General features: G+C 69.1%; 54 protein-coding genes (2 of these 54 running past the window's edge). 25 read left to right on the forward strand and 29 right to left on the reverse strand.

Annotation, left to right across the window (positions count from 1 at the left end; translation table 11 throughout):
* The 3 genes in view from ACWF82_RS13070 to ACWF82_RS13080 are tightly spaced (at most 5 nt apart) and all read left to right on the forward strand, a layout consistent with a single transcriptional unit that may run on beyond the window.
* Nucleotides 1-255 carry the 3' portion of a FecCD family ABC transporter permease gene (locus ACWF82_RS13070; protein ID WP_452500852.1) on the forward strand. 774 nt of this gene lie to the left of the window's left edge, so 255 of the gene's 1,029 nt are visible here — the last part of the coding sequence; its start codon lies off the left edge, out of view; its stop codon occupies nt 253-255.
* 5 nt (nt 256-260) lie between these two features.
* Nucleotides 261-1,334, forward strand: a complete 1,074-nt coding sequence (locus ACWF82_RS13075; RefSeq protein ID WP_452501135.1) for a FecCD family ABC transporter permease — start codon at nt 261-263, stop codon at nt 1,332-1,334.
* A complete protein-coding gene (locus ACWF82_RS13080) occupies nt 1,334-2,119 on the forward strand; it encodes an ABC transporter ATP-binding protein (protein WP_452500854.1) in 786 nt (261 codons plus the stop codon). Before ACWF82_RS13075 ends, ACWF82_RS13080 begins: the two co-directional genes overlap by 1 nt.
* A gap of 7 nt (nt 2,120-2,126) precedes the next feature.
* Here ACWF82_RS13080 and ACWF82_RS13085 read toward each other — a convergent pair whose 3' ends face one another.
* Nucleotides 2,127-2,618, reverse strand: coding sequence for a pyridoxamine 5'-phosphate oxidase family protein (locus ACWF82_RS13085; protein ID WP_452500856.1), 492 nt, complete (start codon nt 2,616-2,618; stop codon nt 2,127-2,129).
* A 63-nt stretch (nt 2,619-2,681) separates the two neighbouring features.
* On the opposite strand from ACWF82_RS13085, the gene ACWF82_RS13090 reads away from it, so the two are divergent.
* A complete protein-coding gene (locus ACWF82_RS13090; RefSeq protein WP_452500858.1) occupies nt 2,682-3,656 on the forward strand; it encodes a helix-turn-helix transcriptional regulator in 975 nt (324 codons plus the stop codon).
* 60 nt (nt 3,657-3,716) lie between these two features.
* Here the strand turns inward: ACWF82_RS13090 and ACWF82_RS13095 are convergent, their stop codons facing one another.
* Nucleotides 3,717-4,814 carry an FAD-dependent oxidoreductase gene (locus ACWF82_RS13095; protein ID WP_452500860.1) on the reverse strand — a complete coding sequence of 366 codons (1,098 nt, stop codon included), beginning with the start codon at nt 4,812-4,814 and terminating at the stop codon, nt 3,717-3,719.
* A 101-nt stretch (nt 4,815-4,915) separates the two neighbouring features.
* Here ACWF82_RS13095 and ACWF82_RS13100 point away from each other — a divergent pair, with 101 nt between their 5' ends.
* A complete protein-coding gene (locus ACWF82_RS13100) occupies nt 4,916-5,473 on the forward strand; it encodes a TetR/AcrR family transcriptional regulator (protein WP_452500862.1) in 558 nt (185 codons plus the stop codon).
* Here the strand turns inward: ACWF82_RS13100 and ACWF82_RS13105 are convergent.
* The 4 genes from ACWF82_RS13105 to ACWF82_RS13120 are packed head-to-tail and all read right to left on the reverse strand — an operon-like array spanning nt 5,466 to nt 10,475.
* A complete protein-coding gene (locus ACWF82_RS13105; RefSeq protein ID WP_452500863.1) occupies nt 5,466-6,923 on the reverse strand; it encodes a GntP family permease in 1,458 nt (485 codons plus the stop codon). The genes ACWF82_RS13100 and ACWF82_RS13105 overlap by 8 nt on opposite strands.
* 10 nt (nt 6,924-6,933) lie before the next feature.
* Nucleotides 6,934-7,575, reverse strand: a complete 642-nt coding sequence (locus ACWF82_RS13110; RefSeq protein WP_452500865.1) for a bifunctional 4-hydroxy-2-oxoglutarate aldolase/2-dehydro-3-deoxy-phosphogluconate aldolase — start codon at nt 7,573-7,575, stop codon at nt 6,934-6,936.
* On the reverse strand, nt 7,572-9,185 hold the full coding sequence (locus ACWF82_RS13115) for an N-acyl-D-amino-acid deacylase family protein (RefSeq protein ID WP_452500867.1): 1,614 nt from the start codon (nt 9,183-9,185) through the stop codon (nt 7,572-7,574). Before ACWF82_RS13115 ends, ACWF82_RS13110 begins: the two co-directional genes overlap by 4 nt.
* Before the next feature lie 9 nt (nt 9,186-9,194).
* Nucleotides 9,195-10,475 (reverse strand): amino acid deaminase, encoded by a 1,281-nt coding sequence (locus ACWF82_RS13120; protein WP_452500869.1) that lies wholly within the window; start codon nt 10,473-10,475, stop codon nt 9,195-9,197.
* Nucleotides 10,476-10,631: 156 nt separating this feature from the next.
* Between ACWF82_RS13120 and ACWF82_RS13125 the strand changes: the two genes are divergently transcribed.
* The 4 genes from ACWF82_RS13125 (at nt 10,632) to ACWF82_RS13140 (ending at nt 13,125) form a co-directional block, all read left to right on the forward strand.
* A complete protein-coding gene (locus ACWF82_RS13125) occupies nt 10,632-11,675 on the forward strand; it encodes a sugar kinase (RefSeq protein ID WP_452500871.1) in 1,044 nt (347 codons plus the stop codon).
* On the forward strand, nt 11,672-12,442 hold the full coding sequence (locus ACWF82_RS13130) for an IclR family transcriptional regulator (RefSeq protein WP_452500873.1): 771 nt from the start codon (nt 11,672-11,674) through the stop codon (nt 12,440-12,442). The genes ACWF82_RS13125 and ACWF82_RS13130 overlap by 4 nt, the downstream gene beginning before the upstream one ends.
* Before the next feature lie 5 nt (nt 12,443-12,447).
* Nucleotides 12,448-12,855 carry a RidA family protein gene (locus ACWF82_RS13135; RefSeq protein WP_452500875.1) on the forward strand — a complete coding sequence of 136 codons (408 nt, stop codon included), beginning with the start codon at nt 12,448-12,450 and terminating at the stop codon, nt 12,853-12,855.
* A 102-nt stretch (nt 12,856-12,957) separates the two neighbouring features.
* Nucleotides 12,958-13,125, forward strand: coding sequence for a hypothetical protein (locus tag ACWF82_RS13140; protein WP_452500877.1), 168 nt, complete (start codon nt 12,958-12,960; stop codon nt 13,123-13,125).
* 3 nt (nt 13,126-13,128) lie between these two features.
* Here ACWF82_RS13140 and ppc read toward each other — a convergent pair whose 3' ends face one another.
* Together ppc and ACWF82_RS13150 are read right to left on the reverse strand one after the other, a co-directional pair.
* A complete protein-coding gene (gene ppc, locus ACWF82_RS13145; protein WP_452500879.1) occupies nt 13,129-15,900 on the reverse strand; it encodes a phosphoenolpyruvate carboxylase in 2,772 nt (923 codons plus the stop codon).
* Between the two features lie 67 nt (nt 15,901-15,967).
* The gene (locus tag ACWF82_RS13150; RefSeq protein WP_452500881.1) at nt 15,968-16,525 is read right to left on the reverse strand and encodes a sugar O-acetyltransferase; all 558 of its coding nucleotides are present in this window, start codon (nt 16,523-16,525) and stop codon (nt 15,968-15,970) included.
* A 79-nt stretch (nt 16,526-16,604) separates the two neighbouring features.
* Between ACWF82_RS13150 and ACWF82_RS13155 the strand changes: the two genes are divergently transcribed.
* The 5 genes from ACWF82_RS13155 (at nt 16,605) to ACWF82_RS13175 (ending at nt 21,713) form a co-directional block, all read left to right on the forward strand.
* Nucleotides 16,605-17,249, forward strand: coding sequence for a LysE family translocator (locus ACWF82_RS13155; protein WP_452500883.1), 645 nt, complete (start codon nt 16,605-16,607; stop codon nt 17,247-17,249).
* Between the two features lie 45 nt (nt 17,250-17,294).
* A complete protein-coding gene (locus ACWF82_RS13160) occupies nt 17,295-17,936 on the forward strand; it encodes a TetR/AcrR family transcriptional regulator (RefSeq protein ID WP_452500885.1) in 642 nt (213 codons plus the stop codon).
* A gap of 79 nt (nt 17,937-18,015) precedes the next feature.
* A complete protein-coding gene (locus ACWF82_RS13165) occupies nt 18,016-19,401 on the forward strand; it encodes a lipase family protein (protein ID WP_452500886.1) in 1,386 nt (461 codons plus the stop codon).
* A 156-nt stretch (nt 19,402-19,557) separates the two neighbouring features.
* A complete protein-coding gene (locus ACWF82_RS13170) occupies nt 19,558-20,184 on the forward strand; it encodes a hypothetical protein (protein ID WP_452500888.1) in 627 nt (208 codons plus the stop codon).
* Between the two features lie 128 nt (nt 20,185-20,312).
* Complete coding sequence (locus ACWF82_RS13175; protein ID WP_452500890.1) at nt 20,313-21,713, forward strand: hypothetical protein; 1,401 nt, start codon at nt 20,313-20,315, stop codon at nt 21,711-21,713.
* 37 nt (nt 21,714-21,750) lie between these two features.
* Here ACWF82_RS13175 and ACWF82_RS13180 read toward each other — a convergent pair whose 3' ends face one another.
* The 8 genes from ACWF82_RS13180 to ACWF82_RS13215 form a co-directional block, all read right to left on the reverse strand.
* The gene (locus ACWF82_RS13180; protein WP_452501137.1) at nt 21,751-22,317 is read right to left on the reverse strand and encodes a GTP-binding protein; all 567 of its coding nucleotides are present in this window, start codon (nt 22,315-22,317) and stop codon (nt 21,751-21,753) included.
* Nucleotides 22,318-22,336: 19 nt separating this feature from the next.
* Complete coding sequence (locus ACWF82_RS13185) at nt 22,337-22,777, reverse strand: DUF742 domain-containing protein (RefSeq protein ID WP_452500892.1); 441 nt, start codon at nt 22,775-22,777, stop codon at nt 22,337-22,339.
* Nucleotides 22,774-23,202, reverse strand: coding sequence for a roadblock/LC7 domain-containing protein (locus ACWF82_RS13190; RefSeq protein WP_452500894.1), 429 nt, complete (start codon nt 23,200-23,202; stop codon nt 22,774-22,776). The genes ACWF82_RS13185 and ACWF82_RS13190 overlap by 4 nt, the downstream gene beginning before the upstream one ends.
* A 28-nt stretch (nt 23,203-23,230) precedes the next feature.
* Nucleotides 23,231-26,053, reverse strand: coding sequence for a nitrate- and nitrite sensing domain-containing protein (locus ACWF82_RS13195; protein ID WP_452500895.1), 2,823 nt, complete (start codon nt 26,051-26,053; stop codon nt 23,231-23,233).
* A gap of 199 nt (nt 26,054-26,252) precedes the next feature.
* Nucleotides 26,253-27,275, reverse strand: coding sequence for a hypothetical protein (locus ACWF82_RS13200; RefSeq protein ID WP_452500897.1), 1,023 nt, complete (start codon nt 27,273-27,275; stop codon nt 26,253-26,255).
* A gap of 45 nt (nt 27,276-27,320) precedes the next feature.
* The gene (locus ACWF82_RS13205; protein WP_452500899.1) at nt 27,321-27,827 is read right to left on the reverse strand and encodes a PspA/IM30 family protein; all 507 of its coding nucleotides are present in this window, start codon (nt 27,825-27,827) and stop codon (nt 27,321-27,323) included.
* Between the two features lie 9 nt (nt 27,828-27,836).
* On the reverse strand, nt 27,837-28,604 hold the full coding sequence (locus tag ACWF82_RS13210; protein WP_452501139.1) for an alpha/beta hydrolase: 768 nt from the start codon (nt 28,602-28,604) through the stop codon (nt 27,837-27,839).
* The gene (locus ACWF82_RS13215) at nt 28,604-29,932 is read right to left on the reverse strand and encodes a TerD family protein (protein WP_452501141.1); all 1,329 of its coding nucleotides are present in this window, start codon (nt 29,930-29,932) and stop codon (nt 28,604-28,606) included. Before ACWF82_RS13215 ends, ACWF82_RS13210 begins: the two co-directional genes overlap by 1 nt.
* A 147-nt stretch (nt 29,933-30,079) precedes the next feature.
* On the opposite strand from ACWF82_RS13215, the gene ACWF82_RS13220 reads away from it, so the two are divergent.
* Together ACWF82_RS13220 and ACWF82_RS13225 are read left to right on the forward strand one after the other, a co-directional pair.
* Nucleotides 30,080-30,970: a ribonuclease Z gene (locus ACWF82_RS13220; RefSeq protein ID WP_452500901.1), complete on the forward strand. Its 891-nt coding sequence runs from the start codon at nt 30,080-30,082 to the stop codon at nt 30,968-30,970.
* Nucleotides 30,971-31,106: 136 nt separating this feature from the next.
* Nucleotides 31,107-31,976: a tyrosine-protein phosphatase gene (locus ACWF82_RS13225; protein WP_452500903.1), complete on the forward strand. Its 870-nt coding sequence runs from the start codon at nt 31,107-31,109 to the stop codon at nt 31,974-31,976.
* Between the two features lie 59 nt (nt 31,977-32,035).
* Here ACWF82_RS13225 and pheT read toward each other — a convergent pair whose 3' ends face one another.
* Nucleotides 32,036-34,537 carry a phenylalanine--tRNA ligase subunit beta gene (gene pheT, locus ACWF82_RS13230; protein ID WP_452500905.1) on the reverse strand — a complete coding sequence of 834 codons (2,502 nt, stop codon included), beginning with the start codon at nt 34,535-34,537 and terminating at the stop codon, nt 32,036-32,038.
* An 18-nt stretch (nt 34,538-34,555) separates the two neighbouring features.
* The gene (gene pheS / locus ACWF82_RS13235; protein WP_452500907.1) at nt 34,556-35,617 is read right to left on the reverse strand and encodes a phenylalanine--tRNA ligase subunit alpha; all 1,062 of its coding nucleotides are present in this window, start codon (nt 35,615-35,617) and stop codon (nt 34,556-34,558) included.
* Between the two features lie 1,243 nt (nt 35,618-36,860).
* On the opposite strand from pheS, the gene ACWF82_RS13240 reads away from it, so the two are divergent.
* Complete coding sequence (locus ACWF82_RS13240; protein WP_452500909.1) at nt 36,861-37,298, forward strand: hypothetical protein; 438 nt, start codon at nt 36,861-36,863, stop codon at nt 37,296-37,298.
* 46 nt (nt 37,299-37,344) lie between these two features.
* Here ACWF82_RS13240 and ACWF82_RS13245 read toward each other — a convergent pair whose 3' ends face one another.
* Nucleotides 37,345-38,778 (reverse strand): MFS transporter, encoded by a 1,434-nt coding sequence (locus ACWF82_RS13245; protein ID WP_452500911.1) that lies wholly within the window; start codon nt 38,776-38,778, stop codon nt 37,345-37,347.
* Nucleotides 38,779-38,902: 124 nt separating this feature from the next.
* Between ACWF82_RS13245 and ACWF82_RS13250 the strand changes: the two genes are divergently transcribed.
* A complete protein-coding gene (locus ACWF82_RS13250) occupies nt 38,903-39,460 on the forward strand; it encodes a TetR/AcrR family transcriptional regulator (RefSeq protein WP_452500913.1) in 558 nt (185 codons plus the stop codon).
* 5 nt (nt 39,461-39,465) lie between these two features.
* Here ACWF82_RS13250 and ACWF82_RS13255 read toward each other — a convergent pair whose 3' ends face one another.
* The 4 genes from ACWF82_RS13255 to infC form a co-directional block, all read right to left on the reverse strand.
* Nucleotides 39,466-40,263 carry a TrmH family RNA methyltransferase gene (locus ACWF82_RS13255; RefSeq protein WP_452500915.1) on the reverse strand — a complete coding sequence of 266 codons (798 nt, stop codon included), beginning with the start codon at nt 40,261-40,263 and terminating at the stop codon, nt 39,466-39,468.
* A 35-nt stretch (nt 40,264-40,298) separates the two neighbouring features.
* Complete coding sequence (rplT, locus tag ACWF82_RS13260; protein WP_019046423.1) at nt 40,299-40,685, reverse strand: 50S ribosomal protein L20; 387 nt, start codon at nt 40,683-40,685, stop codon at nt 40,299-40,301.
* A gap of 99 nt (nt 40,686-40,784) precedes the next feature.
* Nucleotides 40,785-40,982, reverse strand: a complete 198-nt coding sequence (rpmI, locus tag ACWF82_RS13265) for a 50S ribosomal protein L35 (RefSeq protein WP_218716546.1) — start codon at nt 40,980-40,982, stop codon at nt 40,785-40,787.
* Between the two features lie 32 nt (nt 40,983-41,014).
* A complete protein-coding gene (gene infC, locus ACWF82_RS13270) occupies nt 41,015-41,695 on the reverse strand; it encodes a translation initiation factor IF-3 (RefSeq protein ID WP_189034132.1) in 681 nt (226 codons plus the stop codon).
* A gap of 357 nt (nt 41,696-42,052) precedes the next feature.
* On the opposite strand from infC, the gene ACWF82_RS13275 reads away from it, so the two are divergent.
* The gene (locus tag ACWF82_RS13275; RefSeq protein WP_452500918.1) at nt 42,053-42,394 is read left to right on the forward strand and encodes a DUF1844 domain-containing protein; all 342 of its coding nucleotides are present in this window, start codon (nt 42,053-42,055) and stop codon (nt 42,392-42,394) included.
* Between the two features lie 506 nt (nt 42,395-42,900).
* On the opposite strand, the gene uvrA is transcribed toward ACWF82_RS13275, so the two are convergent.
* The gene (gene uvrA / locus ACWF82_RS13280; protein ID WP_452500920.1) at nt 42,901-45,876 is read right to left on the reverse strand and encodes an excinuclease ABC subunit UvrA; all 2,976 of its coding nucleotides are present in this window, start codon (nt 45,874-45,876) and stop codon (nt 42,901-42,903) included.
* Between the two features lie 331 nt (nt 45,877-46,207).
* Between uvrA and ACWF82_RS13285 the strand changes: the two genes are divergently transcribed.
* Nucleotides 46,208-46,840 (forward strand): response regulator transcription factor, encoded by a 633-nt coding sequence (locus tag ACWF82_RS13285; RefSeq protein WP_189034038.1) that lies wholly within the window; start codon nt 46,208-46,210, stop codon nt 46,838-46,840.
* 3 nt (nt 46,841-46,843) lie between these two features.
* Here ACWF82_RS13285 and ACWF82_RS13290 read toward each other — a convergent pair whose 3' ends face one another.
* Nucleotides 46,844-47,623: a sigma 54 modulation/S30EA ribosomal C-terminal domain-containing protein gene (locus ACWF82_RS13290; protein ID WP_452500922.1), complete on the reverse strand. Its 780-nt coding sequence runs from the start codon at nt 47,621-47,623 to the stop codon at nt 46,844-46,846.
* A 141-nt stretch (nt 47,624-47,764) separates the two neighbouring features.
* Between ACWF82_RS13290 and ACWF82_RS13295 the strand changes: the two genes are divergently transcribed.
* Nucleotides 47,765-49,591 (forward strand): GAF domain-containing protein, encoded by a 1,827-nt coding sequence (locus ACWF82_RS13295; RefSeq protein WP_452500924.1) that lies wholly within the window; start codon nt 47,765-47,767, stop codon nt 49,589-49,591.
* Between the two features lie 10 nt (nt 49,592-49,601).
* Here ACWF82_RS13295 and ACWF82_RS13300 read toward each other — a convergent pair whose 3' ends face one another.
* Entirely contained in the window at nt 49,602-50,747 is a 1,146-nt protein-coding gene (locus ACWF82_RS13300; RefSeq protein ID WP_452500926.1) for a beta-ketoacyl synthase N-terminal-like domain-containing protein, read from the reverse strand.
* 132 nt (nt 50,748-50,879) lie between these two features.
* Here ACWF82_RS13300 and ACWF82_RS13305 point away from each other — a divergent pair, with 132 nt between their 5' ends.
* From ACWF82_RS13305 to ACWF82_RS13315, 3 genes are read left to right on the forward strand one after another with little or no spacing between them, the layout of a single operon-like run.
* Nucleotides 50,880-52,217, forward strand: coding sequence for a diguanylate cyclase domain-containing protein (locus ACWF82_RS13305; RefSeq protein ID WP_452500928.1), 1,338 nt, complete (start codon nt 50,880-50,882; stop codon nt 52,215-52,217).
* 13 nt (nt 52,218-52,230) lie between these two features.
* Nucleotides 52,231-52,542 (forward strand): antibiotic biosynthesis monooxygenase family protein, encoded by a 312-nt coding sequence (locus ACWF82_RS13310; protein WP_452500929.1) that lies wholly within the window; start codon nt 52,231-52,233, stop codon nt 52,540-52,542.
* A 42-nt stretch (nt 52,543-52,584) separates the two neighbouring features.
* A complete protein-coding gene (locus tag ACWF82_RS13315; RefSeq protein WP_452500931.1) occupies nt 52,585-54,846 on the forward strand; it encodes a HelD family protein in 2,262 nt (753 codons plus the stop codon).
* A 61-nt stretch (nt 54,847-54,907) separates the two neighbouring features.
* Here ACWF82_RS13315 and ACWF82_RS13320 read toward each other — a convergent pair whose 3' ends face one another.
* From ACWF82_RS13320 to ACWF82_RS13330, 3 genes are all read right to left on the reverse strand, one after another.
* Nucleotides 54,908-55,360, reverse strand: a complete 453-nt coding sequence (locus tag ACWF82_RS13320; RefSeq protein ID WP_379038837.1) for a universal stress protein — start codon at nt 55,358-55,360, stop codon at nt 54,908-54,910.
* 269 nt (nt 55,361-55,629) lie between these two features.
* Complete coding sequence (locus ACWF82_RS13325) at nt 55,630-55,848, reverse strand: hypothetical protein (RefSeq protein WP_452500933.1); 219 nt, start codon at nt 55,846-55,848, stop codon at nt 55,630-55,632.
* Nucleotides 55,845-56,651 carry a DUF6597 domain-containing transcriptional factor gene (locus ACWF82_RS13330; protein ID WP_452500935.1) on the reverse strand — a complete coding sequence of 269 codons (807 nt, stop codon included), beginning with the start codon at nt 56,649-56,651 and terminating at the stop codon, nt 55,845-55,847. Before ACWF82_RS13330 ends, ACWF82_RS13325 begins: the two co-directional genes overlap by 4 nt.
* 92 nt (nt 56,652-56,743) lie before the next feature.
* Between ACWF82_RS13330 and ACWF82_RS13335 the strand changes: the two genes are divergently transcribed.
* A protein-coding gene (locus ACWF82_RS13335; protein WP_452500937.1) for a VOC family protein crosses the window boundary here: on the forward strand, nt 56,744-56,868 show its 5' portion. 343 nt of this gene lie beyond the right edge of the window; the window shows 125 of its 468 coding nt (coding positions 1-125); it begins with the start codon at nt 56,744-56,746; its stop codon lies off the right edge, out of view.

Here is a 56,868-nt window from a genome sequence, read left to right on the forward strand (position 1 = left end):
GTCGTGGCGATCGCCGGGCCGCTCGGCTTCGTCGGGCTCGTCGTCCCGCACCTCGCGCGTGGCATCACCGGACCCGACTACCGCTGGCTCGTCCCCGTGGCCGGACTGCTCGGCGTGGTGATGGTGCTGGTCGCCGACACCGCGGGGCGGCTGATCCTGGACAAGGGCGAACTACCCGCGGGCATCATGCTCGCCTTCGTCGGCGCCCCGTTCTTCATCGTGCTGGTCCGCCGCCGCAGGCTGGTGAGCATTTGAGTACCGTGCCCGCGGTCCGGCTGGGACCGGTGTCATGGCAGCTGCGGCTACGGACGATCACCGTGCTGCTGGTCGGTCTGGGAGTGCTTGGCGCGACGAGTTGCGTCGCGCTGGCGCTGGGCACCTACACGATGCCCGGCGGCGGTCCGGTCACCCCGTGGGATGTGCTCGCGGTGCTGACCGGTGGTGGCGACGACGGCCTCGCGTACGTGGTGTGGGACCTGCGCCTGCCCAGGATCCTGACCGGTGCGCTGGTCGGCGCGGCGCTGGCGTTGTCGGGTGCGATCACGCAGGGCATCGCCCGGAATCCGTTGTCCAGTCCCGACATTCTCGGCGTCACCGCCGGGGCGAACGTGGCCGCGGTCGCGGTGATCGCCCTGTCGGGCAGCAAGGGCCAGATCAGCGGCGCCGCCGCCGAGATCGGGGTGCCCGCCGCCGCCATGATCGGCGGATTGATCGCCGCGCTGGCCGTTTTCATGTTGGCGTGGCGGCGCGGCATCGAAGGATACCGGCTCGTCCTCGTCGGCCTCGGCGCCGGTTCGGTGTTGTCCAGCGTCACCTTCTGGATGCTCAGCGTCGGCGAAGTCGACGTCGCGGCGCGGGCGGTGACCTGGCTGACCGGCAGCCTCAACGGCAGTGGCTGGATCCAGGTGACACCGGTGGCGCTCGCCCTGGCGATCCTGGTGCCGGTGGTACTGGCGGGCACCCACCTGCTCGGCGCACTGCATTTCGGTGACGACACCGCCCGCTCGCTCGGCGTGCGGCTCAACGCCGCCCGCCTGACGCTGCTGGTCCTCGCCGTGCTGCTGGCCGGGGTCGCCACCGCGTCCGCGGGCGCGATCATCTTCGTCGCCCTCGCCGTGCCCCAGGTGGCGCTGCGACTGACCGGCTCCGCACAACCACCCCTGCTGACCTCGGCCGTGCTCGGCGCTGCCTTCACCGTCGCCGCCGATCTCGTCGCCCGCACCCTGTTGCCCGCCGGGGAACTCCCCGTCGGTGTGATCACCGCCGTGCTCGGCGCGCCCTATCTGATCTATCTGTTGATGCGGCGCAATCGTGCCGGGAAAGTGGGCGCGTGATGACCGTGCGGCTGCAGGCCAGCGACCTGACCCTCGGCTACGGACCGCTGACCGTCGTCGACGGACTGAGCCTGGACATCGTCAGCGGCACCGTCACCGCGGTGATCGGGCCCAACGGTTGCGGCAAATCCACTCTCCTGCGCGCGATGGCCCGGCTGCTGCGCCCCAGCGGAGGTTCGGTACACCTGGACGGCCACCGCATCGACCGCATGTCGACCAGGGAAGTGGCCCGCGTCCTCGGCATCCTGCCCCAATCACCGCAGGCCCCCGAAGGACTCACCGTCGCCGACCTGGTCGCCCGCGGTCGGCACCCGCACCAGCGCTGGTATCGCCAGTGGTCCGCCGACGACGAATCCGCCATCGCCGAGGCCCTGTCCTGGACCGACATGGCCGAGTTCGCCGATCGCCCGCTCGACGAGCTGTCCGGTGGGCAACGCCAGCGCGCCTGGATCTCGATGGCGCTGGCCCAGAACACCGACCTGCTCCTGCTCGACGAACCGACCACCTTCCTCGACCTCGCCCACCAGATCGAGGTTCTCGACCTGGTCCGCCGCCTGCACCTGGAAGCGGGCCGGACCGTGGTGATGGTGCTGCACGACCTGAATCTCGCCGCGCGATACGCGGATCGGCTGGTCGCGATGCGGGCAGGCCGCGTGGTCGCGGCGGGAGCGCCCGCCGAGGTCCTCACCGAAGAACTGGTGGCGGAGGTGTTCGGTCTGCGGTCGAAGGTGATCGAGGACCCGGTCACCGGAACGCCGCTGGTGGTCCCGGTCGGACCAGTCTGACCCGTGCTCAGTCCTTGCGGACGACCCGTTCGCCCGCGCCCGGCTTCCACACGGTGATGTTGAGGTGGTCGTCCTCGACTTCGACCGTCGACGCGCCGGTGAGATCGGCAACGTAGAAGTGATCGAACTTCATGCCGCGGATATCGAAACCGTTGTCGTCGAACAGTTTCTGCGCGAAGCGGGCGTGGACGGCTTCGTCCGGGAGGTCGGTGACGGTGCCGAACAGTTTGGCGTCGCCGTCGGAGACGTTCGTGTCGACGGTGGCGGTGTGCAGGCAGAAGCGGGGGTCGCGGGCGAGGTCGTCGAATTTGCGGGTGTTCGGCATGCCTGCCAGGACGAGCATGTCCTCGAAGACGGCCGGCTCGATCGGGCTGATCCGCGGCGATCCGTCGGCCCGGAGGGTGCCGAGCATGCACAGATTGCCGGTCGCCTGGTGCCTGCGCAGGAACAGGGCGGAGATACTCGGCGCTTCCTCGGTGAACTGGCTCCACGTGGTCATAGTTCGAACGGTACGACCAAACGTTGACATCCTGTGTCATGTTCTGCGGCTAGTCTCGGGAACATGCGAGCGAGCAGGCTGGTGCAGCTACTGCTCCTGTTGCAGGCCAACGGCGGGGCGACCGCGACCGAGCTGGCACGGGAGCTGGAGGTGTCGGTGCGCACGGTGTACCGCGACGTCGAGGCGCTGTCGTCGGCGGGCGTTCCGGTGTACAGCGAGCCGGGGCGCGGTGGTGGTGTCCGGCTGATCGACGGCTACCGGACCCGGCTGACCGGCCTCACCTCCGACGAAGCCGACGCCGTCCTGCTGGCCGGGCTGCCCGGCGCCGCCGCCGACCTCGGACTCGGCACCGTGCTCGCCACCGCCCAGCTCAAGATGCTCGCCGCACTGCCACCCGAGTTGCGCGGGCGAGCGACACGCATCGCCGACCGCGTCCACATCGACATGCCGGGCTGGTTCCACCGCCCGGACGAAACGCCGACGCTGGCCACGGTCGCCGATGCGCTCTGGCACGACCGGCGTCTGGCCGTCAGCTATCGCCGTCAAGACAAGACCGTCGAGCGCACCCTCGACCCGCTCGGCCTGGTCATGAAGGCGGGCACCTGGTACCTGATCGCGCGCGACCGACCCGATATCCGTTCCTACCGGGTGAGCCGGATCGCGACCGCCGTGCCGACCGGCGAATCCTTCACCCGCCCTGCCGATTTCGAACTCGCCGCGCACTGGCAGGAGTCGGCCGACGAGTTCGCCCGGTCCATCCTGCGGGTGAGTGCGCGGTGCCGGATCTCGGCTGATCACCTGACCCTGCTCCGGCTGATGAACGATCCGGCCGCGGTGCGCCAGGCGCTCACGTCCCTCGGCACGCCCGACGCCGACGGTTGGGTGGATATCACCATCCCCGGCGAGTCCTACGAGATCCTCGCGCACGCGTTGCTGCCCCTCGGCGAACACGTCGAAGTCCTGGATCCACCCGAACTGCGCACCGCGATGGCAAGTACGGCGGCCGCGATGTACGCGCGCTACCAGCCGTCGGCCTGACCGGTAGGGGTCGCGCGATCACTCCTGGCCCGAGTCCGCAACCACACGCGGCCCGGACTGTCAGCACGTCCAGTCGAGAATCTCACCCATCGCGCGGAGGGAAACGGACATCGGCGTGATCCGTAATGCCGTGTCGCGCAAGGCAACCAGCGGTACTGCGGAGAGCTGGCCGATCGTGCCGATGCGCGCGGACCGCGCGACGATCATCTGCGTCCGCGGACGACGTTCCCGGTCATACCGCACCATCCCGTCGGACTCCCCCGCCAGCCGGGCCAGCACCACGGCGTCCTCGAGCGCCTGGCACCCACCCTGCCCGAGATTCGGTGTCATCGCGTGGGCAGCGTCGCCGACCAGGGCGATGCGGCCGGCCGTGTAAGTGGACAGCGCAGGCAGCTCGTAGATGTCGTTGTGCAGCACCGTGTTCTCGTCCGCGGCGGCCAGCAGGGCGGGGATCGGGTGATGCCAGCCGGCGAAGCGGGCACGGACCTCGGCGAACGAGCCCGGAGCGTTCTCGGGTGCGTTGTAGACGGCGAAACAATAGACACGCCCGTCGGCGAGCGGTGCCATCCCGAAACGTGCTCCACGACCCCACGTCTCACCGAACTCGGTCAACGGTTCGTCGATATCGACCACCGCACGCCACGCGGTGTAGCCGGCGTAGCGGGCGGGCACATCGCCGCAGACCGCGCGGCGGACGACACTGCGGATCCCGTCCGCGCCGACGACCAGATCCGCGGTCGACACACCGCCGGAATGGACCACCGAACCGTCGGTTCCCGCTTCCGACACCGAAATACCGGTTCGCACAACATCATCGGGAATCGCACCGCGCAGGATGTCGAGCAAGGCCGCACGGTGGATCACCACGGGAGCACCGAATCGCGCCCGCATCGTCGCCACATCGGTGCGCGAGAGCCACCAGCCCCGCGCGGTCCTGATACCGGCCGAGACGTCCTCGATCGCCTGCTCGCGCACGGCGGCGCCGACACCGAGCGCATCGAGCGCCCGCAACGCGTTGGACCACAACGAGATTCCCGACCTGACCTCGGCGACCTCGGGTGCGCGCTCGAGCACCTGGACCGACCAGCCCCGGCGGGTCAGGGCCAGCGCGGTGGCCAGTCCCCCGATTCCGCCACCGACGACGATTGCCGTGGACATCGCGCCCTCCCTTCGTTGCGGGTACCGGCTCACCGTACTACTGATGTAGTGAATTCTACTACTGATGTAGTGCAGCTCACTACATCAGTAGTATGATCTGCGTGGCCACCAGACGTGAACAGATCCTCGATGCCGCGATCGACCTGCTGGGCACCCGCGGGCCGCGCGCGCTGACCCACCGCGCGGTGGACGAGGCCGCCGCCGTCCCCACCGGGTCGACCTCGAACTACTTCCGCACGCGCGAGGCCTTGCTGATCGGCATCACCGAACGGCTCGAGGCACGTGACCTCGCCGACTTGGAGACACTGAACCGGACCCTCGGCCCAGCCACCGTCGAGCACCTCGTCGAGGGCCTCGCCCGGTTCGTCCTGCACGCCACCGGCCCCGATCGTGCGCGAACCCTGGCACGATTCGCGCTGTTCAGCGAGGCGCAGACAATGCCGGCGCTGCACGAATCGCTGCAACGCGGGCATCATCGGCTGCGGGACTGGGCGATCGAGATGGCGGCCCGGGTCGGCATCGCCGCCGGAGACACGACGATCCTGGTCGACTATCTCGACGGCGTCGTCGCCCACCGGCTCGGCGGCGCGGGGACCGGCACCGATCCGCGCGCCGCACTCGAACGGCTGGTCGCCGCGCTGACCGCCGACCTCAGCTGACGACGGCGAACAACACCGCCGCCACCGCGAAACTCACCACCGACAAGATGGTTTCGAGGACCGTCCACGTCTGCAGTGTCTGCTTCACCGTCATGTTGAAATACTTCGCGATGATCCAGAAACCACCGTCGTTGACGTGGCTGGCGATGATCGACCCCGCCGCGATCGCCATGGCGATGAGCGCGATCGACATCTGCGAGTAGCCCTGATCGGCCACCAGCGGCGCGACGATGCCGCCGGTGGTGACGATCGCGACGGTCGCCGAGCCCTGCGCGACCCGCAGACCACAGCTGATCAGGTAGGACAGCACGATCACCGGCAGACCGGCCGCGGACATGGTGTCGGCCAGCGCCGTGCCGATACCGGTGGCGGAGATGACCTTGCCGAAGAAGGCGCCCGCACCGACCACCAGCAGCACCATGCCGACCGGCTTGAGCGATTCGGCGGTGATGGTGCTCAGTTCCTGCACCGTCGAGCCGCGCCGGATGCCGAGCAGGTAGAACGCCACCAGCACCGTGATGAGCAGCGCGACGGCGGGCGTGCCGAAGAAGGTGAGCACCTGCAGCAGAGCCGAATCCTTGTCCAGCAGTTGGTAACCGAAGGTCGCGCCGAGGATCAGCACCAGCGGAATCGCGATGATCGCCCCGATCAGCGCCACCGACGGCGGCGATTTCGTCACCACGGCGGTACCGCCGGTTCCCTCGGTCGCACCGTTGCCGCCGGTCTTGTCCGCGCCGTTGCCGGTGGGCTCGAGCGGCACGAACTCGGCGGGCACCTCGACCTGCACGCGCTTGCCGATCCAGGTGCCCCAGGCGATGCCCGCGGCGAGGAAACCCGGGATACCGCAGACGAATCCCATCAGGATCAGCCAGCCGAGGCTCACCCCGAGCAGACCGCCGAGCGCGACGGGACCGGGGTGCGGCGGCAGGAACGCGTGCGTCATCGACAGACCGGCCAGCATCGGCATGGCGTAGAGCACCAGCGAGCGCCCGCCGCGCTTGGCCGCGACATACACCAGCGGCGCGAGCACGAAGATGCCGATGTCGAAGAAGACGGGGATACCGAAGATGAGGCCGAGCAGGCCCATCGCGACGGGAGCGCCCTTCTCGCCGAACACCTTCAGGAGTTTGTCGGTGAGAACGTCGGCGCCGCCGGATCGTTCGAGGATCGCGCCGAGCACGGTGCCGAGACCGATGATCACCGCGATGTGCCCGAGGATGCCGCCGAAGCCTGTTTCCAGCAGTGACTCACCGGCTTTCAGCGGTGTGCCGACGATCTCGGCGACCGGTAGCCCCGCGGCGAGTGCCAGCAGCAGACCGGTCAGCAGCAGCGCGACGAACGGCTCCAGTTTGACCTTGATGATAGCGATGAGTAGCACGGCGATCGCGAGACCGCACAGGACCAGCAACCCGGGGGTGGTGGTGCGCAACCAGTCGACAGTGGCGCCCATGGGATACCTCTCAATCAAGCGAATGGACGAAGCGTGCGGCTTTGGCGCCGATGTGGGACCAGCGCGAACTCGCGACGTCCAGTGGGGCGACAACCTCGGTCCCCGCGGTGACGGCGATGGCCCCCGCCCGCAGGAATTCGCGGGCGTTGTGGGCGTTGACGCCGCCGGAGGGGATGAGGAAAACGTGCGGGAACGGACCGAGCAGATCCTTCAGATAGGCCGGGCCGAGCGCGCGGGCCGGGAAGATCTTCACCGCCGCCGCGCCCATCTCGACCGCGGCCAGCACCTCCGAGGGGGTGAACGCGCCCATGACGACCGGGATCTGGTTGGCGACAGCCACTTCGGCGACCTCGGGACGCAGCGCGGGCGTCACCAGGAACTTGGCGCCCACCTCGATCGCCGCTTCGGCCTGGTCGCGGGTGGTCACGGTGCCGACGCCGATGACGGCGGCGCTCACCGCCGAGGCCTTGCCGATCGCGTCGAGCACGCCGAGGGTGGTGAAAGTGAGCTCGACGGCGCGAATGCCGGACCCGGCCAGGGCTTCGGCGAGCGCGACCGGGTCGGGGATGGCGGGCGCGCGGACCACGGTGAGCGCACGGTCGGCGCGGATCACCTCCATGGCCTCGGATGACGAGCTGAGCAGCGGGTTCATCGGGTCTCCTCTCGCGTGGCGTCCATGCGCAGGGCGCGCCCGGCGCGCACACCGGTCGCGGTGCCGTTCTCCACCGCGAATTCGCCGTTGACCAGCACGTGCTGGATGCCACGCGCCTGTTGTTGTGGATGCTCGAAGGTTGCCGTGTCGTGGATCGTCGCCGGATCGAACACGACGAGGTCGGCGGCGTAGCCGGTGCGGACTAGCCCGCGCCGGGCCAACCGCAGCCGGGCCGCCGGGCGTCCGGTGAGGTGGTGCACGCACTCCTCCAGCCCGAGGACGCCGAGTTCGCGGACGTAGCGCGACAGGTAGCGGGGAAAGGTGCCCCAGGCGCGCGGATGCGGTCGCGCGCCGACGAGCAGGCCGTCGCTGCCGCCCATGTGGCCGGGGTCGACCATGATCGCGCGCACGTTCTCCTCGTGGCCGACGTGCTGGAGGATGGTGGTCGCCAGCTGGTCGCGGCGCAGCAGGTCGAAGAACACCTCGACCGGCGCCCTGCCCTCGCCGGCCGCGATCTCGGCGACGGTCCGTCCGACGTAGGCGGACAGCGCCTCGTCGCCGACGCCGCTGATCTGGATGGTCTCCCACTCGACGGTGACGCCGTGGCAGCCGTCGGACCCGTTGACGTTCACATCCGCGGTGATCCACGCGCGCTCGGCGGGATCGTCGAGCCGGGCCAGCGCGGCGTCGGGTCCACCCGACATCGCCCAGCTGGGCAGCAGCGCCGACAGCGTGGTCGCGCCGGGCAGATACGGGTAGGTGTCGAGGGTGATGTCGCAGCCGTCGGCGCGGGCCAGCGCGAGCATCGCCAGGAATTCCGGTGCGCGGCCACGGTTCACGCCGAAGTTCATGGTGGCGTGGGTGAGGTGCAGCGCGCAGCCGGTCGCCTTGGCCAGGCCCATCATCTCCGCGTAGGCCTCGAGCGCGCCCGCGCCGTAGGAGCGGGTGTGTGGCGCGTAGAAGCCGCCGGAGGAGGCGACGACCGAGCACAGGGCGGCGAGTTCGCCGGTGTCGGCGTACATTCCGGGCGTGTAGGTGAGCCCGCTCGACATGCCGACCGCGCCCTCGTCGAGACCCTGGGCCAGCAGCGCGCACATCCGGTCGATCTCGGCGGTGGTGGCCGGTCGCTGTTCGGTACCGACGACGAGCAATCGCAGGGTGCCCTGCGGGACCAGGTAGGCGGCGTTGGGCGTGATGCCCTCGTCGAGCCGCTCCAGATATTGCGCGACCGTGCGCCAGGAGAAGTCGAAATCGGCGGGGTTACCGTTCCAGCCCGCGATCTGCTTGCGCACCACCGCGAGTGCGGCGTCGTCGATCGGCGCGTAGGACAGGCCGTCCTGGCCGATCACCTCGGTGGTCACGCCCTGGGTGATCTTCGGGAAGTGCCCGGGGCAGGTGAGCAGGGACAGGTCCGAATGCGCGTGCATGTCGATGAACCCGGGTGCGAGCACCGAACCCGGCTGTGCCGGCACCACTCTCGCGTCGGCGGTGATCGATCCCGCCGGACCCGCCTCGGCGATGCGCCCGGCGCGGATCAGTACGTCGCCGCGACGGCGTGGGGCGCCGGTGCCGTCGACGATATCGATGTCACGAAACAGCAAGTCCGTCATGGTCATCCGTCAGAAGTAGGTGCGGATCAGGTCGACCACGCGCGGCCGGTCCGCCGCGGCGCTGTCGATCACCGGAATGCGCCGCCACTTGTCGAATGCCGTGCACGGATGCGACAACCCGAGCCGCACGATGCTGCCGACCGGGAGATCGGTGGCAGCGGCGCCGGGCAAGCGCAGGAAGGTGTGCTGATCGTTGAGCGCGGTCACCCGCGCGCCTGCGGGCAGCGCACCGCCGCCGACCACCAGCTGCGGCACCGGCAGGCCCTCGTCGAAGGGGAAGTCGCGCTTGCCGCCGTCGAGCAGCGCCAGTTCCGGCTCGGGCCGGGAGACCACCCTGGCCCAGCCGTGCATCGCGGCGCGCAGCCCGGGCTCGACGGCGGGCGCGGCCAGCGGGGAGATGCCGGCGTAGAAGCCGTCGTCGTGGACGAGGTAGGCGCCGCTGCGCAGCACGACCGTGGTGGTGTCGTCGGCCAGGCACGCCAGCTCGTCGACGACGAGTTCGGGGTAGGCGCTGCCGCCCGCGGTGACGATCGCCCGGCCCGGGTAGGCGCCGGACGCGGCGAGATCGGTGTGCAGGGCGGCGAGTTCGCCGAGGTAGCCGCGCACGGCCGCGAGACCCGCGGTGCCGCGATCGTGGGCCAGCGCGCCTTCGTAGCCTGCGACACCGGCCAGGTCCAGCCGTTCACTGTCCCGGATGGCCGCCGCGACCGCCCTGGCTTCGGTGCGGGTGCGCGCCCCGGTACGACCGTGCGGGCCACCCAGCTCGACCAGCAGCCGCACCGGCGGCGCAGCCGGGGTGTCGCGCAGGATCTTGTCCATCAGTTGGACGGTGGCGACGCTGTCGGCCCAGCAGTAGAACCCGAAGGCGGCATCGCGCGCCGATTCCGCTGCGACCCAGGCCAATCCGGCCGGATCGACGAGCGCGTTGGCGAGCATGATCCGGCCGAGGCCGAACGACCGGGCGATCTGGGCCTGCCAGCCGGTGGCCAGCGTGATCGCCCACGAGCCCGCCGCGAGCTGTTCGCGCCACAGTTGCGGAGCCATCGTGGTCTTGCCGTGCGGAGCCAGCGCGACACCCGCCGCGGCGGTCCACCCCGCCATCAGCGCGAGATTGGCATCGAGCAGGCCGCGATCGAGGGTGAGCAGCGGCGTCTGCCACGCGGCGAGTTCCGGCGCGGTCGCGAGGTAGTCGCGCACGGTGTGCCCCCACGCCGCGGGCGGCGCGCTCTTGTCCTGTGGCCCGAGCACCTCGTCGGCGAGCGCGTCCACGACGGCGTTGTCGATCGTCACAGCTTCCCTTTCCGTCGATCACCGGGCAGGTCACCCCGTCCGGTCGGCGATATCGGACTTGCATTGCATAATGTGCAACGATGGTTGCACTGAGTGTTTCTGCTCGTTATTGTGCATCTCGACGACAGTGACCGCAAGCACGAAAGGGCGAAAAGGGTGACACAGGCAACAGCGGTGACGCCGAGGGCGGTCACCGTGGGCGAGGGGCTGGCCGTGCTCGTTGCCCGCCAAGGACCGCTCGAGCAGTCCGCGCGGTTCGATCGGAGCGCGGGCGGGGCCGAGGCGAACGTGGCCATGGTGCTGACCCAGCTCGGCGTCTCGGCCGCCTGGCTCTCCCGGGTGGGCGACGACGGGTTCGGGCGCTACCTGGTGACCCAGCTGGCCGCCCAGGGCGTCGATGTCGACGCGGTCGCCGTCGATCCCGTGCGCCCGACCGGCGTCTACATCAAGGAGCGCGGCAGCGGGTCGGGCGCACCGCACGATCTGCCCGCCCATGCCAGCCGCATGCACTACTACCGCGCCGGCTCGGCGGCCAGCGCCCTGTCCCCCGCCGACCTCGCGCCGCGGGCGGCGGCCGGGTTGCTCGATCGCACCGATCTCGTGCATTTCACCGGTATCACGCCGGCGCTGTCGGAGTCGGCGAACGCACTGACCCGCACCTTGATCGCCCTGCCACGGCGCGGACGGCTGGTCAGCTTCGACCTGAATTACCGTCCGGCACTGTGGGGTTCGCGCGTGGACGAAGCCGCCGACGAGCTCGCCGCCCACGTCCGCGGTGCGGATGTGGTGCTGCTCGGCGCCGACGAAGCCGAGGAGATCTTCGGTACCGACGACCCGGCCGCCTTGCGCGCGCTGTTCCCCGAGCCCGCCCAGCTGATCGTCAAGAACGACAAGCACTCCGTGACCGGCTTCGACGGCGGCCGCTCCGTCGACGTGCCCGCGCTCGCGCTGGACATCACCGAACGCATCGGCGCCGGTGACGCTTTCGCCGGCGGCTACCTGGCCGCGCTGCTGCACGGTGCCGACCTGCGCACCCGGTTGCGCTACGGCCATCTGTGCGCGGCGGCCGCTCTCACCGCGACCGGCGATGTCGCGAAACTGCTTCCGGTGCAGGACATCCGGCGCCTGGCCGCACTGCCGGAGACCGACTGGACCGGGCTGCGCTACCCGGACTCGATGGATGGGACGATCAGCCGATGAGTCAAAGCGTGTCGCGGGCCCTGTCCATTCTCATCGCCCTCGGCGAGGATTCGCAGTCCCTCGACGAGCTGGCCGCGCGGCTCGGGGTGCACAAGTCGACGGTGCTGCGGCTGCTGCAGACCATGCAGGCCGAACGGTTCGTCGTGCGTGACAGCGCGCACCGGTATTCCCTGGGCACCCGCATGTTCGAATTGGCCAGTCGCGCACTGGAGAACCGCGACGTCCGCACCGTCGCCCGGCCGCATCTGAGCGCGCTCGGCGCCGCCACCGGCCAGACGGTGCACCTGGCCGCCTACGAATCCGGCGACGCGGTCTACATCGACAAGGTCGACGCCGAGCAGGCCGTGCGAATGTACTCGCGGATCGGCCGACCCGCCCCGCTGCACTGCACCGCCGTCGGCAAGGTACTGGTCGCGGCGCTGCCCCGCACCGAATGGCGTTCGGTCGCCGCACGATTGGACTACCACCCGTTCACCACCCGCACCCTGCGCACACCCGAGCAGTACCTCGCCGAGCTGGAACTCGTCGCGGCACAGGGCTTCGCCGAAGACCATGAGGAACACGAGAGCTTCGTCAACTGCATCGGCGTGCCCGTCCGCGACGGGATCGGCGCCGTCGTCGCCGCCGTGTCGGTCTCGGTCCCCGACGTGCTGCTCGACCACGAGCAGGTGCTGGCCCTGTTGCCGCAGGTCAGGGCGACCGCCGACGCCATCTCCACCAAACTCGGCTGGGACCCCCGCCGAGACGTCCCCGCGAGGAAAGGCTGAACCCTATGTCCGACAAGATCGCCGTGCGCACCGCCGATGCTCCCGCACCGGCGCACACCTTCTCCCAGGGCGTGCGCAAGGGACCGTTCGTCCAGGTCTCCGGGCAGGGTCCAGTCGACCCCGCGACCAATGAGTACCTGCATTCCGGCGATGTCGCCGCGCAGACCACCCGCACCCTGATGAACGTGCTGGCGATCGTCGAGGCCGCGGGCGCCACCTTCGACGACGTGGTGATGCTGCGCGTGTACCTCACTCAAAGAGACGATTTCGCGGTGATGAACGAAGCGTATGGTGAATTCGTCGTCAAGCACACAACCAACGGCGTCTTACCGTCGCGCACGACCGTTTTCACCGGCCTCCCGCGCGAGGAGATGCTGGTGGAGATCGACGCGATCGCCGTCGTCACGGACTGAACGGCGACTCCGGTGATGTCTCCGACATCGCGCACTACCCCGTGTTGAGATGGGGCAGCTCCCGCGAGGGGGCAGTTTCACCGTTCTACCGAGGAGCACCGCATGTTCGCCAAAACCGCTCGTCCGCTCGCCATCGCCGCTCTCGCCCTCTCCGTCACCGCCATCGGCGCAGGCCCCGCCTCGGCGGCCACCGCGCAGCCGGTCGTCGGTTCGGTGACGGTCTGCGTCGGCGTTCCGGTCGGGCCGCTGTTCGTCAACGTCTGCATCTAGCGGCTAACCCGAGTTGCGCAGGGCGGTGGCCAGGCCGTTCATGGTGAGCAGGATGCCCCGCTTCACGAGTTCGGAATCGTCACCGCCGCGCAATCGACGCAGCAAGTCCACCTGGAGCTGGTTGAGCGGCTCCAGGTAGGGGAACCGATTGTGGATCGACTCCGCCAGTGACGGGTTGTCGCTGAGCAACTCGTCATGGCCGGTGACCGCCACGTACATGCGGATGGTGCGGGCGTGTTCGTCGCGGATCATCCCGAAGATCTGGGCGCGCAGCGTCGCGTCCTCGACCAGGTCCGCATACCGCGCGGCGATGTCGAGATCGCTCTTGGCCATCACCTGCGCCAGGTTCGACAGCACCGTGCGGAAGAACGGCCAGCGCTGATAGAGGTCGGTGAGCCGGGCCAGGCGCTGTGGGTCCGCGCCCACCCATTCCTCGAGCGCGGTGCCGGTGCCGTACCAGCCGGGCAGCATGACGCGTGCCTGGCTCCAGGCCATGACCCAGGGAATCGCACGCAGGTCCGCCACCGAATTGGTGGGTTTGCGCGAGGCCGGACGGCTGCCGATATTGAGGTCGCCGACCTCGGCGACCGGGGTGGATTGGCGGAAGTACTCGACGAAGCCCGGGGTGTCGTGCACGAGTCGCGCGTAGGCGGCGCGGGCACGGGCGGCCAGGTCGTCGAGCAGTTCGTAGGCCGGTTCGGCGTCGTCGCCAAGGCCTTCCATATCCAGCAGGGTCGATTCGAGCGTACCCGCGATCAGTGACTCCAGATTGCGGTGGGCCGCACCCTGTTCGGAGTATTTCGCGGCGATCACCTCGCCCTGTTCGGTGAGCCGCAGCGAACCGCGCACCGCGCCTGCGGGCTGGGCCAGGATGGCGTCGTAGCTGCGGCCGCCGCCGCGACCGACGGTGCCGCCGCGACCGTGGAACAGCCGCAACCGGATTCCCGACTTCCGCGCCACCTCGACCAGATCGAGTTCCGCCCGGTACAGCGCCCAGTTGGCGGCGAGATACCCGCCGTCCTTGTTCGAATCCGAGTAACCGAGCATCACCTCCTGCCGCATGCCCGCCGCCGCGACGAGCTCGCGGTACACCGGAACCTCCAGTACCTCCGACAGCGTCGCGGCGCCCGCGCCCAGGTCCTCGATGGTCTCGAACAGCGGAACGATGCCGACGGGACTGCTCGGCGTGCCCTCGGCGGTGCCGGGATCGAGGATGCCCACCTCCTTGAGCAGCAGGGCCGCCTCGAGCATGTCGCTGACCGAGGTGCACATGCTGATGATGTAGTTCGGGATGGCGGCGGCGCCGAAGGTGTCGATCACCTCCTTGGCTGCCCGCAGCACCCCGAGTTCCTTGGAGGCGAGTTCGCTCAGCTGCGCGTGCGGGCCGAGCAGTGGCCTGCGGGTGCGCAGTTCGTTCGCGAGCAGGTCGACGCGGTCGGCTTCGGACAGGCCCGGGTAGTCGGTGTGCGCGCCCGACCAGGCCAGCAGCTCGGTGACGACCTGCTCGTGCACCTCGGAGTTCTGGCGCAGGTCCAGGCTCTGCAGGTGGAACCCGAAGGTCTCGATGGCGTGGCGCAGGGCGGCGAGGCCGTCGTCGGCCAGCAGCGCGTCACCGCTGGCGCGCATCGAGGCGTCGACGGCGTCGAGGTCGTCGAGCACCGCCTGCGGGGTGGCGTACGGCGCGGCCGTGGTGTCGAGGCCGTTCTCCGGCAGTTCGCCGAGCGCCAGTTCCGCGGTGGCGCTGAGGCGGGCCCGGATCGCGTGCAGCGCACGGCGATACGGCTCGTCGGCGAACACGGCCGCATCGGGGTAGCCCGCCTCGGCGAGCGCGGCGACCGCGGGCGTCACCGGCACCAGCCGGGCGGACTGGGACAGTGTCTTCTCCAGGTCGACCAGCGCGTCCAGATACCTGCCGAACGCGTAGGCCGACGCCTGCTCGGCCGCGGTGTGCACGACTTCCGCTGTCACATAAGGGTTTCCGTCCCGGTCGCCGCCGATCCACGAGCCGGGGCGCAGGATCGGGCGCGGCAGCAGCTCGGCATCGGGCCAGCGCGAGCGCAGCGCGGCACGCACCTGCGCGTTGATCGCCGGGATCACGTCGTAGAGGGTCAGGTCGTAGTAGCGCAGGCCGACCGAGATCTCGTCCTGAATCCGCAAGCGCGCCAACCGGATCAGCGCCGTGCGCCACAGGGTGAGGACTTCCCGGCGGATCTGGCGCTCGGAGTCGTCGAAGCCGGGATCACCCGGCTCGAGCCTGCGCCGCAGCCGCATCAGCGCGGTGATCTTGGCTTGCACGTCGAAGACCGTGCGCCTGCGGGTCTCGGTCGGATGCGCGGTGATCACCGGCGAGACGAGGGCGTCGGTGAGCAACTCGGCCACCGTCGAACCGTCGAGGGCGGCCGCGTCGAGCTTGTCGTAGGTGGCGGCCAGCGAGGAATCCTGGGGCGGCTCCCCCGCCGACACGTGGGCGGCGCGGCGGCGATCACGCTGGATGTCCTCGGCGAGATTGGCCAGCAGCACGAAGTAACTGAACGCCCGGATCAGCGGGATCGCGACCTCGGTCGGGGTGCCGTCGAGCATATCGGCCACCGCGCTGCGCTCGACCTCCTCGCGGCGCACCGCGAACGCCTCGGTGCGCACCCGCTCGATCAGGTCGAAGACCTCGGGACCCTCGTGGTCGCGGATGGTGTCGCCCAGGATGCCGCCGAGAAACCGGATGTCCTCGCGCAGCGGCCGGGTCGCTTCCTGCTCCTGCACGGTTCGCGATTCGCCCATGGAAAGACAGTATTGCCGCCGTCCCCGCCACGCGACCCGGCGACGCGCCCCGCGCGGGTGATCCGGCCTACAGGTGCCGGATCACCCGCGCCGGGTTGCCCGCGGCGAACACCCGGTCCGGCAGGTCGCGGGTGACCACACTGCCCGCCCCGACCACCACGTCGTCACCGATGGTCACCCCGGGACACACGATCACACCGCCACCGAACCACGCGTTGTTCCCGATCCGGATCGGCGCCGCGGATTCCCAGCGCTGCCTGCGCTTCTCGTGATCGTCCATCGGATGCAGCGCGGTCAGCAGCTGACAGCGCGGGCCGATCGAACAGTCGTCGCCGATGACGATCGGCGCGCAGTCGAGCAGGATCGCGTCGTAGTTGAGGAAGCTGTTGGCGCCGATCTCGATGAGATAGCCGTAGTCGCACTGGAATCGCGGCATGATCCACGAGCCCTCCCCCACCTTCCCCAGCAGCTCGCCCAGCAATTCGAACCTGCGCCCGGTCTCGTCCGGACCGGTCCGGTTGAACTCGTCGCACAACCGTTGCGCCCGTTGCCGTTCGGTCACGAGCTCCGGATCGCTGTCCTGGTACAGCTGCCCGCTCAACATCCGCTGCTTCTGTTCACCCATTGCGCCGAGTGTATGGGCGAGATGCCGGGATGTCGCTCGCCATTGCCTGGCGGTGGTCCGGTGGATAGCGTGGGTCGGCATGGTGTCGATGACGCATCTCGCGTCCTTCGCGGGACTGTCCTTCCTGCTCGTCGTGGTGCCCGGCCCGAGCGTGCTGTTCACGATCAGCCGGGCGCTCACGGTCGGCAGGCGGGCGGCGCTGCTGACGGTGGTCGGCAATTCGGTCGGGGTGTACGTGCAGGTCGTCGCGGTCGCCGTCGGGCTCGGCGCCCTCGTCGCCACCTCGGCGGCGGTGTTCACCGCGGTCAAGATGGTCGGCGCGCTCTATCTGGTCTATCTCGGTGTCCAGGCGATCAGGCACCGGGCCGACCTGGCCAGGGCACTCCAGCCCGAGCACGCCACGCCGGGTTTCTCCACCACCGCCGTACTCCGCGACGGGTTCGTCGTCGGCTTCGCCAACCCGAAGACCATCGTCTTCCTCGCGGCGCTGCTGCCGCAGTTCGTCGACCCGACCCGGGGCGCGGTCTCGCAGCAGATGCTGATCCTCGGTATCTGCATCCCCCTGTTCGGGATGGTGTTCGATTCGCTGTGGGCGCTCGCGGCGGACTCCGTGCGCGGCTGGATCGCCCGCACTCCGCGCCGCCTCGCCGCGATCGGCGGCATCAGCGGGCTGGTGATGATCGGGCTCGGCACGTCGCTGGCCTTCACCGGGCGCAAAGACTGACCACCGTGGGGGCGCCGGCGACGGCGTGAAAGTAGGGTCGGAGACGTGACGACAGCGCGAACCCGACACAACTACACCGGTACCTCGGTCGCCGAACGGCAGATCGAGCGGCGGGCGCTGTTCATCGAGGCCGGGCTGACCGTGTTCGCGGAGAAGTCGTATGCCAACAGTTCGCTGACCGATGTGTGCGCGGCGGCGGGGCTGTCGCGGCGGCAGTTCTACGAGCAGTTCGCCGGGCGCGAGGAGTTGCTCGTCGCGGTGTACGACACGGTGCAGAGCAAGGCCAGGGAGGCGGTCGTCGCGGCGCTGGCGGCGGCGGGGACCAACGACCTGCGTACCCTCATCGACGCCGCGGTGCGGGCGTACACGACCGCGATCACCGACGACATCCGGTGCGCCAAAGTCGCTTTCGTGGACATCGTCGGCGTGAGCCCGGCCATCGAGGCCCATCGCGCGCAGGTCAGGGACCAGTGGGGCGAGGTAGTGGCCGCGATCGCCGCCGGGCGCGACGGGGTGCGGACGCCACCCGGTGGCTGGCGGGTCGCGATGGCGGCATTCATCGGCGCCGTGAACGGCGCCGTACACCAGTGGAGCCTGGACGACCCGCGCCCGCCCGTCGACGAGCTGGTCGACGTGTTCTCCACCTTGCTCAACGCCCTCACCACCGCGGAACACCCCGGCCGCTGATTGCGATCCAGGCCACACCCGTGCCATAGTAACCGTCATTGAGACGAAGGCGTCTCAATTCACGTGAGGACTGTGCACGATGAGATCTCCCCTCGCTCTGCGATGGTTCGCCCTGGCGACCGGCGTGCTCGCGGCCGCAACGGTCGTGGTGGCCGGGCCGGTAGCCGCCGAGCCCGCGGCGGTGGCACCCGCGCCGGTGGTTCCACTACCGCCCGAATTGGATCCGGGCTTCTACCTGCCGCCCGCGGCCGTCGTCGCGGCCACGGCGCCGGGTGCGATCATCGCGGTCCGCCAGGTGCGGATCGCCGACTTCGGCCTGCTGCCGATCGATGTGGACGCCTGGAAGGTGTCGTATCGCTCCAACAACAGCCGCGACGAGGCGATTCCGGCGGTCGCCACCGTGATCAAGCCGCGTGGGCAGGCGCCCGAGCCGCGCAAGCTGCTGTCGGTACAGCTGGCCGAGGACTCGACCGCGGGCTATTGCGCGCCGTCCTATGCGCTGCAACATCTTTCGGTCGCGCCCCTGGCAGGTCAGATCGTCGTTCCCGCCGAGTTCCTCTTCGCGCAGGCCGCGCTGGCGCAGGGCTGGGCGGTCGTCGTTCCCGATCACCAGGGCCCGAATTCGGCCTACGCGGCGGGACCGCTGGCCGGCCGGATCACCCTCGACGGAATTCGCGCGGCGACCTCGTTCGCGCCGCTCGAGGTGGGACCGACCGCACCGGTCGGGCTCTACGGATACTCCGGCGGCTCGATCGCGACCGGGCATGCCGCGGAACTGAAGGCCTCCTACGCACCCGAACTGAACATCGTCGGCGCGGCGGAGGGTGGCGTCGGCGCCGATCTCGGTGCGGCGCTGAGCATGGCGAACAACCAGGCGACCTCGGGTCTCGTCTTCGCGGCCGTCCTCGGGCTCACCCGCGAGTACCCCGACTTCGCGGCCTACCTCGATCAGCGGCTCGACCCGGTCGGCAAGGGGCTGTCCGCGATCAAGTCGCCCCTGTGTGTGCAGTACCAGTCGGCGCTGCTGCCGTTCCTCAACATGATCGGCATGATCGGCTCCGACGGCAATCCGCTCGACGATCCGCCGGTCGCGGCGATGCTCGACGACACCCGCATGGGCAAGTCCGTGCCCGACATGCCCCTGTACGTCTGGCATTCGGCCTGGGACGAAATCCTGCCCCTCTCGGCCACCAACACCCTGGTCGACACGTACTGCCGCGACCCGAAGACCTCCCTCACCTACACCCGCGACCACGCCAGTGAGCACATCGTCGCCGAGGTCGTCGGCGGACCGGCCGCGCTGCTGTGGCTGCGCGACCGTCTCGACGGTGTCCCCGCCCCCGCCGGCTGCACCACGTCCGACGCGGGCACCATGGCGGCCACCCCGGGCGCGCTCGACTTCCTCGGCGAGTCCCTCTCCGCGAAGTTCGCCACCCTCTTCGGCGTGCCGCTGGGCTCCCGCTGAGGTCCGCCGCCGGGGCATGGTCGACGACCATGCCCCGGTCATGTTCGCGCACACGCTGATTCAGGATCGACGCCGATTCGGCGATACATATTGACGTTCTGTGTTGATTTGTATCATACTCGCCGGGTTCGTCGATCATGAGCAGGAGGTGCCCCGTTGACCGACAATGCACGGGCTGCGCTGGAGTTACTTCGCGATGCGGATCAGTTCAAGTGGTATGTCATTCCGCTCTTACTGATGGTCATCTACATCTATTCCGTCGAGATCGAGCGGCGGAACTGGAATGTGCTGTTCGCGGGGCTCGCGCTGTGGGGCATGGACTGGTTCAACGAGATCTGGAACGCGCTGGTCTTCCACGTCACCGAGCGTGCGCCGGTGTGGGCGGCGAGCGGGCCGACGGCGTATCAGATCCTGATCGGGCTGAATATCGAGATCTGCTTCATGTTCGCCATCATGGGGATCGCGGCGGCGAAGATGCTGCCGCCCAAGGAAACCCGGATCTTCGGACTGCCGAACCGGCCGGTGCTGATCGCGGCGAATTCCGCCGCCGCGGTGGGCGTCGAGGTGCTGCTGAACAAAGCCGGGGTGCTCACCTGGGATTGGTCGTGGTGGCAGCCCGGCTTCCCGTTCCTGATCTGGATCATCGGGTACGTGCCGTTCTTCGCGGCCTGCTTCTTCGTGCACGATCTGCCCAGCGTGCGCGGCAAGGCGCTGGTGGTCGGGGCGATCTTCGGCGTCGATGCCGTCGCCCTTGCCGGTTTCGGCGCGGCGGGGTGGCTGTGAGGCGCGGGCACGCCCGGCGTGCAGCGCTGATCGCGGCGGCCGGACTGGTCTTCGCCGGGGTGACAACACCATCGGCGTCCGTCGCAGATCCGGGATGCCTGCCGGTGGGTACGGTCGGTACGCCGGAGGTGACTGTCGACGAGTCCACCGCGGGGTTGGCGGATCTCGCCCCGGCGACTGTCGCGCTGCCCGAGCAGGTCTACTTCCGTACCACCACCGAGTCGTTCAACCGGCGCTGGACCTTCGCCACCCGCGAAGGCAACGTGTATGTGAAAGAGGCTGCGGCTCAGGGTGGTTGGCGCACCGTGGCGCTGCCCGGCTGTCTGGCGGGCACCATCGCCGGTGTCTCCGCCGACGACGACGAAGTGATGATGATCGACCGCGACGGCCGCTTCCTCACGATGGACCATGCCCTGAGCGCGCCCAAGGACTGGAACTGGAGCAGCCGCTACGGCACCCCGCTGTGGACCGGGCCCGGCAACACCCTCCCGCCGGGCGCGCTGACCTGGTCGTGGTCGGTGTTGTCGCCCAACGAAGATCACGTGTGGACCGACACCGCCGGGAACGAGCATCCAGTCGGCGGAGCGAAGGTGTCGCACGTGTTCGCCCTGACCCACGGCGGTCAGCGGATCCAGTATGTCGATCCGTGGCTGCCGGTGGATCACAGCTACGAGATGGGCTTGCCGTTCGGCGGCCGCTTCCAGGCGGTGGCGCTGTCGACCAGCGCGTCGACCTCGCTGATCGTCAACCGGTTCGGCGACTTCTACACGCGCCTCTACGATTTCGACATCTCCGGCGCGGACAAGGTCTTCTTCCGCTACTCCTACCAGGATCAGCGCGGACTCCCCGAAGCCCCCGACATGCTGTCCGAGCGCATCGACAGCCGCTTCGCCGCCATCCAGCTGCCCGCGCCCGACTGGGTCGCGCAGCCGAAGGTGCCCGGCGAGATCACCGACCGCATCTCCATCCACCGGACCGGACCCGGTTCCGCCGCACGGGAACTGCGGGTCGAAGGCCGTGACGGTGGACGAACCGGCTTCTGGCGCAAGACACTCACCGAGACGGCATGGACCTTCGTCCCCACCGATCAGCCACCAACCGGTGCGGCACTGGACAATTCGCCGGTGAACCGCGCCGGGGAAACGCTGAGCCCGCCGTCACCCTACGACTACCAGGGCGTCTCGCCACAGGGCTGGACCGCCGGTGTGCGGTCCTTCGACCTGGCCGTCTCCCCCACCCCACTGCGCATCGACTTCGGCGACGGCACCGGACTCGACGTCGTCCTGCACACCGTCGACGGCTTGCGGCAGACTCCCCAGCAACCCGGAATCACCGGTCAACCACGATACTTCGACGGCACCGTCGAAGTGCCGCAGCAGCTGCTCGCCGAGCTGGACACCCAACCGGCCACGGTACGAGATTTCGTGCGAAACACCCTCGGCGGCAACCGCTTCACCGACACCTCCGTCGATGTCACCGACACGCGCTTCCACATCGCCCTGTGGGACCTCACGCTGAATCGACGGTGATCAGCGGCACCGGGCGTGGCCCGAGTGACCTGCCCGGTCAGCTCACCTCCCGGTGGCGGGGTTGGGCTCGGTGGAGGAGGACTTGTTCGAGGAGGGCTACCAGGACGTCGCGGACGGAGTCGCGGTTGCGGGCGTCGCAGTCGAGGACGGGGATCCAGTCGTCGAGGCCGAGGGCTTCGCGGACTTCGGTGAGGTCGAAGTGGGTGGCGTCGTCGAAGCGGTTGACCACGACGACGAAGGGGGTGCTGTGGTCTTCGAAGTAGTCCAGGACCGGGTAGCAGTCTTCGACGCGGCCGGTGTCGACGACGATCACCGCGCCCAGTGCGCCGTCGACGAGGTCGTCCCACAGGAACACGAAGCGGTCCTGGCCGGGGGTGCCGAACAGGTAGAGGATCAGGGACTGGTCGAGGGTGATGCGGCCGAAGTCCAAAGCGACGGTGGTTGCGGTCTTCTCGGCGCGGCGGCCTGGGTCGTCGACGCCGATCGAGACCTCGGTCATCGATGCCTCGGTGACCAGCGGCTCGATCTCGGAGATGGCGCCGATGAAGGTGGTCTTGCCGACGCCGAAGCCGCCGCTGACCACGACCTTGACCGACGTCGGCATCGCCGCGGCGGTGCGGAATTCAGAGTGCCCGAACAAGATCCCTGATCCTCTCGATGGCGGCGGTCGACAGTTCCGGCGCGTCACGGACGGTCACATGACCCGCCGCGGCCAGATCGCTGACGATCACCTTGGCGATGCCGACCGGAACCCGCAGGGCGGTACCGATTTCGGCGATGGAATGCGGTCGCAGGCACAACCGCACGACGGTGCATTCCTCGAACCGCAACGGCGCCGAGAGCGCGGACGGGGGCGCGTGGACGAGCGTCTCGATGCGCAGACCGTCCAGCACCGGGACGGTGCGGCCCGCGGTGACAACGAACGGACGGACGAAGCGGTCCTCGACGTCGTCGCTGTGGGTCGGCGGCACCGGGACCGGCGCAGGCTCGTCGCGCCGGCCGGTGGGCCGGTTCACCGGGATCATGCGCGGATCGGGCAGCCGTGGGCGATCGGGATCTCTCATCTGCGCAACGACTCTCGCAGTTCCCCGATCAGCATCGGGTCGAGCAGCGCGCCGGCGCGTTCGGCCAGCACCGCCATCTCGTAGCCGACCAGGCCGACATCGCAACCGCCGTCGGCGATCACGCCGAGACAGCTGCCGTCGCCGAGCGCGGAGACCAGCAGGAAGCCGCGCTTCATCTCGATCATGATCAGCTTCAAGCCGTCGAAATCGTAACTGCGCGAGGCACTGCGGGCGAGGCTGGACAGACCTGAGACCATGGCGGCGAGCCGGTCGGCGCCGGTGCGGTCCAGGCCGTCGGACATGGCGATGAGCAGCCCGTCGGAGGACACGGCGACGGTGTCGCGCACGCCGTCGGTATCGCGGACGAAGTTGCCGAGCAGCCAGTTGAAGGTGTGGGGGTCGGCGGTCGGGAGATGGGTGGTCACCGGGGCTCCTGGGGTCGGGTCCGATCGCTCAGCGGGTCGGATCTGGGGTCTGCCCCGAACGGGTGTCGCCACCGCGTTCGTGGCCGGTGCGGAAGGAGGACAGCATGCTGCGTGTCTGGGCGGGTGTTCGTTCGACGACGGGTGGGCGGTCCTGGCGGGTCGCCGGGTCGCGGCGGGGGCGCTCCGGGGAGCCGGTGATCTTGGCGCGTTTGCCGCGCTTCACCAGGCCGTTGCGGGTGCGCTCAACGGTGGCGGGGGCGATCATCTCGACTGCGGGAAGGTCGGGGCGATCCGGGTCGAGGGCCGCGGGGCCGTCCGGGTGAGGTGCTGGCGCTGCCGATCCGTTGCGACCCCGATCGGCCACCGAGTCTCCGCGTGTCACCCCGTTGCGATTTTGATCGGATGCGGAGCCCGCCGGCGTGCCCCCGCTGCGATCGCGGGTGTAGTCGACGGAACTCACTGTGCCGCTGAGGAACTGCGCGTAAGGTGACGCGTTCGCCGCATGGTCCGAGGCACCACCGTTGACAGTTCGCGGCGGTGCCTCGTTCCCGGCAGCCGTCCGCAAAGCCGCGTCGCCGTTGGTGATGTGCGGCAGCGCAGTGCTGTCGGCGGCCTGCAACAGCCCGGTGCCGCCGACGGCCTGCGGCGGCCCAGTACCGTCGGTCGCCTGCCTCCGCCCAGTGCCGTTTGTGCCATGCTGCCGCCTAGTGCCATCGGTAGCCTCCGGCAGCTCGGTGCCGTTGGCGGTATGCGCCAGCATCTCGACGCGGCCGTGTCCGGCTCGGCTGTCGGCGCCGTTCGACGCCATCCCAGGGCGCTTCCCCGAGTGCGTGTCCTGAGTTCGGGCACCAGGTGCACCGGCCTGGCTTGCCGCCACACCGGAATCGTCCGCGTCGACGCGGGCGTCAGTCCTTGTGGCGACCGATTGCGCTGGGCGGGAAGATGTTTCGTCGGCCAGGATGCTCGGTGGCAGGAGCAGCCGCGCGACGATGCCGCTGACCGGCGAGGTGTTGAGTTCCACGTCGATGCCGAGTCGGCCGGCCAGCCTGCCCACCACGTAGTGCCCGAGATAGCGCGTGGAGGCCACGATGAAGTCCTGCTCGCCGCGCAGGCGCGCGTTGGCCTCGGCGAGCTGGCCGGGCGCCATGCCGACGCCGTGGTCGACGACGGCGAGCAGGTAGCCGCCCGCCACCTTGCGCCCGTAGATTTCGACCTCGAGGTCGGGTGGGGAGAAGGCGAGGCCGTTCTCGATGAGTTCGGCCAGGACGTGGGCGAGTTCGCTGACGACCGCACCTGTGATCGCGATGTCGTCGACCCGGCGCAGTACCACCCGGCGATAGTCGTCGACCTCGGACAGGCCTGCCCGGATGACGTCGGTGAGGGCGATCGGCTCGGCCCAGCGGCGCGGGGCTGCCTCGCCGACGAGTACCAGCAGGCTTTCGGCATTGCGCCGCATGCGGGTCGCGAGGTGGTCGAGTTCGAACAGGTTCGACAGCGCCTTCGGGTCGAGTTCCTCGCGCTCGAACTCGCTGATCAGGCCGAGCTGCCTGCGCACGAGGTTCTGGTTGCGCCGGGCCAGGTTCGCCATCGACTCGGTGGTGTTGCGCCGCACCAGCGCCTGTTCGGAGGCGAGGTCGAAGGCGGTGGTCTGGACCCGGTCCAGCGCGTCCGCGACGGCGCCGATCTCGGCACTCGCGCCCGCCGGGGTGCGTACGGGCGCGGGCGGATCAGGCTGGGTGTCGGCGGCGCCGCGCCAGGCGGCGATCACCTCGGGCAGCCTGCTGGAGGCGACCTCGTCGGCCTCGGCGGCCAGCCGGGCCAGTGGCCGCACGATGGCCCTGATACTCGCGAACACCAGCGCCACCTCGGCGGCGATCGCGAGCAGGGCGGCCAGGGCGAACCCGGCGAGGATCAGCGCGGCGGTACGGCGCAGGTCGGCGGCGCGGGCGCGGACGTCGTCGCCGACGGCCTGCTGCACGGTGCGCTGCGCGTCGATCACGTCGGTCATCTGCGCCCACCAGACCGCGGGGTCGACCGCGCGGACCAGCGGACCGGCCGTCGACGCGATCGCGATGTTCTCCGATTCGGTTGCCCGCGTGGCACTCTCACCGGCGAGCACCAGATCGAGGCGGTCCTGCTGGGCGGCGGTGGCATCGCGGCCGAACTGGGTGAGCGCGGCATTGCGGGCGGCGCGGATGTCGAGGAACTGCACGTACTCCCCCGGCGCGAACTCCCCGGCGGCGAACACACCGTTGAGGAAGCCACGTTCCCGTGCGGTGAACTCCTTCGCGTCACCGAGGGCGTAGAGGGCTTGCAGGCCGTGGCGCACCGCGGGGTCGCGGGCCTGGTCGAGGCCGAGAACCAGGCGGTTCACCGCGTCGACGCTGTCGGAGTAGAACTGGAAGGCCGCCTGACGCGAGACCGCGCGGGTGTCGATCTGCGCGCGGAAACCGGGCAGACCGGACAGGTGGCCCAGCGCCGACCGCACCTCGCCCGCACCTGGCGGGCCGGCCGCCACGATCGCGGCCAGATTCCGCAGTGCCGCATCGGTGCCCGCGCGCTGATCGGTGACCGGCTCGAGCAGACGCTGGTCGCCACCGAGCAGGCCGTTGCTCAGGCCGCGCTCGCGCTGCACCTGGTGCACCAGATCCTGGGCGGCCAGTGCCACCGCGACCGCGTCCACGGTCTCACCACTGCGGCGGAAGGCGCCGATGTGCGTGGACATCGTCAGCCCGAGCAGCGCCAGCACCAGCACCAGCGACACCGTCAGGATCCGGGCGAGCCGGCCGGAGATGGTGCGCGGCCGGATCAGCCTGGCGCCCGCGGCCTGCCGACGGGAATGTGAACGCACCACCTGCTCCTTAGCCACACCGCCGGGTGAATTTCCCGGCGGCTCACCGAAAGTCAGGTGTCAACTTGCACCGCGCGGACCACGCGGTCAATCCGGGACGGGGTAAGACAGGGTTTCGTGCAGTGATCTCAACATGCCGGAAATCAACGGGGGTTTCTGTATCCGAAAGCTCACAGCCCGCACGGCATCGGCGTGGTGATTACTCGCCGCCGAGAATGCCGAGCACCTGCTCGGAGAAGAAGAACGGCTCGAGGCGTTCCCGGATCAGCCCGGCCAGCACGCCGTTGCGCTTGGCCGACTCGATGACGGCGGGACCGTAGCGCAGGATCTCGGTGCTGATGTCGTCGGCGGTCAGGCCGAGCTCGGGCAGCATGGCCGAGAGCGTGTGCTTGCTGTACTTGGCGTAGAACACCTCGACGCATTCGCGCACCAGCATCCCGAAGTATTCCTTCTCCCTGGTCGTCACCGCGATCTCGTAGCAGATCTGGACCAGTTCGTTGAGATCCTTCTGGGTGAGGTACTCGCGCAGGCCTGCCACCGGCTCGTCGGCGTGCAGATCCCAGAACTCCATCGCCGCCGAATGCACGGGGGCGTCGCGCAGCATGTCGCGGATGGCGTTATTGGTGCGCTTGAGCGCGAACAGCGCGCCCTTGCCCGCGAGGTCGCCGACGAAGGTGCTGTCGGCGACCTTCTTGGCGCGGTTGGCGGCCGACTGGCCCAGCGACATCAGCGAGGAGACGCCGGGGATCTTCTCGGCGCGTTCCCGGTTGGCCTGCATGAAGTCGCCGATCAGCTTGTCGACGAAGCGGGCGGCGACGGTGGCGACGAGCGGGCTCTCGGTGAGCCGGTCCAGGATGCGCTCCTGAGCCTGGTGCATGCCGAAGATCTTCTCCAGCAACGCTTCCACCGGTTCGCGGTCGACCACGTCGCCGAGGGTGTACTCGGTGTTGGACGCGATGTGGTCGTAGATCGCGTCGGAGAAGATACCGACGGTGTCGGCGATGACGGGGCTGCCGCCGATGCGGTCGAACACCGTGGCCACGGTTTCCCCGCCCTGTTCGAGCGAGACGACGTCACCGAAGACGATGGTGTCGCCGACAGCCAGCACGGCGGCCACGTCCCGCGCGATCACCTCGGCGAACCGGTCGCCGGTCACCTCGGCGAGCAGGAAGTCCACCTGCGCGTCGAGTAGTCGTTCGGCGATCTGGCGCGCCTGTGTCATCTGGTCCACCCATCACGGTCGTTGCTCGGACGGGAGGCCTTACGGCTACTTGTCGTCGGCGCCGGAATCGTTGCCCTGCATCGATTTCCGGATCTGAGCCAGACGCTCGCGCGCGGCTTTCTCCCGCGCCTCCCACTGTTCGTCGACGCTGCGACCCGCCGGGGTCTGCTGGTCGAGCTCACCCATTCCCTGCGCGGTGCCGAAGCGCTGCTCGACCTTATCGCGAACCGCGTCGAATGTCGGCACTCCAGAAGTGGAATAGCCGCCGGTCACAGTGGGTGCGGCGGTGCCGGGCAGATCATGCGGTACCGGCGGTACCGGCATAGTGGCCCCGACCTGGTCGGATGCGACGGACACCACATCGGCGTCCACCACGTTCGTGTCCAGAGTCACAGGTGATCCGGTCTCCACATGACCGGCCTCGACCTGGGCGAGTGCGGCGGCGACGGCGCCGAGCCCGGGCCGTCCGGCGACCGCGGCCCGCAGCACCGACACCAGCTCGGCGTCGGGCAGCGCGGCCAGACGGCCGAGGATCTCGCTCGTTTCGCTCATACCGCCAGGCTACGCAGGCAGGAAGGTCTCCGACCACTGCGCGATGCGCTGCGGCCAGCGCGGGCCGAGCGCGTCGATGACGTCGTTGTGGCCCGCGCCGGGCACCACGACCAGCTCCTTCGGTCCCCGCGCCGCCGCGAAGAGGCGTTCGGCATGGCGCAGCGGGAGCAGTTCGTCGCGGTCGCCGTGGAACATGAGCACCGGGACACGCAGGGCCGCGATCCGGCGCAGGTTCGGGTAGGCGTTCGGGATCAGCGGCGCGGGCAGGAAGGGGTAGACCGAGCGGGCGGCGGCGCGCATGCTGCTGAACGTCGACATCAGGATCATGCCCGCAGGCGGGTGCTGGGTGGCCAGCTCGAGCAGGACACCGCCGCCGAGCGACTTGCCGAGGTACAGCACGCGGTCCGGGTCGACGCCGGGCTGGTCGAGCAGGGCGGCGCGGACCGCCCTGGCGTCGAGGTAGGTGCCCTGCTCCCCCGGCGATCCCGTGCTGTGGCCGAAACCGCGGTAGTCGAAGGCGAGGACATCGAAACCCGCCCGGACCAGCAGCGCGATGATCGGCACGCGGTCGCCGATGGTGCCCGCGTTGCCGTGCGCGTAGAGGATGTGCCCGCGTGGGCGGTCGGCGCGCACGAACCAGCCGTGCAGGTCGACGCCGTCGGCGGTGCGCGGGTGCAGGTCGCGGTAGTCGAGGCCGTAGGCGGCGGGCGTCTGGGCGACGTGCTTGTCCGGGTGGTAGACCAGTGCGTTCAGCGCCCTGGTCGCGGGGTGTCGCATCACTTGCCGCGGCCCGCCTGGAAGCCGAAGTCCCAGTTGTACAACCGGGCGATCTCCATGACACCGCCGCCCGGCTGACCGGCGGGCGGCCGGACGAAGGTGCCCTCGCGCCGGACCACCAGCTCGCCGCCGACGTTCTCCAGCACGGCGAGCACGGCGTCACGGGAGTTGTCGGTGCAGCCGTCGAGGGTCATCTCGATCGGCGGCGAGTTCACCGGGTTCAGCGTGACGGTGGCGTGCACACCGCGGAAATCGCTCGCGCCGTCGTAGATCGACGCGAAGACCAGGATGCGGCGGAAGAACTGGGTGTAGTCCAGGTTGATCGAGAGGTTCTCGCCGGTGATGCTGGCGCCGGTGCGATCGTCCTGATCGAGGTGGATGAACGGCGGCTCGTACAGTGCGCCGAACCGGCGGTCGAGGGCGCGGACCGAACCGATCGCGCCGTTGACCAGTTCGAAGAAGCAGCACAGATCGAGGTCGATGTTCTTGCCCCGCAGCTTGCCGAACAGCCGTCCGGTCGCGGCCATCGACGTCCAGTTCAGGTTCACCCGCATGACGCCGCCGGTCGCGCCGTGCTTGGTGAGCGAGACCGACGGTGATTCCTTGGTCAGCGAGATCTTGGACAGGTTCACCGGAGGCGGGCCCTGGTGGGGCGGGGAGAACGGCTGGGGCGAAGGCGTGTACGGCTGCGTCGGGGGTGCGAAAGGCTGGGGCGGGCTCGGCGGAGCGGCCGGGACGTACGGCTGGGGTGCGGGGACGTACGGCGGCGCGGTCGGCGGGGTGAACTGCGCCGGTGCGGGCGGGGTGGCGGGCGCGTCGTCGACCGAGATGCCGAAATCTGTTGCCAATCCGGCCAATCCGGAGTCGTACCCCTGGCCGACCGCGCGGAACTTCCACGCACCCTGGCGGCGGTACAGCTCACCGAGGACGAACGCGGTCTCGGTGGTGGCGCCGGCGCTGTCGAAGCGGGCTACCTCGGCGCCGGTGGCGGCGTCGATCACCCGGATGTAGAGGCCGTGGAACTGACCGAAGGTGCCGCCGTCCGCGGAGGCGGCGAGCACGATCGTCTCGATCTGCGACTCCACCTGGGCCAGGTTCACCGACAGGGTGTCGATGACGGTGTGGCCCTGCTGTTTTCCTTCGTGGCGAACCGCGCCCGAGGAGTGTACCGCCTGGTTGTAGAAGACGAAGTCGTCGTCGGAGCGCACCTTCGCACCGGCGAGGAGCAGGGCGGAGACGTCGGCATCAGGCACCCCCGCACCCGACTGCCAACCCACTTCGACGCGGACCGCGGAGGCAGGCACCGCAACATTGGCGCCTTTCATCATCGACACACGTGCCAACCTATCCCGCCCCGCGCGGTACCCGAGCCGTCGCCCCTCCTCGGCCGAGCCGACCACCTGGTCCGGATGCCGGTCGAACCGCGAGCCGGAAATCGACCTGACACCACCGCCACGACCCGCGAGGATGGGCTCATGTCGACCCGGGAACTCATCGTGCTGGGCACAGCCGGGGCTGTGCCAACCCGCCGCCGCAATCACAACGGCTATCTGTTGCGCTGGGACGGCCAGGGCATCCTGTTCGACCCGGGCGAGGGTACCCAGCGGCAGATGGCGCACGCGGGCGCTTCCGCGACCGAACTGCAGTGGGTCTGCATCACCCATTTCCACGGGGATCACGCCCTCGGCGTCCCCGGCATCGTGCAGCGGCTCGGTCGCGACGGAGTACCGCATGCTGTCCACGCCGTGTTCCCCGCCGACGGCGCCGAGTATTGGGAGCGCCTGAAGTTCGCGACCAGCTACTACGGTTCGCCCACGCTTGTCGAGCACCCCGTCAGCGGCCCGGGTGCGACGTTGCCGGGTGACGGCTTCACGCTCACCGCGTTGCCCTTGGACCACAGCATCCCCACCTACGGCTACCGGATCGCCGAGCCGGACGGGCGGACATTTTTGCCCGAACGGCTACGCGCGCACGGCATCTCGGGTTCGGCCGTCCGCGAACTGTCCGGCGCGCTCCTGGAGGAGTGCACGGTGCCAAGGCCCGGTCAGAAGGTCGCCTTCGTCATGGATACCCGCCTGTGCGACAACGTCTTCGCCCTGGCCGAGGGCGTGGACATGCTCATCATCGAGTCCACCTTTCTCGACTCCGAGACCGATCAGGCCGCCGAGCGGGGCCACCTGACGGCGCGGCAGGCGGGCGAGGTGGCGCGGGCCTGCGGGGTGCGAACCCTGGTCCTGACTCACTTCTCCGAACGCTATGCCGAAGCCGACGACCCACTGTTCCTGGAGCAGGCGGGCTTCCCCGGCGCCGTGCTCGCCCATGACCTGGACCGCGTCCCACTCCCGTCCCGCCGCGTGGCTCACTGAAACGACCGATCCCGGTGACCGAGTAGCGAGTCCTGCTGGGCGGTGCCGCATTCGAGAATCGGAGGCTCGGCCGTAGGGCGGAAATATCGTCTCGCGGATGAGTAATTCATCTGTTTCGCGGAAGCGGAAATCATTGTTGTCGTTGGTATCCGTGCCGCTGCTGGCTGTCGGGTTGGTGGCCGCGGGGTTGGCTGGTACCGCCGGTGCAGCCCCTGCCGGGGGACCCACCAAGATCGAACTGCAGGGTGCTGCCAATGTTCGGGACCTGGGTGGGTACATCACCTACGACGGAGCCAAGGTCAGGTCGGGCAAGCTTGTTCGGGCCGACGCGCTCGCCAAGCTGACCGATGCCGATCTGCAGAAATTGGCGGCGTTGAAGCTCCAGACTGTGATCGACCTCAGGACGCAGGCCGAGGTGCAGGCGATGGGGGCGGACAAGGTGCCCGCGGGAGTTCCGGTGGTGGCACGTCCGATCGACGACGGCGGCATGTTCACGAAGATGTTCCAGGCGATTTCGTCGAAAGATCCGGTGCAGCAACAGGCAATGCTGGGAGACGGCAAAGCCGAGCAGATCATGCAGGACGTGTATCTCAACTTCTTCACCCCCGATGCGCTGGGGAAGTTCGGCCAGTCGGTCCGGGATCTGGCGAATACCGCGAACGCCACGCTGTATCACTGCACGGCCGGCAAGGATCGGACGGGATGGCTGTCCTATGTGACCCTGCGGGCCGTCGGTGTGCCGGAGCCGGTGGCTCGGCAGGACTACCTGCTGTCGAATCAGTATCGGGCGGCGGCGGATGCCGCACTGCGAGCCCAGCTGAAGCAGGCGGGCATCATGCAGAACCCGGACCTGCTGATTCCCCTGCAGGAAGTACGGGTCGCGTACCTCGACGTGGCGCTCGAGCAGATCGAGGAGAAGTACGGGGACTTCGGCGAGTACCTCACCGACGGACTCGGACTCGACGGCTGGACCCTGATGAAACTGCGGAAGAACCTGGTTTCCTGACCTGAGGCGGAACGGCGAAGGCCGCCCGGTGGGATGCCGGGCGGCCTTCGGGATGCGGATCAGCCGCGCAGTTCGGCGCCTACCGCGGTCGCTGCCGAGGCGACGGCGGCATCGCGCGCGGCACTGGCCTCGTCCTCGGTGAGGGTGCGATCGGTGGCACGGAAACGCAGGGCGTAGGTGAGGGACTTGCGGCCCTCACCGGCCTGCGCGCCCTCGTAGACGTCGAACAGGGCGATGTCCTCGAGCAGGTCGCCACCACCGGTACGCAGCGCCGATTCGACACTCGCGGCGGGAACAGCCTTCTCGACACTGATCGACACATCCTGCAGGACGGCGGGGAACGCCGACACCGTGGGCGCGGGACGGGCCTCGGTCAGCGGCAGCGCGTCCAGGTCCAGTTCCAGCGCACAGGTGCGCGGCGGCAGACCGGCACGCTCCAGCACGGCCGGGTGCAGCTCGCCCGCGTGACCGACCACGACACCGTCGACGACCAGTTCGGCGCAGCGGCCGGGATGCCACGGCAGGTAGGCGGCGGACCGGCGTTCGATGGCGACGCCCGCCGCGTCGGCGACGGCGTCGACCAGCGCGAACGTGTCGGCGGCCTCGGCCGGGCGACCCGCGCCCCACGGACCACGCGGGTCCCGCTTGCCGCTGAGCACCGCGGCCACGTGCACCGGCTGCGCGGGCAGCGACGCGTCCAGCTCGGCGATCTGCTCGTCGGTGGGACGACGATCCACCGGCAGCGCCGCGACCGCGTGGGTCTCGGCACCGGGCTGCACGACCTGGGCGATGCCGTAGATCGTGAGGTCGCGGGCGCCGCGCGAGATATTGCGGGTGGCCACCTCCAGCAGACCGGGCAGCAGCGTGGTCGCCAGCTCGGGACGCTCGGTGTCGAGCGGGTTCAGCACGCGGGTGGTGTTGCGGCGCGCGTCGTCGACGTCGAGACCCCAGACATCGAACACCCCGGCGGGCAGGAACACCGGCGCCGGCACCTCGACGCCACCGGCGAAGGCCAGCGCCCGGCTCACGGCGCGGCGCCGCTTCTGGGTGGCGGTCAGGCCGCGACCGGCGGGCGCGGACGGCAGGACCGACGGGATCTGCTCGAGACCCTCCAGCCGCAGCACCTCTTCGACCAGGTCGGCGGGCTGGGACAGGTCGGGGCGCCAGCTCGGCGGGGTCACCAGCAGCTGGGTCTTGCCCGCGTCGTTGACCTCGATCTCGACCCCGGCGCCGATCTGGGCGAGCCTGCGCACGGCGGTGCCCGCCGGGTAGGTGACGCCGGCGACGCGGTCGGGCAGGTCGATATCCATCGCGATCGGCGCGACCGGCTCCAGCGGAACACGGATGTCGGTGAGCGTGGATTCGATGGTGCCGCCGGTGATCTCGGCCAGCAGGGTGGCCGCCCGGTCGAGCGCGGCGATATTGATCTCCGGGTCGACGACGCGCTCGTAGCGCTTGCCCGCCTCCGAGACCAGCTTGTGCCTGCGCGCGGTCCGGTACACCCGCAGCGGGTTCCAGGTCGCGGCCTCGAGCACCACGTCGGTGGTCCCGGCGCCGACCTCGGTGCTGCCGCCGCCCATCACACCGGCCAGCGAGATGACGCCGGAGTCGTCGGCGATCACCACGTCCTCGGCGTCGAGGGTGCGCTCGACATCGTCGAGGGTGCGCAGGGTCTCGCCCGTGTTGGCCGAGCGAACGACCAAGCCGCCGTGCAGTTTCGCGGCGTCGAAGGCATGCAGCGGCTGACCCAGTTCGAGCATCACGTAGTTGGTGACGTCGACGGCGGGCGAGATCGGGCGCATCCCCGACAGCATCAGCCTGCGCTGCAGCCACAGCGGGCTCACCGCGTCCGGGTTCATCCCGGTGACCCGGCGCACGCCGAAACGGGTGCACTCCGAATCGGCCTCGAGCCGCACCGGCCACGCCTCCGCGTCGCCGTCGGCCAGCGTCCGCACGGCCGGGTCGGCGTACTCGAGATCGAAGCCGCAGGCCAGTTCACGAGCCAGGCCGCGGACCGAGAAGCAGTAGCCGCGGTCGGGGGTGATGTTGAGTTCGATGATCGTGTCGTCGGTGCCGAGCAGCACATTCGCGTCGTCACCGGGCTGCGCCGAGCCGGGCTCGAGCACGAGGATGCCGTCGTGATCCTTGCCGATGCCGAGTTCGGCGACCGAGCAGATCATGCCGTTGGAGGTGTGCCCGTAGGTCTTGCGCGAGGAGATCTTGAACCCACCGGGCAGCTCGCCACCGGGCAGCACGACGACGACGAGGTCGCCGACCGCGAAATTGCGGGCGCCGCAGACGATTTCCTGCAGCTCGGGGTTGCCGACATCGACCTTGCAGAAGCGGATCGGCTTCTTGAACTCGGTGAGCTCGGTGATCTCGGCGACGCGGCCGACGACCAGCGGCTTGTCGATGTCACCACCGATCGGCTCGAGCTCGTCGACCTCCTCGACCTCCAGGCCGACGCGGACGAAACCGGCATCGAGCTCGGCCGAGGACACCGACCATTCCGGGGTGGTGCGCTGCAGGATCTCGGTCAGCCAGGACTGCGCTACTCGCACGTGACTTTTCGCTCTCTCTCAGGACCGGATACCGAAGGGCAGGGTGAACCGCACGTCACCCTCGACGATGTCGCGCATGTCGGGGATGCCGTTGCGGAACTGCAGCGTGCGCTCCATGCCCATGCCGAACGCGAACCCGGAGTACACCTCGGGATCGATGCCGCTGGCGATCAGCACCTTCGGGTTGACCATGCCGCAGCCGCCCCACTCGACCCAGCCCGCGCCGCCCTTCTTGTCCGGGAACCACACGTCGACCTCGGCCGAGGGCTCGGTGAAGGGGAAGTAGTTGGGGCGCATACGGGTTCGGGTGTCGGGGCCGAACAGGGCGCGCGCGAACGCGTCCAGGGTGCCGCGCAGGTGTGCCATGGTCAGGCCCTTGTCGATCGCCAGACCCTCCACCTGGGAGAACACCGGGGTGTGGGTGGCGTCGAGTTCGTCGGTGCGGAAGGTGCGGCCCGGGCACACGACGTAGATCGGCAGCTCGCGTTCCAGCATGGACCGCACCTGCACCGGGGAGGTGTGCGTGCGCAGCACCTGGCGCGAACCCTCCGGGGCGATGTGGAAGGTGTCCTGCATGGTGCGCGCCGGGTGATCGGGCAGGAAGTTCAGCGCGTCGAAGTTGAAGTGCTCGGTCTCGACCTCGGGACCCTCGGCGACCTCCCAGCCCATGCCGACGAACACGTCGGCGATCTGCTCGGAGATGACGGTGATGGGGTGGCGGGCGCCGGCGGGCTGACGGCGGGCGGGGAGGGTGACGTCGATCTTCTCCGCCACCAGCACGGCCTGATCGCGCTCTTCCAGCAGCGCGGCGCGGCGCGCCTCGAACGCGTCGGACACGCGCTTGCGGGCGACGTTGACCCGCTTGCCCGCGTCGGCCTTCTCCTCCTTGGGCAGCGCGCCCAGCCCGCGCTGGGCGAGCGCGATCGGCGACTTGCCGCCGATGTAGTCGGTCTTGGCGACCGCCAGCGCATCCAGATCAGCCGCAGCGGCGAACGCCTTCTCGGCCTCCGCTGCCGCTGCCGCGAGTGCCTCCTCGGTCAGCAAGGCGTTCTGCTCGACTCCACTGTTGTCGTCGGCCACGATCGTTCGACTCTCCCCTGGGGATCGGTTCACGGGTGCGTCATTGCCTACCCGTATCGGTGCTGCATAAATCCTATGGGATCGGGTTCGCGCGATTCATCCGGATTACCGGCGGGCGTTTCGCGACCGTGCTAAGGCGCCACGGAAGGTCGCGGTGCGGACCGACAAGTCCAGGTCAGGCCGGTCTTCGCAGGGTTCGCATCACGATCGGCGGCCAACCGGAACCCGAGGGAACCGAATCGGCCCGTCTTCCGTCCAACCGTTCAAACACACCAGCGTGTTCGACTCGAGAACAGGACCACTCGATGCCTGAACAGACGTGCGATTCGACACCACAGGGCCGGCGATCTCGGCTCACCACCCCGGGCAGTGGCCTGGCCCTGTGCGGGCTAGGGATCCGCACCTCGCGACCCCGCCCGTTTCCCTGGGCAGCCGGATTGTGCACTGAGGGGCAGGCACCGAACCAACAGGCCCAACCACCCAACCCCGACTCGGACCCGCAGGAGGATGACTCCGCTTGAGTCAGGACAGCGGCGATTCGACAGCCGTGGCGACCCCGACGATGTTCGCGTGCGTCGGACCCTCGTCGCCGGTCCTACCCGCACTGCGGGAGGCACCCGGTATCCACGGCCGTGGACAGCGGCGCAGGAAGCATGACCGGGTCGCCGAACACGCCCTCGACCGGGTCCGGGTGAACACCCGAGCCGGGATCGCGATACAGCGCCCACCGGCCGAACCGAGGGTCGATGACCAGCAGGGCCGCGCCGTACCAGCCGTTCTTGCCCGTGATCTGGTGCGCTTTCTCCGCTCCTCGGCGACCTCACGAAGGTTGCCGGGCCGGGGATGCATCGCGGGAAGTGTCACGCGGTCGCTCCATTCGTGCGCACTGCTGTGCTCGACGGTAGCGCGGCACCGCGCACGAGGACGGCACGTCGATACTCCACATCGCGCTGACCGGCCGTGGGAAATTCGAGGGAACCGAATGGGGTCGCGCCACGTCCAACTGTTCAAACACACCTGCGTGTTCGACTCGGGAACAGGATGATTCGATGGCTGAACAGACTTGGGATTCGATACCGCCGCACGGCGGGCGCAACCGGCGGACGGCTCCGGGGAGCGGTTTGGCACTGTGTGGACTCGGCATCCGGACCATCGGGCGCCGCCCGTTTCCGCGCGTGGCCGGGTTGTGCGAACGGCCGGAGACTGCTCCCGAGCCTGGACCCGGCCGATCGGAGGGCCTTGTATGAGACGACTGACGGATCGCCGGTCGGAGCCCTCGGTGCGGCGGCTGTATGTGCGGTTCCAGGCCGCCCAGCCCAACCGGCACGGGCGGTTTCCCGGCGTGTTCGCCCTGGTCAACGGTCTGTCGTCGGAGGGTCGGCTGACCGTGGAGCAGGAGCGGTTCCGGCGTAGCGGCAACGACTGGTTCGGCGATCATCTGGTGAATCCGTACGAGGTGGATCGGCGGGTGTACGACCGCGACCGGCATCCGGGCGCGGTGGCGTGGTTCAAGTCGACGGCGCTGCCGATGATCGACCGAGTCAGTGGATATCTCGACATCCTCGATACCCACGGGATCGCCTGGGAGCGGCTGGATTCCGATACGCCGGGGGTCATTCTGTACGAGGATCCGCAGCAGATCGTCGCCCTGCCCGAGGTGATCGCCGCGGTGGGCTCGTAGGAGAGCGATGGCCCGCGCGCCGAGGTGGGCACGCGGACCATCCGGATCAGACGGACTGCCGGGTGTGGCGCGGCAGGAAGGCCGCCACCACCGCCGCGACGGCGACCAGTGCCGCACCCACCCAGACCGCGGGGACGAGGCCGTCGACGTAGGCCTGGGGGTCGGTGTAGGAGCCGTGCGAGGCGAAGACCGAGGCGAGCACGGCGATGCCCATGGCCACGCCCACTTCGCGGACGGTGCTGTTGATACCCGAGGCCATGCCCTGGTCGGCCGGAGAGGCGCTGGCCATGACGATGGTGGAGGACGGGGCGAAGGTCAGGCCCATGCCGATGCCACCGAGGACGAAGGGGGCGACGAAGGAGACATAGGCGACGTCGGTGGAGGTGATCAGCGCCATCCAGGCCAGCGAGACCGCGAGGAAGACCTGTCCGGTGGCGATGAGGACGCGCGGACCGACGCGGTCGACGACCAGCCCGGCCAGCGGCGCGACGACCATCGGGACCATGGTCCACGGCATGGTGCGGATGCCGGATTCCAGCGGCGAATAGCCCTGCACGACCTGGAAGAACTGGGCGAGCAGGAAGATCGCGCCGAAGACACCGGCGGAGAAACCGAAGGAGACGATGTAGCTCAGGCTCAGCCCGCGCGAGGCGAACATGCGCAGCGGGAGCATCGGGTCGGTGACGGAGCGTTCCCAGGCGACGAACGCCACGAGCAGCGCCCCGCCACCGATCAGCGCGGTGAGCACGCGCGGTGCGGTCCAGCCGTCGTCGGCACCGTGGATGACACCCCACACCAGCGCGAGCACGCCACCGGCCGAAAGCACCAGCCCGAGCAGATCCAATCGCCGTGCGGTGCCGCGTGATTCGGCGAGAACGCGCGCGGCGAACGGCAGCGCCAGCAGGCCGATCGGGACATTGAGCCAGAAGATCCACTGCCAGTTCAGCCCGTCGACGACCGCGCCGCCGACCACCGGACCGACCGCGACACCCAAGCCGGCCAGGCCACCCCAGATGCCGATCGCGGCGCTGCGCATCCGCGCGGGGACCGCCGCGGCGAGCAGGGTCAGCGACAGCGGCATCACCGCGGCGCCGCCTGCACCCTGGATCGCGCGGGCCAGGATCAGCATCCACGGTTCGGTCGCGAGCGCGCAGGCCGCCGACGCGGCGACGAAGACGGCGATGCCGGCGAGGAACACCCGGCGGCGGCCGATCCGGTCACCCAGGGCCGAGGCGGTCAGCAGCAGCGAGGCGAACGACAGCGTGTAGGCGTTGATGAACCACTGCAGATCCGAAAGAGACGCTCCCAGTTCGGTTTTGATCACCGGTAGCGCGTTCGTCACGACGAGGTTGTCCAGCGTCACCATGAACATCGGGACGCCGACGGCGGCGATCACCGCGCCGAGCGGTGCGGTCTTCGTGCCGCCGGGCGGCTGCGTGTCGGCGAGAACGGCATCGCCGGGTTCGAGTGTCTGCGTCATGTCCAACCCTTGTTGTTATTCACTGATAACTAATATCGACCATGGTTATGCATCGACTGATAACATGTCAAGAGGCGACGGAACCTCGAGGAGGAACACACCAATGGGCGGCACGAGAACCCGGATGACCGCATCCGAGCGCAGCGCGCAGGTGCTCGAGGCCGCGGTGCGCGCCTTCGCCGAATCAGGCTACGCCGCAACGAAAACCGATGAGATCGCCCGGTTGGCCGGTGTTTCGCAGCCGTATGTGATCCGATTGTTCGGCACCAAACAGCACCTGTTCCTCGCCGCCCTGCACGAGGTGTGCGGGCGGATCGAGGCGGTGTTCCGCGGGGCCGAGATCCCCCCGGACGCCGATACCGCCGAAGCGCTGCGCATCCTGGGCCACGGCTTCGACGTCTTCCTGGCCGAACGCGAACTCCCGCTCATGCTCCTGCACGGCGCCGCCGCCAGCGCCGATCCCGCGATCGGCGATCCCATGCGCGAGCGATTCGGCCGGATCTATCGACTGATCGGCGAACTCACCGGCGCCGACACCCTCGAATCACGCCGTTTCGTGGCCACCGGCATGCTGCTGACGATCATGACGGCCATGCAGGTCGCCGGGAGCGAGGCGATCCCGCTGCCCTGGGCCACCGAAATCCTCGGCGATCTGCGGAGCTCCGCCGCGCCGGGGTGCTGACCGCGCTACTTCGCGTGCTGGACGCGGGCGCTGGCGTAGAGGCAGATCGCCGCTGCCGCAGCCAGATTCAGGCTTTCGGCGCGACCGTGGATGGGAATGCGGATGCGATGGTCGGCGCGGGCGGCGACGGCGGCATCGAGACCGTGCGCCTCGTTGCCGAAGAGCCAGGCGACCGGGCCCGCGAGGATCTCGTCGGCGTCGTCGAGATCGACTTCGCCGTTCGCCGCGGTGGCCAGGATCGTGACACCCGCCGCGGAGATCGCGTCGAGGGTGGCGGTGATATCGCGGCTGCGCGCGATCGGCACATGGAAGACGCTGCCGGCGCTTGCCCGGACACATTTGCCGTTGTGCGGGTCGACGGTCTCCCCCGCGAGAATCACGCCGTCGGCGCCGACCGCGTCGGCGACCCGGATCAGGGTGCCCGCGTTACCGGGCTCGGCGATCTCGACGGGGACGGCGAGCATGCGCGGACCGCGGTCGAGGACCTGACCGAGCGGCACATCGAGCAGCTCGCACACCGCGACCAGACCCGGCGCGGTGACGGTCTCGCCCAGATGCTCGGCGGCGCGGTCGCTGACCAGCGTGGTGCGCACACCGTCGGCGGCGGCACCGGCGATCAGCGCGGTCTCGCGTTCGGCCGCGGCGAGCGAATAGAACAGCTCACGGACGCGACCGGTCTCCAGCGCGGCGGTCACGGCGTTGGCGCCCTCGGCGAGGAACTGGCCGGACTTGCGGCGCTGCGCGGCGCGCTGGAGCTTGACAGCGGAAACGACCCGCGGATTGCGCTCGGAGAGCGCGTCCACGGGTCGTTCCGACAGATCGCTGTGTGTCGTCAAGCTCAGGCAGCGGTGGCCGGGGCGTTGACGTCGGCGGGCAGCGCGGCCTTGGCGACAGCGACGAGGCCGGCGAAGGCCTCGGCGTCGGAGACGGCGAGCTCGGCGAGGATCTTGCGGTCAACCTCGACACCGGCGGCCTTGAGGCCCTGGATGAAGCGGTTGTAGGTGATGTCGTTCAGACGCGCGGCGGCGTTGATACGAGCGATCCACAGCTTGCGGAAGTCACCCTTGCGCGCCTTGCGGTCGCGGTAGGCGTAGGTCAGCGAGTGGAGCTGCTGTTCCTTGGCCTTGCGATACAGGCGCGAGCGCTGGCCCCGGTAGCCCTTGGAGGCCTCGAGGATGGAACGGCGCTTCTTCTGAGCGTTGACGGCCCTTTTGACGCGTGCCACTTTTCAGTCCTTGATCATCTGGGGGGCGCGGCGGCGCCCGAATTCGGTAGTTGTCGGCGTCCGGTTACCCGGCCGCGGAATCGTCAGGTTGCGACGGTCTCAGGCGAGACCGAGCAGCCGCTTCACGCGGGGGGCGTCGACGGCAGCGACGGACTCCGTGCCTTCCAGACGACGAGTCCGGCGGGTGGCCTTGTGCTCCAGGAGGTGGCGACGGTTCGCCTGCTCGCGAAGCAGCTTGCCACTGCCGGTCACCTTGAATCGCTTCTTGGCGCCGCTGTGGGTCTTGTTCTTCGGCATGGATTCCTCTATCTGTGTCGGTGAAATCGGTGTTACTGCGGGTCGGCCGGCGCAGCCTGCTCGGCGGGTGCCGGGGTTTCGACCAGCGCAGCCGGGTCGGCGCTCGCGGGACCGGTCGGCAGCGGACGTGCCGCCGGCGCCGATTCCTGCTGTGCCTTCACCCGCGTCTTCGCGCCCTTGTGGGGTGCGAGGACCATGGTCATGTTGCGGCCGTCCTGCTTGGCCGAGGTCTCGACGAAACCGAGTTCGGCGACGTCGGAGGCCAGGCGCTGGAGCAACCGGAAACCGAGCTCGGGCCGCGACTGCTCACGACCACGGAACATGATCGTGACCTTGACCTTGGACCCGGCTTCGAGGAAGCGCACCACATTGCGCTTCTTGGTCTCGTAGTCGTGGTCGTCGATCTTCGGGCGGAGCTTCTGCTCCTTGATCACGGTCTGGACCTGGTTCTTCCGGGACTCGCGCGCCTTCTGCGCCGTCTCGTACTTGAACTTGCCGTAGTCCATGATCTTGCAGACCGGCGGACGGGCATCGGGTGCCACCTCGACGAGGTCGAGGTCGGCTTCGAGCGCGACGCGAAGTGCATCTTCAACACGCACGATCCCAACCTGTTCGCCGCCGGGTCCGATGAGACGGACCTCGGGAACACGGATGCGATCGTTGATGCGGGTCTCAGTGCTGATGGGGCCTCCTAGGTCAAGCGGTGTCGTCATAACGACCGCGCGCAATAACTGCAACCCCTGTTTCAACACGAAAGCCCCGTTGCGGTATTTCTCCGCGACGGGGCCCGATGTCGACCGATCGCCCACAGCCGATGCCCTCACGAGCTCGGTGTCGACCCCTGCGTGCCAGGCACACAGGAAACCCGCCACAGGGGCGGGTGACCGGGACCGTTAGTCCAGTACGATTGCTCGCCGGTAACGGTGGGAGTCGGGCTCCACTTATCTGCCCCCGGCTTGCATGACACAACCAGGGGCGGTCGTCAGCGGAAAGTCTAGCATCGCATTCGGCTATCGCCGAATCGGCCTGGCACGGAGGGGCCCGAACGGCCTCGATATAGCCTTGTCGCCATGACTGACGAGCTCGATCCCCCCGTGCGCGACCTGGCCGACATCCCCGCCGTCGAGGTGATCAGCCGCGCCGCCGTGATGCTGATGAGTTCGGCCGCGGAGAAGCTGGGGCTGGCCTCGGAGGACCCGAACTCCGGGGCGCACGTCGACCTCGACGAGGCGCGCCGGGTGATCACCGCGCTGGCCGGCCTGGTCACCGCGTCGGTGGAGTACCTCGGCCCGCACGCGGGCCCGATCCGCGACGGCTTGCAGGCGCTGCAGCGCGCGTTCCGCGAGGCCTCCTCGGTGCCCGACGCCCCCGGCATGGGCCCCGGCGAGAAGTACACCGGCCCGGTGCACTGAGCGGACCCCGCAACCGGAGAAACGAAAAGATCCGCCGACGCGCACGTCGGCGGATCTTCGCGTCTACGGGCCGAGCCGGCCGCTACATCCTCAGACCGCGGGGGTCGGCGGGGTGCCCGGCGTGACCGACACGGCCGAGCCGGAGGAGATCATGTTGGCGATGGCGGCGAACAGCGCTGCGCTTCCGGTATCCATTACTCGGGTGCTCCTTTCGATTCCGCCGGGTCAGACAGTCGGCTTGGTGGGCTCGTAGGCCACCGAGGACCCGCCACTGAGGAAAGACAGAATCTGGCCGATGAGCGCCGTGGTGGCTTCATCCATGGGGACGTTCCTTTCAAACTGCACGACATCCGCGATCGCGCCGCCCACGGGCGCGAGACACCACGGGATGCCGGTTCGACTAACCGCTACTGTCCGGTACTCCGGCAACGGTGAGGCGAATGCTACCCACCCGTGTTTCACTTTGTCGCGTTTTCGGGAAGTCCCGTCAGGGAGGCTATCCGGCCTCAGCGCAGCGCGGCCGCCTTTCGCGCCAGCCGCTTGGCCGCGGCCGTCTCGGCAGGTGCCTTCTTCGCGGCGGGTGCCGCTTTCTTGGCTGCCTTCTTCGCCGCGGGCCGGACCGGGGCCGGAGCGGCGAGCACCTCTTTGAGGAACTGGCCCGTGTAGCTGGCCGACACCTGGGCCACGTCCTCCGGCGTGCCCGTCGCGACCACGGTGCCGCCGCCGGAACCGCCCTCGGGGCCCATGTCGACGACCCAGTCCGAGGTCTTGATGACATCGAGGTTGTGCTCGATGACGATCACCGTGTTGCCCTTGTCGACCAGCCCGTTGATCACCTTGAGCAGCTTGCGGATGTCCTCGAAGTGCAGGCCCGTGGTCGGCTCGTCGAGGATGTAGACGGTCCGCCCGGTGGACCGTTTCTGCAGCTCGGCGGCCAGCTTGACGCGCTGGGCCTCACCACCGGACAGGGTCGGCGCGCTCTGGCCGAGGCGCACGTAGCCGAGGCCGACCTCGACGAGGGTCTTGAGATAGCGGTGGATCGAGGTGACCGGTTCGAAGAACACGGCGGCCTCGTCGATCGGCATGTCCAGCACCTCGGCGATGGTCTTGCCCTTGTAGTGCACCTCGAGGGTTTCGCGGTTGTAGCGGGCGCCGTGGCACACCTCGCACGGCACGTAGACATCCGGCAGGAAGTTCATCTCGATCTTGAGCGTGCCGTCGCCCGAGCACGCCTCGCAGCGACCGCCCTTGACGTTGAACGAGAACCGGCCCGGCTGGTAGCCGCGGACCTTGGCCTCGGTGGTCGAGGCGAACAGGGTGCGGATCTTGTCGAAGACACCGGTGTAGGTGGCCGGGTTCGAGCGCGGGGTGCGCCCGATCGGCGACTGGTCGACCTGGACCAGCTTGTCCAGGTGATCGAGGCCGTTGATCCTGGTGTGCCTGCCCGGCACCTGGCGGGCGCCGTTGAGCTTGTTCGCCAGCACCGTCGCCAGGATGTCGTTGACCAGGGTCGACTTACCCGAGCCGGAGACGCCGGTGACCGAGGTGAGCACACCGAGCGGGAAGGACACGTCGATCCCGGCCAGATTGTGTTCGGTGGCGCCGACGACGGTGAGCTTGCGTTTCTTGTCGACCGGACGGCGCACCATCGGCACCTCGATCTGCTCCCGGCCGGAAAGGTAAGCGCCGGTGAGTGATTCGGGTTCGGTGAGCAGCTCGGTGTAGGGGCCGCTGTGCACGACCCGGCCACCGTGCTCGCCGGCCAGCGGGCCGATGTCGACCACCCAGTCCGAGGCGCGGATGGTGTCCTCGTCGTGCTCGACGACGATCAGGGTGTTGCCCAGCTTCTTCAGGCGCAGCAGTGTCTCGATGAGCCTGCGGTTGTCGCGCTGGTGCAGGCCGATCGACGGCTCGTCGAGCACATAGAGGACACCGACCAGACCGGACCCGATCTGGGTGGCGAGCCGGATGCGCTGCGCCTCGCCGCCGGACAGCGTCGCCGCCGCCCGCGAGAGCGTCAGGTACTCCAGGCCGACATCGAGCAGGAAGCCAAGGCGCGCCTGGATCTCCTTGAGTACCTGACCGGCGATCGCGGCCTCGCGCTCCCCCAGTGTCAGCGAGTTCAGGAAGTGGGCGCAGTCGCCGATGGACAGATCGCTGACATCGGCGATCGACTTGTCGGTGCCGTCGGCGGCCAGGGTGACGGCCAGGATCTCCGGGCGCAGCCGGGCGCCGTGGCAGACCGGGCACGGCACATCCCGCATGTAGCCGTCGTAGTGCTCCTTCATCTGCTCGGACTCGGTGTTGTCCATGCGCCGGTGCAGGAACGGCATCACGCCTTCGAAATCGGCGTAGTAGGAGCGCTTGCGGCCGTAGCGGTTGACGTAGGACACGTGCACCTGGTCGGAGCTGCCCTCGAGTACCGCCTTGCGCGCCTTCGCGGGCAGGTCCTGCCACGGGGTGTCCATGGAGAAGCCGATCGACTCGGCCAGACCGGACAGCAGCCGGTTGAAGTACTCGGCGGTCTGCCCGCGCGACCACGGTGCGATCGCGCCGTCGGCCAGGCTCAGCTCGGGATCGGGCACCACCAGTTCCGGGTCGACCTCCTTGCGGATGCCGAGGCCGGTGCAGTCGGGGCAGGCGCCGTAGGGCGAGTTGAAGGAGAACGAGCGCGGCTCGAGATCCTCGATGTCGAGCGGGTGGCCGTTCGGGCAGGCCAAGCGCTCGGAGAAGCGGCGCTCGCGGTCGTGGGCGTGCTCGTCGCGGTCGACGAAGTCCAGCACGACGATGCCGTCGGCCAGCCGCAGCGCCGTCTCGATGGAATCGGTGAGCCGCTGCTTGGACGCGGACTTCACCGCGAGCCGGTCGACCACGACCTCGACGTCGTGCTTCTCCTGCTTCTTCAGCTTCGGCGGATCGGTGAGCGGGTACACCACGCCGTCGACCCGCACACGCGAGTAGCCCTGGGTCTTGAGCTGGTCGAACAGGTCGACGAACTCGCCCTTGCGGGTGCGCACGACCGGCGCGAGGACCTGGAACTTGAGCCCCTCCTCCATCGCCAGCACCTGGTCGACGATCTGCTGTGGTGTCTGCTTGGCGATCAGCTCGTTGCAGACCGGGCAGTGCGGTGTGCCCGCGCGGGCGTAGAGCAGGCGCAGGTAGTCGTAGACCTCGGTGATGGTGCCGACCGTCGACCGCGGGTTGCGGTTGGTCGACTTCTGGTCGATCGACACCGCGGGCGAGAGGCCCTCGATGAAGTCGACATCGGGCTTGTCCATCTGCCCGAGGAACTGGCGCGCGTAGGCCGACAGCGACTCGACGTAGCGGCGCTGCCCCTCGGCGAAGATCGTGTCGAACGCCAGGCTCGACTTACCCGAACCGGACAGACCGGTGAACACGATCAGGCTGTCACGAGGCAGATCGAGATCCACACCTTTGAGATTGTGTTCCCGAGCTCCGCGCACAGTGAGGCGTTCCGCCACCTGGTGAATCCCTTCTCCATCGTCATCCGCCGACCGGACATGAACCCCCGCTCGCCATGCTAGGCCGCCCCACCGACAGGAATGTTGGAGCGCTGGCGCGCTCGAGGTCGCGGCCCCTCCTGTCCCGCCGATCAGGCACCGTTGCTTGCTCCTTCGTCGCCTACGCAACGGCACCTGACCGACGGGACGGCCGCGACGGCCGACTGCGTCGGCCTGCCCCTCCTCGAGGTCGGGGCGTGGTGGTCGAGTTCCCGGTCTGCACCCACGATTTCGGCATACGGATTATGTTTGTCGGCAGGGGTGGGGCGATCGACATGATGAAGGAGCCGGAGTGCTCGAGGTGTTCCTGGTCGACGACCACGAGATCGTGCGGCGCGGGCTGATCGATCTGCTCGAAGGTGATCCAGAACTCACGGTGATCGGTCAGGCGGGTGGTGTCGCCGAGGCGATGGTGCGCATTCGCGAGGCCCGTCCCGACGTCGCGGTCCTGGATGTGCGCCTGCCCGACGGCAACGGCATCGAACTGTGCCGCAATCTGCTGGCCGAGTTCGACGACCTGCACTGCCTGATCCTCACCTCGTTCTCCGACGAGCACGCCATGCTCGACGCCATCCTGGCCGGTGCCAGCGGCTATGTGGTGAAGAACATCGACGGGATGAAGCTGGCCGACGCGATCAAGCAGGTCGGCGCCGGTCACTCCCTGCTCGACACCCGCGCGGCCGACGCGTTGCGCGCCCGGCTGCGCCGCAGCACCGAACCCTCCGGCGCGCTGGCCGGCCTGACCGAGCAGGAACGCCGATTACTCGAGCTGCTCGGCGAGGGACTCACCAACCGGCAGATCGCCGCGCGGATGTTCCTGGCCGAGAAGACGGTGAAGAACTACGTCTCCCGCCTGCTGGCCAAGCTCGGCGTGGAACGCCGCACCCAGGCCGCCGTCCTGGCGACCAAGCTGCGCGAGCCGTAAAGCTCAGGAGGGGACGACGATGGTGAGGTCGCCGTCGTAGCGGCGGTAGAGCAGGTTGCCGCGGCCGGTGTGGCTGTCGGTGAAGAACAGATACGGCAGGCCGCCGGTGCACAGCACGTCGGAGGCCTCGTCCTCGGCGTAGACCGGCGCGGCGTCCTGGACGACGCTGACCGGCATCGCGCTGGCGGTGAGCGGCAGCTCGGCCGAGTCCCCCGCCGCGGCGGTGTGCCGCTGCCTGGCCAGGCTGACACCGTGCGGATCGGCCCAGGTGACGATCGCGTCCTCGCCGGTCTGGGCGTCGGTGAACAGGTAGGCGTCGTAGTCCATCGCGTCGAGCACCGTGCTGGCTTCCAGCGGGGTGCCGGTCATCAGCGCACAGTCCTTGCGCCGGATGATCGGCCTGGTCTCGGTGATCTGGGCGAGCGGGCGCCGCGCCGGGTCCGGCCACGCGCCGCGCGCTTCCTTGCCCGCGCGCCGGGCCAGCTGACGATCGAGGCGCTCGGCGGCGAAGGTGACGGCGAAGCCGCCAGGTCCGGTGACCTGCACGCGGGTGAGCGTGTCGTTGGTCCGGATATTGGCCTGCACCAGGGTCGGCTCGTCGGAGCCCTGCGGCGCGGTGACGCGCACGCGGGCCGGACTGTCGAGATGGTGCCTGCGCATCACGCGGGTGATGGCGCGGACAGCGCGGGTGACGTCTTGCGGTGGTACCTCGCCGCGGGTGGTCACCGCGAGCTCCGGGTCCGCGGCGGTCGTCCAGTGCTGGGTCGTCGACAACGAATTCATCACTTGCCCCACTTCTCGATCCCTTTTCCCGGTGCCCTATGCCACCATTCCCCACCTTGTGGGTGAAGGGCCGAAAGTCCCCACATTGCGGACTAGACTTTGCGTTCGACGGTTGGGGTGATGCGGCGACGGGATACGGCGATGGCGAATGACGGTCGGAATGGCCGCAATTCGGTGGGCCGGACCGTGTCGCAACAGCGATTACGCGCGCTGCTCGGCGAGGTGGCCGACCGGGTCGAGGTGATGATCGGCTCGCGCGACCGGATGGACGGCCTGGTCGAGGCCATGCTGACGGTCACCGCGGGCCTCGACCTGGACGAGACGCTGCGCACGATCGTGCGCACGGCGATGAACCTGGTCGACGCCCGCTACGGCGCGCTCGCGGTACGCGGCCACGATCGGCAGGTCTCGCAGTTCATCGACGAGGGCATGCCCGACCAGATCAGGAACCGGATCGAGCGATTACCCGCGGGCCACGGCGTGCTCGGCGCGGTGTTCGCGGAGAAAGCCCCGCTGCGGCTGGACGATCTCACCGAGCACGCGTCGTCGGTGGGTTTCCCGGCCGGACATCCGCCGATGCACACATTTCTCGGTGTGCCCGTACGCATTCGGGACGAGGTCTTCGGCAGCCTGTATCTGACCGAGAAATTCGACGGTCAGCCGTTCACGGAGGAGGACGAGGTCCTCGTCCTGGCATTGGCGGCCGCGGCGGGGATCGCGGTCGACAACGCCCGCCTCTACGAACAGGCGCGCACCCGGCAGGCGTGGATCGAGGCGACGCGCGATATCGCGACGGAATTCCTGGCAGGCACCGAATCGGACCGGGTGCTCGCGCATGTGGTCGATCACGCCCGCGGCCTGACCGGATCGCATCAGGCGTTCCTGGCCTCGGTGCCGGTGCCGGACGAATTGCCCGGCGAGATCTCGGAATTGGTGATCACGCAGTGGACCGGCCCGGATGCGGGGCAGGACTGGCAGACGGTCCCGATCGCGGGCACCGCCCTGGGTGACGCGTTCAGCAGGCGCACGCCGCTGCGCTTCGACGACATGTCGACGGCGACGCTCGGCGTGGAGTTCGCCGACGCCGAATCACCCGGTGCCGGACCGGCTCTCGTGTTGCCGCTGTGCACCCCCGACGCGACGCTCGGTGTGCTGGTGACGATCCGGCCGCCCGGCTTCGCCCCGTATTCCGACGAGATGATGGAGCTGACGGCGGCGTTCTGCGATCAGGCCGCGCTCGCGGTCCGGCTGGCCGATGCCCAGCGGCGGATGCGCGAACTCGATATCGTCGCCGATCGCGACCGCATCGCCCGCGATCTGCACGACCACGTGATCCAGCGTTTGTTCGCGATCGGCCTGACGGTGCAGGCGACCATGCCCAAGGCAGTGGTTCCCGAAGTGCGGCAACGCCTTTCGACGGTCATCATGGATCTGCAGGAAGTGGTGCAGGAGATCAGGACCTCCATCTTCGACCTGCACGCCAGCGGCCCCGACCACAGCGCGGGCCTGCAGCAGCGACTCGAGCTGGCGATCCGGCGCCAGACCGCCGACATCGCGTTGCGGGCCACGATCCAGGTGTCGGGCCCGCTGTCGGTGCTCGATCCGCAGCTGGCCGACCATGCCGAGGCCGTGGTCCGCGAGGCGGTGAGCAACGCGGTGCGCCATTCCGGGGCCGACACGGTCGCGATCGTCATCGACGTGGCCGACGACCTGACGATCACCGTCAGCGACAACGGCTGGGGCATCCCCAATCACGTGATCCGCAGCGGGCTGCGCAATCTCGAGCAGCGCGCCCAGGAGGCGGGCGGGCACTTCGACATCGGGCCCGCGCAGCGCCCCGACGCCGACGGCAATCACCCGGAGATGCCGGGAACCCAGCTGCGCTGGGCGGTGCCGCTGCCCCAGGACTCGCCGACCACGGACGGATACGCGCTGGCCGGTGGGCCGGACGCGGGCGAGGGCGACTGAGCCCGGCGGGTCAGCCGGGCCCGACGACGACGGCGGCGTTGTTGCCGCCCATGCCCATCGACAGTTTCACCGTGAGACCGCCGGTCATCGGGGCTGGTCCGTCGAGCAGCCGCGGGTGCGCGGGCGCCATGACCGGCGCCGACACGGCAATGCCGCGCTCGTAGGACAGCGCGATCACCGCGACCTCGACGGCAGCGGAGGCGCCCTGGCAGTGCCCGGTGAGCGGCTTGAGCGCGGTGATCACGGGGCGATCGCCGAAAACGGCGGTCAGTACGGCACGTTCGGCGGCGTCGCATTGCCTGGTGCCGGTGGCATGGGCGTTGACGTAATGCACGTCGGCGGCGTCGATCCCGGCCACGGTCAGCGCGCGCTGGGCGCAGGCGATGAGCTGGGTATGGGTTGGCTCGACCGAGACGACGTGGAAGGCATCGTTGGTCATCGCGCCGCCGAGGATGCGGGCATAAGGCGTGTCGACGGCGTCGGAGAGCAGGAAGGCCACCGAGGCCTCCGCGATGGTGAAGCCGAGGGTGTCGTCCTGGAACGGCCTGCACGCGGTGAACGGGTCGGCGTCGGCGACCGCGGCGCCCAACCGGACGAAGTGCTCGAGCATGTCGGGCGTCGCCGAGATGTCGGTGGCGACGCACAGCACGTCGTCGACCAGGCCCGTGTCGCGCCACATCTTCGCGGTGAGCATCCCGGCGGTACCCGAACTGCACGCGGCGGACACGTTCATCGCGGGACCGTGGAAACCGAACTCCTGCATGACCACCGAGATGGGGGTCGACGGCAGCAACCGCAGGTAGTCACGGGAACGACGGTGGCCGTGATCGACCAGATAGAAGTCGCGCCAGTCGGCGACATCGCCCAGGGTGAACGCGTGCACCAGGCCGACCGTCCGGCCTTCCCCGCACCAGCCGCGGGCCTCGGCATCGGCCACCGCCTCGGCGGCCGCCGCGTATACGGCGCGCCCGAACAGACCCGAACCGTGAGCAGGATCACCACCGTCGGGCACCCTGCCCACCCAGGCGTGCTGATCGCGTTCGGGGCCGTAACCGGGGTACAGGCGGGCGGCCGGTTTTCCGCCCATTACCCCCTGCCACAACTGTTCGCGGCCCCAGCCGTAGCCGGAGACAACACCTATGCCTGCGATCGACATAGAATCGAGACGGTGGACCATGCCGCCGGGAAGCACGTCCGTTTTCACATCGCTCCTCGCGGATCTCATCGAGGCTCATCACAATAGTCCTGTTCGCCGTCGCCAGACCAGGTCGAGATCGGGGGTATCGCAGTGGGAGAAGCCAATACCGACGGGGCGAGCGCCGAGCAGCTCGCGCAGCGGTACCGCTCGCTGGTCGAACACACGCCCGATGCGATCTGTGTGCACGAGGCGGGGACGGTCGTCTTCGTCAACCCCGCGATGGTGCGACTGCTCGGCGCGTCCTCGGCCGACGTCCTGCTCGGAATGCCGATCGTCCGGTTCGTCGATCCCGATTCGATCCCCGCGATGCTGGCGCGGATCGACCAGCTGACCGCCGAGGGCGCGGCCTCGCCGCCCACCGAGATGGACCTGGTCCGCGTCGACGGCGCCACGGTGCCCGTCCAGACCGTGTCGGTGCTCACCGCGTGGCAGGACAAACTCGCCTACCAGGTGGTCGTGCACGATCTGACCGCCCAGCGGGCCGCCGAGGCGTCGGCGCGGCGGGCCGAAGCGCACTTCACCACGGTGGTGTCGCAGTTGGAGGAGGGCGTGCTCGTCATCGATCCGCGTGGCCGGCTGGAGTCGATCAACCCCGCGGGCAAACGGATTCTCGGCCTCGACGACGCGACGCCGGTGATCGGCCGCCGCGTCGACGAACTGCCCGTGAGCTTGATCGACCGCAACGGGCAGCCGCTGCCTGCCGCCCGGCATCCGATGGCGCACACCCTCGCGACCGGCGAGGCCGTCACCCAGTACATCTTCGGCGTCGAGCACACCGACGGCACACAGGTGTGGTTGTCGTGCAATTGCAGGCTGCTCAACCCGGACAGCCCGGATTCCTCCGGGGTGTCCTCCTTCGCCGACATCACCGAGTTCAGGGCAAGCAGGCGCCAGCTCGAATTCCAGGCCACCCACGACGCGCTGACCGGGCTGGCCAACCGCTCGCTGATCCTGTCGCAGCTCTCGGCGGCGCTGGCCGACGAGGACGGCAGCCTGGTCACCACGGTGCTGTTCATCGATCTCGACGGCTTCAAGGCGATCAACGACACCCTCGGTCACGCGATCGGCGACACGGTGCTGCAGATCGTCGCCCAGCGGTTGCAGCGCGCGCTGCGCGCCGAGGACCTGGTCGGCAGGCTCGGCGGCGACGAATTCCTGGTGCTGCTGGCCGGTCATCCACAGCGCGCCGACCTGCCCGGACTGATCGAGCGGCTGCGCGTCACGATGGCCGAGCCGATCATCGCCCGCGGGCACCGGCTGGAAGTGAGCGCCTCGATCGGCGTCACCGAGCTCGGCCCGCACGAACTGCGCACCCCCGAGGCCGTGCTGCACGACGCCGACCTGGCGATGTACCGGGACAAGCCCTCGGGCCATCGTGACCTCGGTCTCGGTCAGAATCGACGCTCGAACAACACCCACGCCTCCTGACAGACTGGTCGGCGTGATCGTCGAACACGCCGTGCTGCCCGTGCGCCCCGGACTAGCCGACGCCTTCGAGGCCGCGTTCGCGCAGGCGTATCCGATCATCGCGTCGATGCCCGGTTTCGGCGGGCTGTCGCTGTCGAAGTGCGTCGAACGTCCGGACAGCTATCTGCTGCTGGTGCGCTGGGCGCAGCTGACCGACCACACCGAGGGTTTCCGCGGATCGCCGGAATATCAGCGCTGGCGCGCGCTGTTGCATCACTTCTACGATCCGTTTCCCGTGGTCGAGCACTTCACGCCGATCGTCGGTGACGATCTGTTCGCCGAGTAGACTCGACAACTCTGTTCTCGCCGGTGACAAAGGAGTCCTGTTTTGCCCGACCGCCTCGCCGATGAACGCGCCGCGGAACAGCAGTACCTCTCGGTGCTCTACGACCGGCTCGACGGCATGCGCGACTACGCGCAGAACCGGCTGAAGACCGTGCTGCTGGAGACCGGCGGCACCCCACAGGCGCGCAGTGAACGCGAGTCGTTCACCCAGCTCTACAGCGAGGACCTGGCCAAATACGACGCCGCCGAGCACGGCCTTTGCTTCGGCCGGATCGACCTGGACGGCAGCGAGCCCGAGTCCCGCTACATCGGCAGGCTCGGCATCCTCGACGAGGACAACGACTACGAGCCGCTGCTGCTGGACTGGCGCGCTCCCCTGGCCCGCCCGTTCTACCTGGCTACCACCGCCAACCCCGAGGACGTCGTCCGCCGCAGGCACATCCGTTCGCGCAACCGCGCGGTCACCGCGATCAACGACGAGTACCTGGATCTGCGCGCCGCCGAGCGCGACGGCGTTGTCGGCGAGGACGACGGCGTCGGCGGCGAGAGCGCGCTGCTGTCGGCGCTCAACGCCGCCCGCACCGGGCACATGAACGACATCGTCGAGACGATCCAGAGCGAGCAGGACGCGATCATCCGCTCCGAGCACAAGAGCGTGCTCGTCGTGCAGGGCGGACCGGGCACCGGCAAGACCGCGGTCGCGCTGCATCGCGCCGCCTACCTGCTCTACACCTACCGTCAGCAGCTGGCCAAGAGTGGCGTGCTGATCATCGGCCCGAACGCCACCTTCCTCGACTACATCGGCCAGGTGCTGCCCTCGCTCGGTGAGACCGGCGTGCTGCTGTCCACCATCGGCGACCTGTATCCCGGGGTGAAGGCGGTCAGGGAGGATTCGCTGCGCGCCGGCGAGATCAAGGGCTCGCTCGACATGCTCGAGGTGCTCAAGCAGGCGGTACGTGATCGCCAGGAAGTGCCGTCGGAGCCGGTGCGGCTGACCTTCGACGGCTACCCGGTCATGCTGGACCGCAAGATCGCGACCAAGGCCCGCGGCCGGGCCAGGTCGTCGCGGCGCCCGCACAACCTGGCCAGGCCGATCTTCGCGTCCTCGGTGATCGACGCGCTCACCGATCAGCTGGCCGCGACCATGGGAGCCGACCTGTCCGGCGGGACGAGCCTGCTCAGCTCGGCCGACCTCAGCGAGATCGGTGACGAGATGCGCGCCGACCCGCAGGTCCAGGCCGCGATCACGGCGCTGTGGCCGATCCTGTCGCCGCAGGACGTGCTGGCCGACCTGCTCGCCGACCCCGCCCGGCTCGACCGCGCCGCCAAGACGCTGAGCCCCGAGGACCGGGCCGAGCTGGTACGCACCGACGACGGCACGTTCGGCGCCGCCGACGCACCGCTGCTCGACGAGCTGGCCGAACTACTCGGCGTGGACGACACCGAGGAACGCGAGCGCGCCCGGCGCCGCTGGCGCGCCCAGCTGGCCGAGGCGCAGGACGCCCTCGACATCCTCACCGGTTCCGCGCCGCAGGACATCGAGGACGAGCTCGACCCCGAGATCCTGATGGCCTACGACCTCATCGACGCCTCCCAGCTGGCCCAGCGCCAGGAATTCGGCAACCGGCAGACCACCGCCGAGCGCGCCGCCGGCGACCGCACCTGGACCTACGGGCACGTGATCGTCGACGAGGCGCAGGAGCTGTCGCAGATGGCGTGGCGGATGGTGATGCGCCGCATCCCGAACCGGTGGATCACCGTGGTCGGCGATGTCGCCCAGACCGGCGACCCGGCGGGCGCGTCGTCGTGGCAGCGGGTGCTGGAACCGTATGTGGCGCAACGCTGGAAGCTCACCGAGCTCACCGTGAACTACCGCACCCCCGCCGAGATCATGGACGTCGCCGCCGATGTCCTGGCCGCGATCGACCCGGGCGTGCAGGTGCCGCGCTCGGTCCGTGACTCCGGTAATCCCCCGCGCGCACACCGGGTCCGGCCCGAGGACGTGGCAGGCGAACTGGCCCGGCTACTCGAAGCCGAACACGGCCCCGGCACCAGCGCGGTGCTCGCACCCGCGGCGCTCGTGCCCGAGTTGTCCGCGCTGGCCGGTGAATCGGTGCAGGTGCTGACCGTGCACGACGCGAAGGGCCTCGAGTTCGACCGGGTGTACCTGGCGGAACCACAGGCGATCCTGGACGAATCACCGCGCGGCCTCAACGATCTCTACGTGGCGCTCACCCGCGCGACCCAGCGGCTGGCGGTCGTGCACACCGAAGACCTGCCCGAGGTGCTGTCCGCGCTGGCGTAGGCCCGGAAATACCTCGAGGGCGCCACGATCGTGGCGCCCTCGAAGTCTCGGTGGAACTGATCTACCGCACGGTGTGCACGATCAGCACGTCCGAGCGCGACTTGCGGGCCACGTCCGACGGGACCGAGCCGAGTAGGCGGCCGGTGAGGGTGTTCAGGCCCCGGTTACCGACGACGAGCAGGTCGGCCTTGGTCTCCTTGATCAGGTCGAGCAGCGAATCGACCGGCTCGCCGACGATCGCGCGCTCGACGATGTTCTTCGCACCGGCGGCTACCGCCTTCTCCCGGGCGACGTGCAGGATCTCGTTGGTCGGCGCCGAGCCACGCACCTGGTAGGCCTCGTCCTTGAGCACGTCGGCCGCGGCGGCGACGTCGCGATCGTCGGTCGGGAAGTAGGCACAGGCCAGCACGAGAGTCGCGTCCGCGTCGCCGGCGAGCGCTGCGGCCTTCTCCACGGCGACGTACGACGAATCCGAGCCATCAGTACCGACGACAATGGTCCGGTAGGCGGTCATCTCTCCTCCAACTTGGTCGGTGCCAGCGTCGAGCGACCCGGGAATCGAGCGTCAGCGCGGCAATTGGGTCGACCCTAACGCCAAAACAGGCCGATTTATCGACAAATCGCAACAGATCACATCAGGAGTGTTGACGCCGGTGCCCGCCGTACCGGTGGTCTTCGCGACAGTCGCGAAGATTCACCTGCGACAATCTGACCGCGAGTCACCGAAATTGTGGTCGATCACAACACAATCAACACGACTGCGCGACTGGGACTTTGCTCACATCAGCCGGAAAAACTGGGCAGGCCGCACGCTGCGCTTCCGGTACCGGTCGAGGACGCCACGGTCACCGTGGCCGGCACGAGCCAGCGGGTGCTGATGCCGACGACTTTCGCGGTCAGTTCATGCCGACCCGCGGCACCGGGCCGCCATGTCGTCGTGGTGGTGCCGATGGTGGGGACCGCGACGGTGCCGATCGCCGCGCCGTTGTCGGAGAAGGTCACGTCGGTACGGCACTCGCCCGCGCTTTACGCGCGTATTCCCACGGCGGCATCCCGATCTCGGCGGTGAATTCCCTACTGAAATGGGCCTGATCGAAATAGCCGAGGTCGGCGGCCAGCATCGCCAGATCCGGCTTGCCGCCGCGTGCGAGCAGATCGGCGGCGTCCTGCAACCGGAATCGGCACAGTACCCATTTCGGGCCGGCGCCGACATAGCGGCGGAACAGCCGTTGCAGGGTGCGGATCGGGACCGCGAAGCGAGCGGTGATCTGGTCGACCCTGGTCAGGCCCGCATCGTCGGCCATGGCCGCGACGATGTCGGCCACGAGCGCGTACCGCGGGTCATCGGATCGGCCACGACCGGCGAAGAACTCCTCCACGATGACCGTCCGCGCGGGGTCGGACGGCTCCGCCAGCACCCGTTCGGCCAGGCCGGCGGCGGCAGGAAGGACATCGGTCAGCGGGGCTGAATCATCGCGCAGCGCACCGACATCCATGCCGGTGAACGCGCCGAAACCGCCTGGCCGGAACCGGATCCCGAATGTCTCCCCCTCCCCGTCCAGTTCACGAACGTACTTCGTGGTGCTCACGCCGTTGACGAATCCACCCGTGCGGGTGCTGCTGCGTTCGAAGGTGACATTCACACACGGAAAAGACAGGACTTCGGCGCGATAAACAGGCTTGCCGCGCAGATCCCAGCGCACGACCCAATATCGGTCGGCGAATTCGGCCAGTGCGGGTCCGACCGCCAGCCGGTCCAGCGATCGATGCCTGGCCTGCTCGCCCGGGTGCAGAATGCCTTTCATATCACCGGGATCCGGCACCGCGCCCCGACCGGTCATCCGATCTGTCGCTTTCTTACAAGATCGGGCACGGCGGCTCGACCAGGATCGAAGACATGACCAATCCCGTTGCGCCCATCCCGGAGGGCTACCACTCCATCACCTGTTTCCTGGCCGTGCCGGACGGCAACGCGGCCATCGGCTTCTACACCGAGGTCTTCGGCGCGAAGGTGCTCAGCCG

It is taken from the genome of Nocardia sp. NPDC055053 (assembly GCF_053608285.1).

Bases quoted from the DNA above. Each gene is read 5' to 3' on its own strand.
- ACWF82_RS13115 (WP_452500867.1), bottom strand. From the start codon at position 9,185: ATGACGGACTTGCTGTTTCGTGACATCGATATCGTCGACGGCACCGGC.
- ACWF82_RS13130 (WP_452500873.1), top strand. From the start codon at position 11,672: ATGAGTCAAAGCGTGTCGCGGGCCCTGTCCATTCTCATCGCCCTCGGC.
- ACWF82_RS13215 (WP_452501141.1), bottom strand. From the start codon at position 29,932: ATGATGAAAGGCGCCAATGTTGCGGTGCCTGCCTCCGCGGTCCGCGTC.
- ACWF82_RS13180 (WP_452501137.1), bottom strand. From the start codon at position 22,317: ATGCCGACGTCGGTCAAGGTCGTGGTCAGCGGCGGCTTCGGCGTCGGC.
- ACWF82_RS13150 (WP_452500881.1), bottom strand. From the start codon at position 16,525: ATGGGTGAACAGAAGCAGCGGATGTTGAGCGGGCAGCTGTACCAGGAC.
- ACWF82_RS13085 (WP_452500856.1), bottom strand. From the start codon at position 2,618: ATGACCACGTGGAGCCAGTTCACCGAGGAAGCGCCGAGTATCTCCGCC.
- ACWF82_RS13095 (WP_452500860.1), bottom strand. From the start codon at position 4,814: ATGTCCACGGCAATCGTCGTCGGTGGCGGAATCGGGGGACTGGCCACC.
- ACWF82_RS13240 (WP_452500909.1), top strand. From the start codon at position 36,861: ATGAGACGACTGACGGATCGCCGGTCGGAGCCCTCGGTGCGGCGGCTG.
- ACWF82_RS13140 (WP_452500877.1), top strand. From the start codon at position 12,958: ATGTTCGCCAAAACCGCTCGTCCGCTCGCCATCGCCGCTCTCGCCCTC.
- ACWF82_RS13155 (WP_452500883.1), top strand. From the start codon at position 16,605: ATGGTGTCGATGACGCATCTCGCGTCCTTCGCGGGACTGTCCTTCCTG.
- ACWF82_RS13295 (WP_452500924.1), top strand. From the start codon at position 47,765: ATGGCGAATGACGGTCGGAATGGCCGCAATTCGGTGGGCCGGACCGTG.
- ACWF82_RS13320 (WP_379038837.1), bottom strand. From the start codon at position 55,360: ATGACCGCCTACCGGACCATTGTCGTCGGTACTGATGGCTCGGATTCG.
- ACWF82_RS13205 (WP_452500899.1), bottom strand. From the start codon at position 27,827: ATGAGCGAAACGAGCGAGATCCTCGGCCGTCTGGCCGCGCTGCCCGAC.
- ppc (WP_452500879.1), bottom strand. From the start codon at position 15,900: ATGGGCGAATCGCGAACCGTGCAGGAGCAGGAAGCGACCCGGCCGCTG.
- ACWF82_RS13330 (WP_452500935.1), bottom strand. From the start codon at position 56,651: ATGAAAGGCATTCTGCACCCGGGCGAGCAGGCCAGGCATCGATCGCTG.
- ACWF82_RS13220 (WP_452500901.1), top strand. From the start codon at position 30,080: ATGTCGACCCGGGAACTCATCGTGCTGGGCACAGCCGGGGCTGTGCCA.
- ACWF82_RS13090 (WP_452500858.1), top strand. From the start codon at position 2,682: ATGCGAGCGAGCAGGCTGGTGCAGCTACTGCTCCTGTTGCAGGCCAAC.
- ACWF82_RS13185 (WP_452500892.1), bottom strand. From the start codon at position 22,777: ATGAGAGATCCCGATCGCCCACGGCTGCCCGATCCGCGCATGATCCCG.
- ACWF82_RS13200 (WP_452500897.1), bottom strand. From the start codon at position 27,275: ATGACACAGGCGCGCCAGATCGCCGAACGACTACTCGACGCGCAGGTG.
- ACWF82_RS13105 (WP_452500863.1), bottom strand. From the start codon at position 6,923: ATGGGCGCCACTGTCGACTGGTTGCGCACCACCACCCCCGGGTTGCTG.
- ACWF82_RS13300 (WP_452500926.1), bottom strand. From the start codon at position 50,747: ATGTCGATCGCAGGCATAGGTGTTGTCTCCGGCTACGGCTGGGGCCGC.
- ACWF82_RS13080 (WP_452500854.1), top strand. From the start codon at position 1,334: ATGACCGTGCGGCTGCAGGCCAGCGACCTGACCCTCGGCTACGGACCG.
- ACWF82_RS13110 (WP_452500865.1), bottom strand. From the start codon at position 7,575: ATGAACCCGCTGCTCAGCTCGTCATCCGAGGCCATGGAGGTGATCCGC.
- ACWF82_RS13250 (WP_452500913.1), top strand. From the start codon at position 38,903: ATGACCGCATCCGAGCGCAGCGCGCAGGTGCTCGAGGCCGCGGTGCGC.
- ACWF82_RS13245 (WP_452500911.1), bottom strand. From the start codon at position 38,778: ATGACGCAGACACTCGAACCCGGCGATGCCGTTCTCGCCGACACGCAG.
- ACWF82_RS13210 (WP_452501139.1), bottom strand. From the start codon at position 28,604: ATGCGACACCCCGCGACCAGGGCGCTGAACGCACTGGTCTACCACCCG.
- ACWF82_RS13275 (WP_452500918.1), top strand. From the start codon at position 42,053: ATGACTGACGAGCTCGATCCCCCCGTGCGCGACCTGGCCGACATCCCC.
- ACWF82_RS13290 (WP_452500922.1), bottom strand. From the start codon at position 47,623: ATGAATTCGTTGTCGACGACCCAGCACTGGACGACCGCCGCGGACCCG.
- ACWF82_RS13135 (WP_452500875.1), top strand. From the start codon at position 12,448: ATGTCCGACAAGATCGCCGTGCGCACCGCCGATGCTCCCGCACCGGCG.
- ACWF82_RS13165 (WP_452500886.1), top strand. From the start codon at position 18,016: ATGAGATCTCCCCTCGCTCTGCGATGGTTCGCCCTGGCGACCGGCGTG.
- rpmI (WP_218716546.1), bottom strand. From the start codon at position 40,982: ATGCCGAAGAACAAGACCCACAGCGGCGCCAAGAAGCGATTCAAGGTG.
- infC (WP_189034132.1), bottom strand. From the start codon at position 41,695: ATGACGACACCGCTTGACCTAGGAGGCCCCATCAGCACTGAGACCCGC.